This window comes from Streptomyces sp. NPDC008139, from assembly GCF_042957025.1.
Classification (GTDB): Bacteria; Actinomycetota; Actinomycetes; order Streptomycetales; family Streptomycetaceae; genus Actinacidiphila.
The window spans coordinates 409,913-464,819 of record NZ_JBIBHM010000007.1; the positions used below are offsets into that span (position 1 = coordinate 409,913).

The following is a 54,907-nucleotide window of genomic DNA, read 5'->3' on the forward strand; positions in this document are numbered from 1 at the left end:
CACCGAGACCGGCCACGCCAGCGGCACGTACTCCCACTGGAACGGCTACAAGCTCGACTTCGGCAAGAACACCTGCATCACCAACTACATCCACAACGCCTTCACCTACATCGGTCTCCGCGGTGACGGCTACCCCCAGTACCAGGCTGCCTCCGGCAACATCTACGCCGACGAGGGCAGCCACTGGGACGCCCTCTTCTACACCTGCGGCGGCTGCTAACCCCCTCCGGGGCGCGCCCCTTTCCCCCAGGGGCCGCGCCCCTCTCCCCAGGACGCGGCCCCTCAAAAGATCGGCGAACCGCCCCACAGCAGTAGGGGAACCGCACGGGGCCGCGCCCCGGGAAGGATGAGTACGGATGCTCAGGCCCGCGCCGGATGCGGACGGCTAGCGTCGGGGAAGGCGAAAGGAGCCCCCCGTGCTGTGGTTGGTGATGCTGCTCGGAGCGGCGACAGGTCTGCTCGGCACGCGGCGGCACCGCCGCACGGCGGCCCGCATGGGCGAACGCCTCTTCCCCGGCCGGCTGGCCGTCTACGGCGCGCGTTCCCGCTTCCCCGCGGCCGGCGGCGCCGAGGTGATGTTCCGGGTGACGGACGACCCGGACGCCGTCGTGCGGTTGAGGGTGGACCGGACGGAGCCGGAAGAGGACGAGCTGCGGAAGGCGGTGGCGGACGCCCTGGAACGGGCGCAAGCGTGGCGCAGCCTCAACGCGGCGTTCCGCGAAGGCGGTTACGAGGTGTACGCCCTCGGCAACGTCGTCGCCGAGCCGTGGATCGCGGCCGACCCCCGTAACGGAACGGTCGACGACCTCCTCACCCGTATCGCCGCGTGCCTGACCCGCTGGTCCCGCGCCACGCCCACGACCGTACTGATCGCCCACCCCGACCTGGTGGCGGGGCTGAAGGACCGCGACCCGAGCGCCCCGACGCTGCTGCGGGTGACCGCGAGACGGCGGCTCGCCGCCCTGTCCGGCCAACGCCCCTACTACCGTGCCTGGTTCGCATGGCGCGACGGCGTCCCCGTCCCCGGCTCAGGGCGCCTGGACCTCGTCCGCCCCTTCGACGACAGCCAGCGCTTCGGCGCCGCCGTGGAGGCGAGCGCCGCCGCGTGGCTGGCCGAGGCGGTCCCGGAGGCGACGGTGTGCTCCGCGACCGGCGTGTGGCGACTGCTCCCGAACCGCGTCGACCGCGTCACCGGCTTCGTCCTCTACCGCGACGAGCCCGAGCCGGGCCCCGTCTACCTGGGCAAACACGCCCTGCGGGTGACGGCGGACCTGGAGGGCGCGCTGGTCGGCGACCCGACCGTCCTGCCCAACGTGCGGGAGGGCCGGGGCCGCCTGCACCTGCCCGCCCTGTGAGGAGCGCCGCCCGCTGCTCCGTCACGCGTCCCGCCCCCGCAGCAGCAGCCCGCCCCCGAGCAGGGCAGCCGCCGCCCACGCGGCCAGCACCCCGAGTCCCGCCCACGGCGGCAGCGGCAGCGCGCCCACGTCGACCGTGGCCTGGATGCCCAGCCCGGCCGTCATCGGCTCGACCCGCTGAAGCCGCCGCTGCCAGTCCTGGTCGGTGACGAGCCGGGCGACCAGCGGCAGCGCGTAGAGCAGGCCGAGCACGACCGCCACGGCGGCGGCCGAGTCCCGTACGGCCGTCGCCGCGCCCAGGCTGAGCAGCGCGATCAGCGCGAGGTACAGCACGGAACCGGCCGCCGCCCGCAGCACGGACCCGTCCGTCAGCGAGATCGGCACCAGCAGCCGGGCCGTCACCAGGCAGCCCGCGACGGTGACGGCCCCGGTCACCAGCACCAGCCCGGTGAGGACGAGCGCCTTCGCGGTCAGTACGACGTGCCGCCGGGGCACCGCCGTGAGCGTCGTCCGGATCATCCCGCTGCTGTACTCGCCGCTGATCGTCAGCACGGCCAGCACCGCCACGACCGCCTGGCCGACGTAGATCCCGGTCAGCGCCGTCTTCGCCACGTCCTGGCGGCACCCGGCCGCCGTGCAGTCCGCCGTACCGGCCGCGAGCGCGCTGACCAGCACCGTCAGCGTCAGCACCGCGAGCAGCAGCCACCCGGTGCCGGGCACCGTACGCGCCTTCGTCCACTCGGCGTGCAGCGCGCGCTTCATACGTCCCTCCGCCGCAGCAGGACCACGGCCACGCCGAGCGCCGCCGCCGTCCACGCGGCCAGGACGGCGAGTCCGCCCCACGGCGGGAGCGGGAAGTAACCGAACGCGGGGGTGTACGTGCTGTCCACCCAGCCGTAGCGCGGCATGTTCTGCTGGATCGCGAAGCCCGCGGCCGGGGTGGTCCTGAGCAGCCAACTGGCCGGTCCTTCGGGGAGGATGGAGCCGGTGGCGAGCAGGTAGGGGACGACGGTGGCGGCGAAGACCGCCGTCACGGCGGCCACGCTGCGGCGCAGGGCCGCGCCCGCGGCAAGCGCGAGCACGGCGCAGAGCGCGAGGAGCGCGGCGGTGCCCGCGATGACCCGCACTTGCGTGAGCGCGGTCACCGGGAAGGTGAAACCGTTCGGCCGGACCAGCCACTTGCCCAGGAGCACGGCCGCGGCGGCGGCGGGCAGCGCGGCGGCGAAGGTGACGGCGCCGATGACGACGGCCTTCGCGGCCAGCGCACGGCCGCGCCGGGGGCTCGCGGTGAGAGTGGTACGGATCAGCCCGCGCCGGTACTCGGCGGTGATGAACGTCGTACCGATCACGATCACCACGATCAGCCCGGTGAAGGTGCCGAGGAGGCTGCGCTCGATGGTCTCGCCGCCACCGGCGGACGGTCCGCCGACGTTCGGCGCGATGTCGCCGGTACCGGAGACGGTGAAGGTGCCGTCGGGCTGTTCGCGGTAGCCGGAGGGCCCGGCCGTCTCGCCCGCGATGTCGCCGCCGATCTGCTCGCCGCGCCATGTGCCTTCGGTGGCACCGCCGTTGAGGGCGACGTGGTCGAAGGTGCCGGTGGCGCGGGTGGCCTGGTCGGTGCTGTTGACGCCGCCGTAGCGCTGGCGGGACGCCTCGGTCAGCGGGGGAGAGGTGGTGAACAGGCCCGCCTGGGCCGGGGCCGAGGCGGACGACAGCCCGGTCAGCCGCGCCGTTCCGACCGCCGTCCAGTGCGTACCGTCCGTCGACTCCTCACCGGTCAGCGTCGCGCCCGACCTGGTCAGCCGCAGCCAGCGCGGGGACGCGGCCGATACGGCGCCGGGCGCGCCGGCCGTGTCGTGCGTGAAGTCGTGCTGGAGGCGGACGCCGTGGGCGGCCGTCACCATCAACGCGGCGTAGGAAGAGCCCTGTTGGGTGCCCGCCTTCACGAGAATCCCGGCTTTGGCCCAGGGGGCGGCGGAGCCGGTCAGTGAGGTGACGCGGACGGTGAGGCCGCCGTGGTCCGCGAGTGTCCGGTGCACGAAGTAGAAGGAGTCGGTCACGGCCTGGCCGCCGGGCGCCCTCGGGCCCGTGCAGGGCTGGTCGGGGCGCTGGTCCGGGCAGGTGGCGTGCGAGGTCTGCGCGCTGAGCACGCCGACGACGACGGTCACGAGCGCGGCGGCGACGAGGCCGATCACCCAGCCGCGCACCGTGCGGAATTTGGTCCATTCGGCGCGGAGTTGACGCAGGACGGGACCGCTCATCGGGCTGGCTCCCCACCGGGGAGGTCGTGGCGTACGGGCTCGGTGGCCCGGAATTCCACGGCGTCACGGGTGAGTTCCATGTACGCCTCCTCCAACGTCGCCCGGTGCGACGACACTTCGGAGAACGGCACGCCGCTCCCGCCGAGCAGCCGTACGACGTCCTCGGGCGGTAGCCCTTCGACGGTCAGCGTCTCGCGGTCGATGGCCGCCACGGTCGCCCCGGCCCGTGCCAGGACCGTCATCGCGTCGGAGCGCGCCGTCGTCCGCAGTGTCACCCGGTCGCCGGACGCGGCCCCGATCAGTTCGCTCACGCTCGTGTCCGCGATGACCTTGCCCCGGCCCACCACTACGAGGTGGTCCGCCGTGTCCTGCAACTCGCTCATGAGGTGACTCGACAGCAGGACGGAACGGCCTTGTGCGGCAAGCGACGTGAGGAAGCCGCGCATCCAGGCGATGCCTTCGGGGTCGAGCCCGTTGAACGGCTCGTCCAGCATCAGCACCGGCGGGTCGCCGAGCAGCGCCGCCGCGATCCCCAGGCGCTGCCGCATCCCCAGCGAGAACCCCGACGCCTTCCGCCGCCCCGCCGATCCCAGACCCGCCTGCTCGATCACCTCGTCCACCCGGCGCGCCCCCAGGCCCTGCGCGTGCGCCAGCCACAGCAGATGGTTCCGCGCGCTCCTGCTCGGCTGGAGGGCCGCCGCGTCCAGCAGCGCCCCCACCTTCCGCAGCGGATCCCGCAGCTTCCCGTACGGCGTCCCCCCGATCAACGCCGTCCCCTCGTCCGCCTCGTCAAGGCCCAGCACCACCCGCATCGTCGTCGACTTCCCGGCCCCGTTCGGCCCGACGAACCCCGTCACTTCCCCCTCCCTCACCCCGAACGTCATCCCGTCCAACGCCGCCGTCCCCCCGTACCGCTTCCGCAGCCCCCGCACCTCAATCTCCATGCCGCCCAAGCTATGCACCCCCCACCCCCCGGTCGTCCCCCACCCGAGCGACCCCCTGCGGGGGGTGCCCCGTTGGGGGCGCGGGGAACTGCGCGCTCAGCCGTGTTGCTCCCGCAAGGAAGGGACCGGCCCCAGCGGGGCAGACGCTGTTGTTCATGGGCCGCGGGGTCCCTCGGGTGGGGGATGGCGGGTAGGGGAGGGGTGGGGAGAATGAGGGGGTGAGGGAAGCGGACCGCAGGGTGGGGGTGGGGGCGGCGGTGGCCGCGGCGGGCGCGGTGGGGGAGTGCGTCGCGCGGACGAGCGCCAGCGGGGTGAGCGGGAGGTTCGCCGCCGCGATGGTGCTGCTCGCGCTGGCGACGACGGTGCCGCTCGCGGTCGTACGGCAGAACCCCACCGCGGCGACGGTGACCGTGACGGCGGCGGCGACGGTGGCCGTGACACCGTTCCACGCCCTGACGGTGGGCGGCGCCTGCGCGCAGGCGGCGGTGCTGCACGAGCTGGGCCGCAGAGGCCCACCGGTGGCGGCGGCGGTGCTGGCCCTGCCGTACGTGGCGCTGACCCTGGCCCACGAGACGGCGGTTCTGACGCTGCTGCTCGCGGCGGCGGCCCCGGCGGCGGCCTGGTCGGGGATCGCGCGCCGGGCGCGGGACGAGGCCAAGGCGCACAGCGCGGTGCGGGAGCGGCTGACCGGATCGCTGGTCGAGCACACCGCGCGTGGCGAACGGGCCCGTATCGCACGGGAGTTGCACGACGTCGTGGCGCACCACATCTCGATGGTCGCGGTCCAGGCGGAAACGGCGCGGCTCACGACGCCGGGAATGCCGGAGGCGGGAGCCGCGAAGCTGTCGGCGATCGGCGACACGGCACGGTCGGCGCTGACCGAGATGCGGCGGCTGCTCGGCGTCCTGCGCGAGGACGCCGAAGCCGAGCCGCCGCGCGAGCCGCAACCCGGCCTGCTCCAGCTCAACGAGCTGCTGGACGAGGCACGCGACACCTCGGGCACGGGCGCGCGCCTCATCGTTCGCGGCGCGGCCCTGGAGCTGGACCCGGGCGTCGAGCTGGCCGCGTACCGCATCGTCCAGGAAGCCCTGACCAACGCCAGACGGCACGCCCCCGGCGCCGCCGTGGACGTCGAACTGCACTATGAAGAAGGGACGTTGGCGCTCCGCATCCGGGACAACGGACCGGGTCCGCCCCCCGCGTCACCGCCCGGCGGCGGCCTCGGCCTGCTCGGCATGCGCGAACGCGCGGCGGCCGTCGGCGGCGAGCTGCGCACCGGCCCCGCGTACGGCGGCGGGTTCCTCGTCGAGACGGTCCTGCCCGCCAACTCCGCCCCGGAGCAGCCCCGATGACCCCGGACCGGGCCACACCCCCACCCGCACCCGCACCCGCACCCGCACCCGCACCCGATGCCGCGCCCGTGCCGGACGCGATCCGTATCGTCGTGGCCGACGACCACCACGTCGTCCGCACCGGCTTCGCCGCCCTGCTCGACACGCAGCCCGGCTTCACCGTCGTCGGCACGGCGCGCGACGGAGCCGAGGCCGTACGCGTCTGCGCCGAACTGCGCCCGGACGTCGTCCTGATGGACGTACGGATGCCGACCATGGACGGCATCGAGGCGACCCGGCGGCTGGCCGCCCAGCCCGGCTCCGCGCAGGGCCCGCGCGTCCTCATCCTGACCACGTTCGACCTGGACGAGTACGTGTACGACGCCTTGCGCGCGGGCGCGAGCGGCTTTCTGCTCAAGGACGTCACCGCTGAGCGCCTGTTCGACGCGGTGCGGGTCGTCGCGGAGGGCCAGGCCCTGCTCGCCCCCACGGTCACCCGTCGGCTGATCAGCGAATTCGCCAACCGCCGCCCGGAGCACGGCGATTCGGGGCAAGGCGACCAGGAGCCGCCGAAGGCCCCGAGCGCGCACGCGGCCCTCGCCGCCCTCACCCCCCGCGAGACGCAGGTGCTGCGCCTGGTCGCGGAGGGCCTGTCCAACCCGGAGGTCGGCAAGCGGCTGCTGATCACCGAGGAGACGGTGAAGACCCATGTCAGCCGGGTGCTCATGAAGTTGGGGCTGCGCGACCGCACGCAGGCGGTCGTCGCCGCGTACGAGTCCGGGCTCGTGGTGCCCGGCGCGCGCGACCGAGCCTGACGCCCAGGGCCGGGCCCAGCCCGAGCCCGAGCCCGAGCCCGAGCCCCAGCCCCAGGACCGGGCCCACGCCAACGCCCACGTCCTCGCGCCCGAAGGCCGCCCGCCCGCACCTCCCCGCCCCCACCTCCCCGCACCCACGTTGTCCAGACCATTGCTGTCCTGTGCGCCGTCGTGTTAGAAACCGTTTGCACTTGAGCGGAAACACTCCCGATGCGCCCGGAGGTTCCCCTGACATGCCCCCGACCTGGTCTCGCCGCACCCTCATCCAGTCGCTGAGCGCCGCAGCCTGCGCCGTCCCCCTCGCGAATCTGCTGCCCGCGGTAACCGCTTACGCGGCAGCGACGGCCGACGCGACGACAGTGGCCGCCGATGCCTACGACACCCTGCGCGCCCGCTGGCGCACCCTCCTTCTCGGCACCGGCTTCGACCCGGCCGCCGCCCCCTACGCCGCCAAGCTCACCGCCCTCGGCGCCAACGCCCGTACGTACGCGGCGAGCATGGCCCCGGCCACCGGCTCGCTCTGGCCCGACTACCCCTTCCTGACCGCCTCGGCCGGCGTCACCAACAGCTACGCGCGGCTCAGCACGATGGCCCAGGCGTGGGCCCAGCCCGGCACCGGCTCCACCGCCGACCCCGCCCTGCTCGCCAAGGTCGTGACCGGCCTCGACCACCTCCACACGCAGGCGTACAACGCGACCCGGGCCACGTACGACAACTGGTGGGACTGGCAGATCGGCAGCCCGCGCCTGCTCCTGGACATCTGCGCCCTCGCCTACGACAGCGGCAGCCTCTCGGCGGACCGGATATCCGCCTGGACAGCGGCGGTTGACCACTTCGTGCCGGACTCGGCGGTCGCGTCGTACGCGGGTACGAGCACGGGCGCCAATCGCGTCGACCTGTGCCGGGTGCTGGCGCTGCGCGGGGTGATCGGCAAGAGCGACGCGAAGCTCGCGCTGGCCAGGGACGCGCTGTCGCCGGTGTTCCCGTACGTGACGACGGGCGACGGCTTCTACGCGGACGGGTCGTTCATCCAGCACACATGGGTGCCGTACACCGGGTCGTACGGGCAGGTGCTCATCGACGGGCTCGGACGGCTCTTCGCCCTGCTGGGCGGCTCCGGTTGGGCGGTGACCGACCCGAACCGGCAGCTCTTCCTCGACATGGTCGAGAAGGCGTACGCGCCGTGGATCTACAACGGCCTGCTGATGGACCCGGTGGTCGGCCGCGCCCAGAGCCGGGGCGTCTCGGCGGCCGACGCGCAGCACGTCAAGCAGGACGACCACCTGCGCGGCCACACCCTGCTGGCCAACATCGCGGTCCTCGCGCAAGGCGCGTCCGCCGCGGAACAGGCCCGCTGGAACGGCCTGTTGAAGGGCTGGATCGGCCGCGACGCCTTCAGCCCGGTGCTGTCCGATCCCCAACTCGGCGTCGCCGACCTGTCCCGGCTGAAGTCCGTCGCCGACGCCACGGGCACGGCGGCCGTCGCCGAACCCGTCGCGCACCGGCTGTTCGGCTCCATGGACCGTGCCGTGCACCGCCGTTCGGGCTGGGCGGCGGCGATCAGCATGTGCTCGGCGCGCACCACGTTCTACGAGACCGGCAACGGTGAGAATCTGCGGGGCTGGCACACCAACAACGGCATGCTGAGCTGGTGGGGTGCCGGCTTCGGCAACGGCCAGTACAGCGACGACTTCTGGCCCACCGTCAACCCGTACCGGCTGCCCGGCACCACCGTCTCGACGAAGCCGCTCGCCGACGCGTACGGCGGCGCGTGGGGTGCGGCGCGGCCGGACACGGTGTGGGCGGGCGGCGCCACGGACGGCGAATTCGCGGCGGTCGGGCAGTACGTGAAGGGCCTCGGCTCCACGATGCTCGGCAAGAAGTCGTGGTTCTGCCTGGACGACGCGATCGTCTGCCTCGGCGCCGGGATCAAGGCCACCGACGGCGTACGGATCGAGACCGTCATCGACAACCGCAACCTCGGCGCGAGCGGCACCCACGCCTTCACCGTCGACGGCACCGTCCAACCCGCCACCCTCGGCTGGACGAAGACCTTCACCGGCGCCAAGTGGGCCCAGCTCGCGGGCTTCGGCGGCTACGTCTTCCCCGGCGGCGCCACCTTCAGCGCCCTGCGCGAGGCCCGCACGGGCTCCTGGCACGACATCAACACCGGCGGCACGACGGACGCCGTCACCCGCCGCTACCTGACCACGTGGTACGACCACGGCGTCGACCCGACCGCCGGTACGTACGCCTATCTGCTCATGCCCGGCGCCACGACCACCGCGACCGCGGCCCGCGCCGCCGCCTCCTCCTGGCTCACCGTCCTCGCCAACAACGCTGCCCAGCAGGCGATTTCGGTTCCCACGCTGGGCGTGACCGCCGCCAACTTCTGGAACGCGGGGACCGTCGGCGCCCTCACCGTCACGGCACCGGCCGCCGTTCTCATCCGGGTGACCGGCTCCACCGCCACCGTGTCCGTCAGCGATCCCACGCACACCGGCACCGCCTTCGACCTGACCTGGTCCCGGGCGGTCACCGCGGTCACCGCCCACGACCCGACGGTGACGGTCGCCGCGACCGGGGCCGCTCTCCGGCTGACCGTCGCGCCGGGGAAGGCGGGGGCCTCTCACCACGCGACGGTCACGCTGGGGTAGCCGATCGCGCGAGGGCCCATCGCGTGCGGGCCGATCCCGTGCAGGGCCGATCCCGTGCAGGGCTGATCCCGTGCAGGGCTGATCCCGTGCAGGGCCGATCCCGTAAGGGCCCGTCCTCCGAGGGGCGCCGGAAAATGGGTCGAGCCCACGGCCCCCCATACGTAAGGTCACGCGGGTGACAGACACCCCCGAGACCATCGTCAGGGACGCGGTGGCGGCCGACGCCGCCGCCATCGCGCACGTCCACGTCACCTCGCGCGAGGTGACCATGCCGTACCTGCCGCCGCGCAAACGGACGGACGCCCAAGTGGAGGCGTGGGTGCGGGACATCGTGCTGCCCGGCTCGGCGGTGTGGGTGGCCGAGCAGGGCGGCACCGTCGTCGGCTACGCGTCCGTCGAGGACGGGGTCCTCGACGCCCTCTACCTCCTGGCGGAGGTGCGCCGCCAGGGCATCGGCAGCCGCCTCCTCGCGCGCGCCAAGGCGCACAGCCCCGGCGGCCTCACCCTCTTCGCCTTCCAGCGCAATACCGACGCCCGCGCCTTCTACGAGCACCACGGCTTCACGCTGGTCGACACCAACGACGGCTCCCGCAACATGGAGAAGGAGCCCGACCTCTCCATGCGCTGGCCGTAACCCCCTTTCCAGGGGCGGCGGGTGTCAGACCCCGGCCCTAGCATGCGACGCATGGGCATGATCGAGAACTACGCACGTCTGACACCCGCCGAACTCGACCGCGCAGTCCGGGAACCGGACTGGACGCAGGAGTTCGTCTTCGACCTGATGTACACCGAGTCGGAGGAGACCACGGGCGCGGGTCAGCCGCGCTGTCTCGACATCGACAAGGCGTGGGACGCCCTGGACTTCCTGTTCCGGCGGATCGAGTTCCCGCTCGACATCGTCCACGGCGGCCAGCCGATACCCGGCGCCGGCGACTGGGGCTACGGCCCGCCCCGTTACCTCACCCCCGACCAGGTCCGCACGGCCGCCGCCGCCCTGACCGCACTCCCGGGCGCCGCCCTCACCAAGGACCTCACCGAAGCGGAGGTCGAAGAGGGCGTCCTCTACCCGAGCGTCGAGGGCCAAGCGCTCGAAACGCTTGAATACGCGACCTACCACTACGAGGCCCTCGTCCCCTTCTTCCAAGCGGCAGCCACCGAAGGCGACGCGATAGCCCTCTGGCTCAGCTAGCCGCCCCCGGCGCCTCCAGCCCCTCACCCACCGCCCTCCCCACAGCCTCCGGCGGGGGCTCAGGGCAGGGGAGGGGGCGGGGTGAGCTGGGCTTCGGTGCGGGCCAGGCGGTGGGTGGTGCGGCGGGTGAAGGGGAGGGTCGTGAGGAGAAGGAGGGCGGCAAGGGCCAGGTAGATGGCGGCGAGGTCCTTGGCGGTGGGACCCCAGAGGAGCAGGGCGGTGCCCAGGGCGGCGAAGAGGGTGGCGAGGACGAGCGCCAGGCGGCGGGTGGTGCGGGCTGCCCGGCGTTGGCGGTGCAGGAGGAGGGTCATGGCGTGGCGGGCCGTGGGGTCGGAGGGGATGGCCTCCTTGCGCATGAGGCGGGCGGCCACGGCGACCTGCCGGGGGGTGAGCCCGGTCTCTGAGGCGATGTGCCGCCGGGCTCTCAGGTCTCGCCACGCAAACGCCAAGCCGCTGGCCATGCCGCCGACGACCGGGACGGTGGGGGCGGGCAGCCAGAACAGGCACACGGCGACGTAGAGCACGGCGGGCGCGAGGCGGACCCAAATGTTGTCGCGCCAGGGACGTTCGCGGTCCCAGTCCATCGAGGCGGGCCTATCCGTGTCCGGGCGCCCCGGCGGCAGGGCCGGGGCGCCCGGACAACAGGGTGCGGGTCAGGGCTTGATGACGACGGAGTGGACGAGCTTGTCCGCGAAGGTCTGCTTCTTGGCGTCCCAGGCGGGCCACAGGAAGCCGAGGTAGCAGGGCAGAGCGTCCAGGATGTGCAGCAGGCGCCGGCCGAAGGCCAGACCGAAGCCGAGGACCTGGCCGTCCGCCTCGCGCAGCGTGCGGGTGCCCACGATCTTCTTGCCCGGCGTCTGCCCGGTCGTACCCTCCATGTAGGAGAAGTAGATCGAACCGGCCAGGGCGACGACCGCGCCCAGCAGGGCCCCGGCCGTGCCGCCGATGCCGAAGCGCAGGATCGCGTACGGGACACCGAGGATGAGCGCGTCGAGGAGGTACGAACCCGCCCGCGCGCCCCAGTTGGCCAACGGGGGCATTCCGGTCGGCTGTTGGCCGTAGTTCGCGACGTCAGGCTGGCCGCCGCCGGGGTAGGACGGTATGGGTCCCTGCCCGTAAGGGCCGGGCTGGCCATAGGGGTTGGGCTGTTGCTGTCCCTGCGGGTTGTGCTCCCAGGGGCCGGACTGTCCGCCGTTGTTGCCGTCGTATGGAGGTGGCTGTCTGTCACTCATGCCGCCGAGTACACAGGGCCCACCGGCAGGAGACAACCCTCTACCTGCAACGATTGCGTACCGCTCGCCCAGCCGGGGCCGGTCAGCCGATCGGTTCGACGTACGTGGCGAGGTTGGCGAGCGAGGAGGCGATGCCGGTTTCGTGGTCGGCCTGGTCGATACCGGGCGGTACGTCGGTGGCGGTGACGGCGACCTCGGTGGCGTCGCCGGCGGCGTCGTCGGTGGGCGTGAGAGACCAGGTCATCGTCATGGTGCCCGCGTACAGAGGGTCGTCCGCCTCGAAGACGGCCTGCTGGACGACGCGGCGGTGCGGGACCAATTGCGTGAAGGCGACCGTGACGACGTCCGTCGCGTCCGAGGACTTGCCCGGGCTGTCGGCCGCGTCGAGATACGTGAGCACCATACGGAAGCCGCCGCCGGGGCGGGGGTCCCAGTGCTCGATCCGGCCGCGCATACCGTCCGGCGGCAGCCAGGCTTCGAGGGAGTCGCGGTCGATGAGGGCGCCGTAGATGGTCGCCGGCGGTGCCGCGATCACCCGGCTGGCGCGGTCGGTCCTACCCATGAGCCGAGTCTAGGACCGGAGCGGCGGCGCCCGCACTCACGCCGTGCGGGCGATCCGTCGGACGTGTCGCCCGATACGTCAGAGCGCGGGCTGCTGCGCGGCGGCGAACGTCACGAACGCCGACCACGCGGCGGGCGTGACGGTGAGCGCCGGGCCCTCGGGGTCCTTCGAGTCGCGGATGTGAATCGCCTGCGGATGCGCGGCGACCTCGACGCAGTTGCCGCCTTCGCTGCCGCTGTGTGAGGACTTGTGCCAGTCGCACGCGACCTCGACGCAGTTCCCGCCCTCATCGCTGCTGTACGAGGACTTGCGCCAGTCGTAGGCGAATTCGACGCAGTTCCCGCCCGCATCACTGCTGAAGCTGGACTTGACCCAGACGAGGTCGGGGGAGGGGCTTGGCCGTGCTGCGCGGTTCATCGGTCTCCTAGCAGATCGTCCATCAGGCTCATGCTCTCCTCGAGCGTGAGGGCCTGTGAACGCAGCATCCCATATTTCTGTTGGAGCAGAGCGACATCATCTGGATCATCGACCAGGACGCTCACGTGTTGACCTTCCAGGTATGCCAAGCGCTCGTGAGCGGGCGTTTCCAGCAGCACCATCGGACCTGCGAGCCCCGCGTGATTCTCACGGTCGGTTGGCATGATCTGGATGTTCAGAAAGGGGAGTTGGGCCAGCTCCCGCAGGTGTGCGATCTGGCGGTGCAACTCCCTGCGGCCGCCGATCGGCCGCCGCAGGATGGACTCCTCCAGGACGAATGTCATCATCGGCGGCCAGGGCAAGCGATCGAAGATGCTCTGCCGGGTCACTCGGTCGGCGACCTTCTCCTCAAGCTCGTCGGGGCTGAGCGGCGGGTACAGGTTGCCGAACACGGCTCGCGGGTAACCCTCGGTTTGGAGCAGGCCCGGCACGACCTGGTTCTCGTACGACATCAGGCTCAGCGCCAGCGGCTCCTCCTCCATGTAGTCCTGCGCGAACAGCGGATACCGCTCCGCCTGCGGGACTTCGGCGACGGCCACCTCCAGCGTCTGGCTCGTGCGGAGCAACTGGTCGAGCTGGCGGGCCAGCCGCAGGCCGAGCGGTCTGCGGCCCTGCTCGATCGATGCGATCTGGTCCAGGCTGAGGTTCACCTCGTCGGCGAGCCGCTGCTGCGACATACCGCTCGCACGCCTGAACTGGCCGACCGTGGCGCCGATGACGCGCCACGCTGAGTTTTTTCGTGGTCGCTTTCCGTAGGGCATGCGATCTCTATTTCCGTCCCAAACCCGCGCCACCCTCGTCCGGCTCGTACAGTCCGGTTGTACGGGTTCACGCGGGGTACGGTCCCGCGCCTCTTCTTCAGTAGCGGGCCGAAATCCACGGCCCCGCCGAGGCCGTCAACTGCCTCGGGGCGGTCCGGCTTGCCCTGGGGCCGACTACTTCCCGGCCGGAGGCCCGTACCACTGGAGTGCCTGGCCGGTAACGGCCGCGACGCACTCGAAGTCGCGGTCGCGGTGCAGGAGGGTGAGGCCCTGCAGTTCCGCTGTGGCGGCGACCACCAAGTCCACGGCGCCGGCGCTGCGGTGCTCTCCGCGTTCCGTGAGTAGGCCCTGCACCTGCCAGGCGCGGTCGTACGCGCGGTCGTCCACGGGCACCCAGCCGAACAGCATGCGCATGTCCGCGCTGGCTTGCGCACGGTCGGCGGCCGACCGTGCGCTGTAGAAGAACTCCAACTCGGTGATCGGGCAGGTGGCGATCAGACCGGCCGCTGCCGCTTGGTCCCAGCCGAACTGCTCCGCGTCGCCGCGCATGATCCGTGCGAGGGCGCTGGTGTCGATCAGAAACTGCGCCGCGCTCACCGCCGGTAGTTCCTCTTGTCCTCGAAGATCTCCAAGTCGAAGGCCTCGTTGGCGGCTTGGGCACGCAAACGCGTGAGGGCGAGCGCTCGTCTCCGGTTGTCCAAAACCTCACGCAGGGCTGTGTTGACGGTCTCTCTCTTCGTGCCCGTGCCAAGGGCCTGGGCCACATCGGCGAGCAGTTCGTCGTCCAGGTCGATCACGGTCCGGCTCATATGATGCACCTCCGGTGATATCAACTTAGGTGTCGAGTATATCTCGCTCGATATCGAAACGAGCCGGTGACGAACGGCACACGTACTGTCGGGTAACCCGGAGAGGGGCGCGGTCATAAGGTGAGCGGCGTACGGATGGGCGCGGGCGGGCTCATACGTGCGCGCACAGACGTAGGCTCCCCACCCTCGATCGATGAAACGGGAGATGGCATGCGCTCGGCGAAGGACTTCTTTCGGCCGTTGGCCGTGGGGGCACCGGCCCCCGTGCGGGAGGTGCCGTTCCGGCCCTCGCGGATGATCCACTTCTTTGATCCCGGCAACGAGAAGATGGCGGCGAAAGTGCCGACGCTCGCTCCGCAGGTCGACGTGCTGCTGGGGAATCTGGAGGACGCCGTACAGGCGGACCGCAAGGTGGCGGCGCGCGAGGGCCTGGTGGCGGTCGCGAAGGCGAACGACTTCGGCGACACGCAGTTGTGGACGCGGATCAACAGCCTGGACTCGCCCTGGGCGCTGGACGACCTGCTGACGCTGGTGACGGAGATCGGCGACCGGCTCGACGTCATCATGGTGCCGAAGGTGGAGGGCGCGGCGGACATCCACTACGTGGACCGGCTGCTGGCGCAGCTTGAGGCCAAGGCACACGTCGAACGGCCGATCCTGGTGCACGCGATCCTGGAGACGGCGACCGGCGTCGCCAATGTGGAGGAGATCGCGGGCGCGAGCCCCCGGATGCAGGGGCTGTCGCTCGGCCCGGCCGACCTCGCCGCGAGCCGCCGGATGAAGACCACCAGGGTCGGCGGGGGACACCCCGGCTACCTGGTGCGGGAGGACCCGAAGGGCGACGGCGCGCCCCGGGCGACGTACCAGCAGGACCTGTGGCACTACACGATCGCCCGAATGGTCGATGCCTGCGCGGCGCACGGGATTCTGCCGTACTACGGGCCCTTCGGGGACATCCAGGACGTGACGGCCTGCGAGGACCAGTTCCGCAACGCCTTCCTGCTCGGGTGCGTCGGCGCGTGGTCGCTGCACCCGGTGCAGATCGCCGTCGCGAAGCGGGTCTTCTCGCCCGCCCCCGAGGACGTGGCCTGGGCGCGCCGGGTGATCGACGCCATGGGCGACGGTACGGGCGCGGTGATGATCGACGGCAAGATGCAGGACGACGCCACGTACAAGCAGTGCCTGGTGGTGTCGGAACTGGCGGACGCCCTCGCCGCCCGCGACCCGGAGCTGGCCGACGCCTACGCGGCGGCGGAGAAGGCCGAGAAGGCCGACAAGGAGGACACCCGATGAACGACCGGACCACCCCCCGCCCCCGCCGCTCCGTCCTCTACATGCCCGGCGCCAACGACCGCGCCCTGGAGAAGGCCAAGACCCTCCCCACCGACGCCCTCATCCTCGACCTGGAGGACTCCGTCGCCCCCGACGCCAAGGCCGACGCCCGCAAGCGCGTCGCCGAGGCCGCGGCGAGCGGCGAGTACGGTTACCGCGAGGTGACCATCCGGGTCAACGCGCCCGGCACCCCCTGGCACGCCGACGACGTGAAGGCCGCGGCGGAAGCGGCCCCGGACGCCGTCGTCGTACCGAAGGTCGACTCCCCGGAGACCGTACGGGAGGTCGAGGCGGCCCTGGTGAGGGCCGGAGCCCCGGACCGCACCGCGATCTGGGCGATGATCGAGACACCGCGGGCCGTCTTCGCCGCCGCGGCCATCGCGGCGGCCTCCCCGCGGCTCACCGTCCTCGTCATGGGCACCAACGACCTCGCCAAGGAACTGCGCGCCGAGCACGTACCGGGCAGGGCCCCGCTGCTCACCGGTCTGTCGCTCGCCCTGCTCGCGGCCCGCGCCAGCGGCAAGGCCGTCTTGGACGGTGTCTACAACGACGTACGTGATCTGCCCGGCTTCGAAGCCGAGACCCGACAAGCCAGGCAGCTCGGCTTCGACGGCAAAACGCTGATCCACCCCACGCAGCTCGAACCGTGCAACCGGATCTTCGCCCCCGCGCAGGAGGAGATCGACAGGTCCCGCCGGATCGTCGAAGCCTTCGAAGAGGCCACGTCACAGGGGCGCGGCGTGGTCACCGTGGACGGCAGGATGATCGAGAATCTGCACGTGGAAGAGGCCCGCAGGGTCCTCGCCCTGGCCGAGGCGGTCGCCGGACGTTGACCCGAATGCCCGTCAAGGACGGGCAAAAAGCGACAAGAAGCGGGGCCCGGCCAGCGGGGGGTGGGGCCCCGCCCGCGTGCGCTTCTGTTGGGATCCACCATGAAGTGCGGACGGACACTGTACGAAGTAGATGGCCCGTTATTCGGTTCCCGCTCGTACTGTCGAGGCATGACCACATCGCAAGAGGTGCCTGCGGACGTGAACGACGCCCGCGGTCGCGTAGCCGATCTGCTCGCCATCCGCGAGCAGGTCCGTCGCGGGCCGAGCGAGCGGGCGACCGAGGCCCAGAAGGCCAAGGGCAAGCTCACCGCCCGCGAGCGGATCGATCTGCTGCTCGACGAGGACAGCTTCCGCGAGGTGGAACCGCTGCGGCGGCACCGTGCGGTCGGCTTCGGTCTCGAAGCCAAGCGGCCCTACACCGACGGCGTCATCACCGGCTGGGGCACCGTCCACGGCCGTACGGTCTTCGTCTACGCCCACGACTTCCGGATCTTCGGCGGCGCGCTCGGTGAAGCGCACGCCACCAAGATCCACAAGATCATGGACATGGCCATCTCGGCCGGCGCGCCCCTGATCTCCCTCAACGACGGTGCCGGAGCCCGCATTCAGGAGGGCGTCTCGGCGCTCGCCGGATACGGCGGCATCTTCCAGCGCAACACCAAGGCGTCGGGCGTGATCCCGCAGATCTCGGTGATGCTCGGCCCGTGCGCGGGCGGCGCGGCGTACAGCCCGGCGCTCACGGACTTCGTGTTCATGGTCCGCGAGACCTCGCAGATGTTCATCACCGGTCCCGATGTCGTCCAGGCCGTGACCGGCGAGAAGATCACGCAGAACGGGCTCGGCGGCGCGGACGTCCACTCCGAGGTCTCCGGCGTCTCGCACTTCGCGTACGACGACGAGCAGACCTGCCTCGAAGAGGTGCGCTACCTGCTCTCGCTGCTCCCGCAGAACAACCGCGAGAACCCGCCCGCCGTCGAGAGCCACGACCCGGCCGACCGGCGCGGCGACGTCCTGCTCGACCTGGTGCCGGCCGACGGCAGCCGCGGCTACGACATGCGCAAGGTCATCGAGGAGATCGTCGACGAGGGCGAGTTCCTGGAGATCCACGAGCGCTGGGCGACCAACATCATCTGCGCGCTGTCCCGGCTCGACGGCCAGGTGGTCGGCATCATCGCCAACCAGCCGATGTCGCTGGCCGGTGTGCTGGACATCGAGGCGTCCGAGAAGGCCGCCCGCTTCGTCCAGATGTGCGACGCCTTCAACATCCCGCTGGTCACGCTGCTGGACGTGCCGGGCTTCCTGCCCGGCGTCTCCCAGGAGCACGGCGGCATCATCCGGCACGGCGCGAAGCTGCTGTACGCGTACTGCAACGCCACCGTGCCGCGCATCTCGATCATCCTGCGCAAGGCGTACGGCGGCGCGTACATCGTCATGGACTCGCAGTCCATCGGCGCCGACCTGACCTACGCCTGGCCCACCAACGAGATCGCGGTGATGGGAGCCGAAGGCGCCGCCAACGTCATCTTCCGCCGCCAGATCGCGGAGGCCGACGACCCCGAGGCGATGCGGACGCGCATGGTCAAGGAGTACAAGGCCGAGCTGATGCACCCGTACTACGCGGCCGAGCGCGGCCTCGTCGACGACGTGATCGACCCCGCGGACACCCGCGCGGTGCTGATCAGCTCGCTGGCGATGCTCCGCACCAAGCACGCGGACCTGCCGTCGCGCAAGCACGGCAACCCGCCCCAGTAGTCATGGAGACCACCTTGAGCACTCCCGCCGATTCCCTCGTGCGCGTCGAGAAGGGGCACGCCGCTCCTGAGGAGCTGGCCGCGCTCACCGCCATCCTGCTGGCGCGTGCCGCCGCCGGTGACGCCCCCGAGGCCGCCGACTCCCCCAAGCGCCGCTCCACGGCCGGCTGGCGCCGCCTGGAGCGCACCCCCGGCTTCCGCGCCCCGCACTCCTGGCAGGGCTGAGCCGCACCTTCCACGGGCCGCCCGGCGCGACCCACGACGACTTCGGGCCCCACCGCGAAAGCGGTGGGGCCCGAAGCCGTTACGGGAGAGGGGACCCGGCGCCTACCGCAGCCGCGCCATCAGGGCGTGCTCGACCAGCGTGATGAGCGCGCTCTTGGCGTCGCCGCGATTGCGCGCGTCCGTCGTGATGATGGGGGCCTCGGGCCCGATCTGGAGGGCCTCGCGCACCTCCTCGGGACCGTACGGCTGGTGTCCGTCGAAGCCGTTGAGGGCGATGACGAACGGCAGGCCGCTGTTCTCGAAGTAGTCGACGGCAGGGAAGCAGTCCGCCAGGCGCCGCGTGTCGACCAGCACGATCGCGCCGATCGCGCCGCGCACGAGGTCGTCCCACATGAACCAGAAACGGTCCTGCCCCGGCGTGCCGAACAGATAGAGGATCAGATCCTCGTCGAGCGTGATGCGGCCGAAGTCCATCGCCACGGTCGTCGTGGTCTTGTCCGGCGCGTGCGTCAGATCGTCGATCCCGGCCGACGCGGACGTCATCACTGCTTCGGTGCGCAACGGATTGATCTCCGACACGGCCCCGACGAACGTGGTCTTGCCCACGCCGAACCCGCCGGCCACCACGATCTTCGCAGACGTGGTCGACCGGCGGACCGTATCGCCCCCGCTGGAGCCCCCGCTAGAGCTTCCGAAGTCCACTGAGCACCCTTTCAAGCAATGTCACGGCTGGCTGTCCGCCCGAGGACTCGTCGCCGCCGGGCTGGTGGATCTGGACCAGTCCGGCCTCAGCCAGGTCGGCCACGAGAATCCGGACCACACCGAGCGGAATCGTCAGCAGAGCGGAGATCTCCGCGATCGACTTGATCTCCCGGCAGAGCAGGCAGATCCGCTGGTGTTCCGGCAACTGCCCACGCAGTCGCTCGGGGTCGGCGGTGGTACTGACCAGCGCCTCTATGGCGAGCTGGTAACGCGGCCTGGTACGGCCGCCGGTCATCGCGTAAGGGCGGACGAGCCCGGAAGGGGCGGGGGGCCGCTTGCTCGCGTCGCCGCTCCCACCGCCGTTCCCGTAACTGCCGCCGCCCCCGTGACCGCCGCTGCCGCCGCCGTGGCGGGGGCCCTGCGGCGGCGCGTAGGGCTGGATACGCGGTTGCCGGTACTGCGGCTCGGGTTCCGGAGAGGGCGCCGAGGGGAAGTTGTAGGGGTTGAGGGGCGGCTGATGCTGGCTGCCGTACGGGTCTCCACCGGGGGACGTGCTCACGAGTCCTCCTCCTGATACGGCTGCGATCCCCCGTCCGAGTACCCGGCTGGTACTCGGACGACCGCTGCCCTTCGCTTTGTTGACGCTGTTCGAGCTAGTTGAGCAGGCTGCCCTGAAGCTCGGCCCGCAGGTCCGGGGTGAGGACGGTGCCCGCTCGGTCGACGAGCAGGGCCATTTCGTAGCCGACCAGGCCGATGTCGCACTCGGGGTGCGCCAGTACGGCCAGCGAGGATCCGTCGGAGACGGACATGATGAAGAGGAAGCCGCGCTCCATCTCCACCACGGTCTGGTTGACGGAGCCGCCCTCGAAGATGCGGGAGGCTCCGGCGGTGAGCGACGTCAGCCCGGAGGCGACGGCGGCGAGCTGGTCGGCGCGGTCGCGGGGGAATCCGTCGGACATCGCGAGCAGCAGGCCGTCGGCGGAGACCACCACCGTGTGGGACACCCCGGGGGTGTTGTCCACGAAGTTGGTGATCAACCAGTTCAGGTTCTGTGCCGCCTGGCTCATCGGACTCAACTAGCGCTCCTGGTTCTGGGGGCCGCCGAATGGGTGCTCGGTGGCCTGTCCGTTCGTATCAGTTCCAGCAGTGCGTCCCTTCTGGACGCCACGCCGCAGGTTACTCAACCTGCCGCGTACGTCCTCGGGGGCGCGGGAGACCTGTGGGCCGCCCTGCGGGGTCTGCGCCGCGGTACCCGGGACCAGATTGGCCTTGGGCACCCGTCGGGGCAGGCCCGAGGGGGTGACCCCGCCCGCCTTGGGCTCGCGGACCTGCTCGGCCCGGTGCCAGTTCTCGTCATTCGTCGACCGCCATTCGGTCGTCGGCTCCGGTTCCCGGTGCTGCCGGGGCTCTGGAGCCTCCTGAGCAGGCTGTTCCTGAGGTGGTTCCGGCCGCTGGCGGTCACGGCGCGGCAAACCCGCGTCCGTCAGCGAAGGGGAGCCTACGCTCTCGGACGGCCGCTGGGGGAGCGGCGGAGCGGATTCCGTTACGTCCGCCCGCGGCTCGGGCTCCTGCGGGGGCTCCGGAACCGGCCACTCCTGCGACGGTGCCTGGTAACCGGTGAACTCCGGCTGGAAGCTCTGGCCGTACGCGGGGTCGTAGGACTGGTCGAATCCCTGGTCGAAGCCCTGCGGGACGCCCTGGTCATAGCCCTGCTGGGCGCCCTGTCCGTACCCCGGCACCGCGCCGTCGTCGAAGGCCCGCGCGCTCTCGGGGAAGCCGTTCTGCTGGTAGCCCTGCTGCTCGTAACCGGACTGGAAGCCCTGCTCGTAGGTCTGCTGCTGATAGCCGGGGTCGAAGCTCGGGTCGTACGCGGGCTGCGCCTGCCGGCCCTGCTCCGGGTAGCCGTTCTGCTCCGCCTGCTCCGGGTAGCCGCCCTGCCCGGGGAAACCGTTCTGCTCCGGGAAGCCCGGCTCGTCGGCCTGCCGGTCCGACGTGGCCGCTTCGAGCTGGGCGCGGCGCTCCTCGCGGACCAGCGACCGGCCCACCGGGTCGAGCGTCGGCGCCGCCGTACCGTCGGCGGTCTCGTAGCGCGAGTCGTCGAAGCCCAGCTCGGCCGCGGTCGGCATGTGGCCGACGTCCTGCACCGACTGCTCGGGCACGATCCGCGAGACGGTGAAGTCGCGCTCGTCGTCCTCCGGCAGCAGGGCCTCGCCGCCACCGCCGTGGGTGATCGGCTCGGGCAGCATCACCAGCGAGGTCGTACCCGCCTGCTCGCCCGACGGCCTGAGCTGCACCCGGATGCCGTGCCGGTCGGACAGCCGCCCGACCACGAACAGGCCCATCCGCTTGGCGATCTCGACATCGACGGTCGGCGGGTCGGCCAGCTTGTGGTTGATGTCCGCGAAGTCCTCGGCGGTCAGGCCGATGCCCTTGTCGTGGATCTCCACCATCACCCGGCCGTCCGGCAGCCGGGTCGCGGTCACCCGTACCTTGGTCTGCGGCGAGGAGAACGTCGTCGCGTTCTCCAGCAGCTCGGCCAGCAGGTGCACCAGGTCGGTCACGGCGCTGCCGTGGATGTCCGTCTCCGGGATGCCGACCAGCTCTATACGGTCGTACGCCTCCACCTCGGACGCGGCGGCGCGGAGCACGTCGACCAGCGGAATCGGCTGATTCCACTGCCGGCCCGGCTCCTCACCCGCGAGGACCAGCAGATTCTCGCCGTTGCGGCGCATGCGGGTGGCGAGGTGGTCCATCTGGAAGAGGTGCTCGAGCTGGTCGGGGTCGGCCTCGTTGTTCTCCAGCTCGGTGATCAGGGTGAGCTGGCGCTGGATGAGGCCCTGGTTGCGCTGAGAGAGGTTGGTGAAGATCGCGTTGACGTTGCCCCGCAGCAGCGCCTGCTCCGCGGCGAGCCGCACGGCCTCGCGGTGCACCTGGTCGAAGGCGCGCGCGACCTCGCCGATCTCGTCCTGGCTGTTGATCGGGATCGGCGCCACGGTGGTGTCCACCCGGCCCGGGTCGGTCCGCGAGAGCTGGTCGACCATCGACGGCAACCGCGTCTCGGCGATCTCGAAGGCCGCGCCGCGCAGCCGCCGCATCGCCCGGCTCATCGAGCGGGCCATCATGCCCGCCACGATGAAGGCCAGGATCAGGGCCACGATCACGATCGCGGAGTTCACGATCGCGTCCCGCTTGGCGTTCGACGCGATCGTCGAGGCGTCGGCCGCGGCCTGGTCGGCCAGCGAGTTCTCGACCGTGTGGTACGCGTCGAAGGAGAGCGTGGAGGCGGCGAAGTACGACTCGGGCGTGATGCCCTCGGCGCGCAGCTGCGCGACGGTCTTCCCCGGCGTGGCGATCTCGGTGACCATCTTCGGCAGGTCCGGCGGTACGACGAACGCCGTGTGCGCGGCCTCCGCCTTGCGCTGCGCCTCGCCGATCAGGTCGGTGCCCTTCTTCTCCGCGGCGGCCTGCGCGTCCTTCAGCCGCTGCACGTCCGCGGCCGTACCGCTGCCGTTGTACTCCGCGACCGAGATGCCCTGGAGGTACTGGTACGAGCCCAGCGCGGTCTTCTGGAGGGCCAGCTCCTTGTCGGAGACCGGCTTCTGCACCAGGATGTGCGTGCCGATCGACCTGGTCAGGGACTCGGCGGCCTTGGCCAGTGACACCGCGTAGAGGGTGCGGCCGTAGGCGGTGACATTGCTGGTGCCGTAACCCAGCTCATTGTCCAGTTCCAACAGCGGGTGCTGGATCTTGACGTAGAACTCCTCGGTCTGCACCCCGGAGAGCTGACGGGTGTACGCGACCTTGCGGAGCGTGGCGAGCTGCGGCTCGACGGTCCTGAAGTTGGCCATCCGGCGCTTGAGCCCGGCCTCGTTCGGCATCTTGGCCGCGGCGGCGTCGAATTCGCGGGCCGCCTCGTCGGTGGCGGCACGGGCTGTGGAGACCGCCGCATCGTCACGCTTTCCGGCCAGCAGCGGAACCGCGGTGACATCACGTTCGTTGATCAGTGCGTGACTGTAGGTCGTGGCGGCGCGTACCAGATTCGCGGTACGTACGGCGTCGTCGGCCTGGTTCCAGGTGTCGACCGAGCTCTTGACCCGGAAGCCGCCGAAGACGAGGGCGACCAGGACCGGGATCAGCAGGATGACGTTGAGGCGGGTCGCGACCCGCCAGTTGCGCATGCTCAGCCGGGTGCCCGGGTCGTCCGGCGGCTCGGGAGCCGAGATGGCGGGTGCGCCCCCGGGACGTTGGGGCGGCGTGAAGTTCCCCCGCGGACCCTGAGCAGGGCCCGCTTCTGCTCGCCTCGTGTTCCTCACTGGACCAACAACCTCTCGGCGACGGCACGAACGAAGGCCGTTACTACTCTCGGGTTCTGCGAATTCCAGCACGTCATGTAGGCCCCAGCCAAACGTCCGGCATATGGGACGCGGCACAGTAACGGCGAAGATAAAACGGGCATAAGTAAAATCCCCCGTCAAACCATATGACAGATGTACGCGCTGCGACACCGGCTGAGCGCGAGCCGTGTTCGACGGCCGCCTAAACTCTCTCGAAATGTTATGAAGACGGGGACCGGCCGTGTCTCCTGACACAGCCGGTCCCCGTGGCTTGTTTTCACCAGCAACTCGCCGCTGGCGCCTGTCTGTTGAGCCTTCTTCCGAGCCTGCCCGCTACTTCAGCCGGGCAAGCAGCGCGTGCTCGACCAGCGTGATCAGCGCGCTCTTCGCCTCGCCGCGATGGCGGGCGTCGGTCGTGATGATGGGGGCCTCGGGCCCGATCTGGAGGGCCTCGCGCACCTCCTCCGGACGGTACGGCTGGTGTCCGTCGAAGCCGTTGAGGGCGATGACGAACGGCAGGCCGCTGTTCTCGAAGTAGTCGACGGCCGGGAAACAGTCCGCGAGCCTGCGGGTGTCCACCAGCACCACGGCGCCGATCGCACCGCGCACCAGGTCGTCCCACATGAACCAGAAACGGTCCTGGCCGGGCGTCCCGAACAGGTACAGGATCAGGTCGTCGTCCAGGGTGATACGGCCGAAGTCCATGGCCACCGTGGTGGTGGTCTTGTCCTGGACGTGGCTCAGGTCGTCGATCCCGGCCGAGGCCGAGGTCATCACGGCCTCGGTGCGCAGCGGGTTGATCTCCGACACGGCACCCACGAACGTGGTCTTGCCGACACCGAAGCCACCCGCCACCACGATCTTCGCAGACGTGGTGGACCGCACCGATTGCTGCGCGCCGTACGCCGGCTGCGGCTGCGGCCTAGAGCTTCCGAAGTCCACTGAGCACCCTCTCAAGCAGTGTCACATCAGGCTGGCCGCCCGCCTCGCCGCTGCCCGGCTGATGGATGGCGACCATGCCGGCCTCGGCGAGGTCGGCCACAAGAATCCTGGCCACACCGAGCGGGATGGCGAGCAGAGCGGAGATCTCCGCGACCGACTTGATCTCGCGCGTGAGATGGCAGATCCGCTGGTGTTCCGGCAGCAGCCCCGCGTACTGCCCCGGGTCGGCGGTTGTGCTGACCAGCGCCTCGATGGCGAGCTGGTAGCGGGGCCGAGTGCGGCCACCTGTCATGGCGTACGGCCGAACCAGCGGCTGATCGCCTTCCACCCCGTACGGCGCGTGGTGGGACGCGCCGTACGGGCCCGGCGAAGCGGGTGGCGGGGTCATGAGGGTCCTCCGTGTCCGGGCAGTGCTGTCGCGGTGCGGGAAGTACGGAAAAACATGGGGGGAGACGGATGGTTCAGTGCATGAGGCTGCCCTGGAGCTCTGCACGGAGATCCGGGGTGAGGACGGTGCCCGCTCGGTCGACGAGCAGGGCCATTTCGTAGCCGACCAGGCCGATGTCGCACTCGGGGTGCGCCAGCACGGCGATGGAGGAACCCTCGGAGACCGACATGATGAAGAGGAAGCCGCGCTCCATCTCCACCACGGTCTGATTGACCGCGCCGCCCTCGAAGATCCGGGACGCCCCGGCCGTGAGGGAGGTCAGCCCGGAGGCGACGGCGGCGAGCTGGTCGGCGCGGTCGCGGGGGAATCCGTCGGACATCGCGAGCAGCAGGCCGTCGGCGGAGACCACCACCGTGTGGGACACCCCGGGGGTGTTGTCCACGAAGTTGGTGATCAACCAGTTCAGGTTCTGTGCCGCCTGGCTCATCGCACTCAACTAACGCTCCTGATTCGTACCGAAACCACGGCCGTCGGTGTTGCCCCCGGCCTCGCGGCCCTGCTGGATACCACGGCGGAGGTTGGTCAGACGTCCGCGTACGTCGTCGGGTGCCCGCGAGATCTGCGGGCCGCCCTGCGGCGCTTGCTGCGGCGCCGCGCCACCGGCGACGAGGTTGGCCCTCGGCACCCGGCGCGGCAGCCCCGACGGAGTGACCCCGCCGGCCGAGGGTTCGCGGATCTGCTCGGCCCGCTGACGCAGCGCGTCGTTGGGCGAGGTCCGCCAGTTCGGGGTCTCCCTGGGCAGCGGCTGCGCCACCGGAGCGGCGGGCGCCTGGCCCTGGTACTGCGCCGAAGCGGGCACGGAGGCGGGCGGCGCCTGTACGGGCTGCTGCTGACCGCCGCCGGGGCGCTGGACGCCGTTCCCGTTGCCGTTCCCGCCGTTGCCGTTGCCGACACCGGGCGCCGTCGTGCCGGGGCGCTGCGGGCGGAACCGCTGCGGGGCCGCGGGCGGAGCCGTACGGCCCACCGGGCGGACCGGCGGGGCCTCCTGGCCGCGCGCGCTCTGCTCCACGTGGATCTGCTGCATCCGCTCGGCCTGGCCGGTACGGAACCAGTCCGACTCGATCGACGAGAAGATCGGCGTCGGCTCGTCCCCGCGGGTCGGGGCCGGGGGCAGCGCCATCGGCTCGGCGGGCTGCTGGGGCTGCTGCTGCTGAGGCTGCGGCGCCTGGGGCTGCTGCGGGCTCTGCATCGGCTGCTGGACCGGGTACTGACCGGTGTTGCCCTGCTGCGGCTGCTGCGGCTGCACGGGGAACTGCCCGGTCCCGTACGGGTCCTGGTACTGCTGCTGGTTCTGGTCGTAGCCCTGGCCGCCGTTGCCCTGCTGGGGGCCGCCGCGCTGCGGCAGACCCTGGCCGGGGAAGGCGTCGGGGCGCGGGCCGCTGGGGGGCGGGCCCTGGTACTGGTTGTTGCCGGGGAAGCCCTGCTGCTGACCGGGCTGACCGCCCTGTCCCTGCTGACCGCCCTGGCCCGGACGGCCCTGCGGCTGCTGGCCGGGCATCCGGAACTCGCCCGTGCCGTCGGGCTGCACGGCCGGGAACTGCGCCGTGTCGCCGGGACCGCCCTGACCCTGGCCGCCCTGCGGCTGGCCGGGCATCGCGAACTGGCCGGTGCTGTACGTCTCTTCGGGGCTGCGGGCACCGCGCTGCGGCAGGCCCGGGTTGGGGCCGCCCTGCACCGGGAACTGCCCGGTGTCGCTGTTGCCGCGACCGCCGCCCTGGTTGCCCTGGTTGCCGTGACCCTGGCTCTGGCCCTGGCCGCCCTGGCCGGTCGGTGCGAAGTCGTCGTCGCGGACCGGCGGGAACTGCGTGGTGTCAGCGGGGCCGTTCTGCCGCGGCGCGGGGCCCGAGCGACCGCCGAACACGTCGGAACGGAAGCCGGAGGGGCCGGTGCTCTGCGGCTGCGGCGGCGGGAACTGGCCCGGCTGCTGCTGACCGCTCTGCTGGCCACCTTGCTGACCGCCCTGCCGGCCGCCGAAGTTCTGGCCGCCCTGCTGACCGCCCTGACCGCCCTGGCCGAAGTCCTGACCGCCGCCCGGGGGACGGCCGAAGGCGCCACCGGGCTGCTGGAAGTCGCCGCGCGGGCCCTGTCCGGGAGCGTCGAAGGCGGAGGCCGCCTCGACGTCCTCGTGGCCACGCGGGGTGTCCTGGAGACCGCGGTCGTCGGGGAAGCCCTGCTGGCCGCCGTTCTGGTCCTGCGCCCAGCGCGGCGTGCCGCCCTGCTGCGGGGGACCGCCGGGACGTCCCGCTCCGGGGTTCAGCGCCGGACGCTGCTGGCCGCCCGCGACCGGGGTGCGCTGCGGCGGCCGGTTGACCGGCGCGGCGTTGGGCGAGTTGCCGAAGGCGCCGGCGATGCCGGAGCCCGCGGCGGCCGGGGGAGCGCCCGGGGGGCGCCCGCCGCCCATCTGGCCGATGTTCTTGGAGTTACGGCCGCCCTGCGTGACGTCCACGGGCAGCATGACCAGCGCGGTCGTACCGCCGGAGTCGGACGGGCGGAGCTGGATCCGGATGCCGTGCCGCAGGGACAGGCGGCCGACCACGAACAGACCCATGCGGCGGGAGACGGAGACGTCCACCGTCGGCGGATTCGCCAGCCGCTCGTTGATGTCCGCGAGGTCCTCGGGCGACAGGCCGATACCGGTGTCGTGGATCTCGATCAGCACCCGGCCGTCCGGCAGCGAGTGACCGGTGACCTTCACCTTGGTCTGCGGCGAGGAGAACGACGTCGCGTTCTCCAGCAGCTCGGCGAGCAGGTGGACGAGGTCGTTGACGATACGGCCGGTGACCTCGGCCGACGGTACCGACGTCAGTTCGATCCGCTCGTACTGCTCCACCTCGGACGCGGCGGCGCGGAGCACGTCGACCAGCGGGACCGGGCGGGTCCACCGGCGGCCCGGCTCCTCACCGGCGAGGACCAGCAGGTTCTCACCGTTACGGCGCATGCGGGTCGCGAGGTGGTCGAGCTTGAAGAGCGAGGAGAGCTGGTCCGGGTCGGCCTCGCGGGACTCCAGTTCGGAGATGAGCGAGAGCTGACGCTGGATGAGGCCCTGGCTGCGGCGCGAGAGGTTGGTGAACATCGCGTTGACGTTCCCTCGCAGGAGGGCCTGCTCGGCGGCGAGTCGTACGGCCTCGCTGTGGACCTCGTCGAAGGCCCGCGCCACCTGGCCGATCTCGTCGCGGCTGTTGATGCCGATCGATTCGACCGAGGTGTCGACGTCCTGCGGGTCGGTCTCGGAGAGCTGCTTGACCAGCTCGGGCAGCCGCTTCTGGGCCACGTCGTTGGCGGTCTGCTGGAGCCTGCGCAGCGACCGGATCATCGAGCGGGCCACGATGAAGGCGCCGACCACGGCGACGCCGAGGACCAGCAGGATGATCGCGCCGGAGATCAGCGCGGACTGCTTGGCCTCGCTCTGCAGCTTGAGGGCCTTCTGCTGCATCTCGTTGAGCAGCGACCGCTCGATCTGGCTCATCGCCTGGATCTTGGTCTTGGCCGCGTCGTCCCAGTCGAGGTACGAGCTGTCGATCTTGGTGATCGCGTTCTGCGAGGCGGCGATGCGCTGGCGCGTGGTGTCGTGCGCGCTGATCGTGAGGTTGCCGCCCTCGATCGGGGTCAGCAGCGCCGCGCTCTTGGGTCCGTAGATCTTCTGGAACCGGGTGAGCGCGGTGTCCTCGTTGGCTGCGCCGTACTTCACCGACTGGTAGTCGTTGGCGTTCAGCTTGCCGCCGGTGGCCAGCGCGGCGCTGATCACCGCGCGCTGGATCGACTCGTACTCCTTGGCGGAGGAGAAGGCCGCCAGCGCGCGGGTGCTCTGGATCATCTCGGGGTTGTTGGTCGCCTGCGCCATGTCCTGGGACAGCGAGAGCAGGGACTGCACCAGGTCGTCGTACTGCGAGACCGTCTGCGAGATGGTGGAGGTCGAGGTGTACGCCTCGTCGCGGATCTCCGCCAGGTTGGCGAGCTGCGTGCCGATCGCCAGCAGGGTGGCGCGGACGCCGGAGAAGACCGGGTCGCGCTCGGAGACGTTGTCGCTGGCGTTCAGATACTGCTTGTACTCGCGGTCGGTGGCCTGCCGGGAGGCCTCGACCGCGTCGTTGGTCTTGTCGCCGGACGACAGCGGTCCGGCCGAGCTGTCCCGTTCCTCCTGGAGCGCGGCGGCGAGCTGCGTCGCGTGCTCGGTGATGTCGGTCAGCGTCTTCATGTGCTCGAGCTGGTTGATGTTGTCCAGCGAGCTGTTGATGCGCATGCCACCCAGGACGGTGGCGGTGACCACCGGGAGGGCGAGCAGGGAGACGAGTCTGGTGCTGATGCGCCAGTTGCGCATGGCTATTCGGGGCCCCGGCTTGCCCGCGAGACCGGTGATCTTGCCCGCCTCGATGCCGCTGGGCGTGCTCGGTCGTCCGGTGGCAGCCGTCGTGCCCGGCGCAGTGCTCGCCGAGTCACCCGCCTGCTGCGGTGTCGGGCCGTTGCCGGTCCCGCCGGGCTGCTGCTCCGGGTCGCCCGCAGCGCCGCTGTCCCTCTTGAAACGTCCCTGCACTAGCGTCGCAACCTCTGGACCAGGCGTCCCCCGCGATGAAGCGGACAGGACGGTGTCGAGTCATGGGGGCTCAGGCCGCCCCGGGTTGCGAGGAGGCCGATTGATGCCCTTCACCACCGCTCGGTGCTCGAACGCGCCCCCTGCGCGCCGGCTCGATGTGATGCGGCGGTCCGGGGAATTCCAGCACAGTGCTGGATCTCCCAACAAGGGCCGTAGCCGACCTGTTGGAATCCGTTACTCGTCGCGTCGGGCCAAGCACTGAGTGTTGACATCTGATTTGGTGAAAGCGGGGGATTCCGGACCTAGTGCCCCCCTGTTCGCACGAGTCGCTCGCTGTCCCAGTCGGGTCGATGACGGCTGAATCGTACGACTGTGTGGGACTTGACCGGTTTGAGTCTGCCGGTCGGATGCGCGCAATGCCTGCTTTGCGACTCACTTAGTGAGCAAAATCACAGCCTGATGCATGTCTGGGCCACGTTGTTCCGGGAAAGGGCCGCACTAGCCTGGTGCTTTACACATCGCGGTTTTCTGTCAACCCGCGCCCTGCGGGCGCCCCGAGCCACCGAGGTCCACACGGCCGATGAAGACCACCATGCTGTTCCGTCCGATCGCGAACCCGCGCCGCACCACCCTCGCGCACCTCAAGGACGCCGCTGAACTCGGGGTCCCCGCCGCGTCGGGCACCGAAGCCGCTACGACCGCCGAGCAGGCCGTCGCCGAGCCCCTGCCGCAGGTCACCGCGAACCCGCGCCGCACCGTCCTGCACGAGCTGCCCACCGCCTGATCGGCGCGTATGGGCCCGGCCACTAAGCTGGGCCCATGCGTATCGCGAGGTTCTCGATCGACGGCAATGTCGCCTTTGGGGCTGTCGAAGCGGCCGAAGGCACCGACGGCGGCGAAGGCGACGGCGGAACAGCCGGCCACGACGGCCTCGTCATCAACATCATGAAGGGCATCCCCTTCGCGGACTTCGAGCTGTCCGGTACGCGGGTCCCGCTCGACAAGGTGCGGCTGCTGCCGCCCGTGCTGCCGAACAAGGTTGTCGCCATCGGCCGCAACTACGCGGACCACGCGAAGGAGTTGGGCCACGAGGTGCCGACGGCGCCCTGGGCCTTCTTCAAGCCCTCCACCTCCGTGATCGGCCACGGCGACCCGATCGTGTACCCCTCCTTCTCGCAGGAGGTGCACCACGAGGCCGAACTGGCCGTCGTCATCAGCCGGTTGTGCCGCGAGGTGCCGCGCGAGCGGGTCCGCGACGTCATCCTCGGCTACACCTGCGCCAACGACGTGACGGCCCGCGACACCCAGCGCACCGAGAAGCAGTGGGCGCGCGCCAAGGGCTTCGACTCCTCCTGCCCGCTCGGCCCCTGGATCGAGACCGACCTCGACCCCTCCGACCTCGCCATCACCGCGACGGTCAACGGCGAGCTGCGCCAGGCGGGCCGCACCGCCCAGATGATCAACTCGATCGAGGACCTGATCGTCAACATCACCGAGGCGATGACGCTGCTCCCCGGTGACGTGCTGCTCACCGGCACCCCCGCGGGCGTCGGCCCGATCCGGCCGGGTGACGAGGTCTCCGTGACGGTCGAGGGCATCGGCACCCTGACCAACAAGGTCGTCGCGCGGGGCTGACCCGCTTCGTACCCTGGGCGTTATGCCGATACGAGCGGTTCTCTGGGACATCGACGACACGATCTTCGACTACGCGAGCGCCGACCGCGTCGGCCTGCGGGCCCATCTGGCCGTCGAGGGGCTGCCGGACGGGTGCGAGAGCGTGGACGCCGCCGCGCTGCGCTGGGCCGAGCTGACCGAGCTCCACTGGGCGCGGTTCTCGGCGGGGGAGTGCGATTTCGAGGCGCAGCGCAGGGACCGCGTGCGCGACTTCCTGGGGCTGCCGCTGACGGACGCGGAGTCCGAGGAGTGGTTCGACCGCCACCGCACGCACTACGAGGCCGCCTGGTCGCTCTTCCCCGACGCCGTACCCGCCCTGGACGGCCTCACCCCTCACTACCGGCACGCGGTGCTGTCCAACTCCGCCTTTGTCGTACAGGACCGCAAGCTGCGGGCGCTGGGCGTACGGGACCGCTTCGAGGTGCTGCTGTGCGCCGCGGAGCTGGGGGTCTCCAAGCCCGCCGCCGCGGCCTTCCACGCGGCCTGCGAGGCGCTGTCCCTGGAGCCGCACGAGGTCGCGTACGTGGGCAACGAGCCGGACATCGACGCCCGCGGCGCGGCCGACGCGGGCCTGGTCGGCATCTGGCTGGACCGCCACGACCTCGGCTCCCGTCCCGACCTCACCCGTATCACCGGTCTCGCCGAGCTTGCTGACCTGCTGCGCGGCGATACTCGTTTTGGAGCGGTGTCCCGCATCGGGTAATGTTCTTCCTGCGCCGCCCGAGAGGGCCGAAAGGTCCGGCAGGGGGGCGTGATCCAAGCACAATCCCGCAAGGGGTTGCGTTTTGATGGGGTATGGTGTAATTGGCAACACGGCTGATTCTGGTTCAGTTGTTCTAGGTTCGAGTCCTGGTACCCCAGCGCATAGTTCAGTGCATTGCAGTGCGAGCCCCCGTTGTGTAGCGGCCTAGCACGCCGCCCTCTCAAGGCGGTAGCGCCGGTTCGAATCCGGTCGGGGGTACAGATCCTTCCCGCGTGATCACCTGGGTCGCACCCGTTGGTCATGATGCAGGATCGCTAGGGCCCCCGTTGTGTAGCGGCCTAGCACGCCGCCCTCTCAAGGCGGTAGCGCCGGTTCGAATCCGGTCGGGGGTACGCAAGCAGAGAAGTAACGGTACGGCCGAGGTCCTCACTCAGGTGGGGGCCTTTTTCATTTCCGGCCGCCGTTCTCGGCCGTCGTCCTCTCCCGCGGGTCCAACCGCCGTACCGGGCAGGGGCGTTCGCACACCGGCGGCCCCTGCCGAGGACGGTTCAGCCGCTGCGGCGCAGCGCCTCGCTCAGCCGGGCCGCGGCGTCGATGACGGCCTGCGCGTGCATCCGGCCCGGGTGCCGGGTCAGCCGCTCGATCGGTCCCGAGACGGAGACGGCGGCGACCACGCGGTTGGAGGGGCCGCGGACCGGCGCCGACACCGAGGCGACACCGGGCTCCCGCTCGCCGATCGACTGCGACCAGCCGCGGCGGCGTACGCCCGACAGCGCGGTGGCGGTGAAGCGCGCGCCCTGGAGGCCGCGGTGCAGCCGCTCGGGCTCCTCCCAGGCCATCAGGACCTGTGCGGCGGACCCGGCCTTCATCGGGAGCGTGGAGCCGACCGGCACGGTGTCCCGCAGGCCGGAAAGGCGCTCCGCCGCGGCCACGCAGATGCGCATGTCGCCCTGACGGCGGTAGAGCTGGGCACTTTCTCCCGTGACGTCCCGCAGGTGGGTCAGGACCGGGCCCGCCGTCGCCAGCAGCCGGTCCTCGCCCGCGGCGGCGGCCAGCTCCGACAGCCGCGGTCCCAGGATGAAGCGGCCCTGCATGTCGCGGGCCACCATGCGGTGGTGTTCGAGCGCGACCGCCAGGCGGTGCGCGGTGGGGCGGGCCAGGCCCGTGGCGCCGACGAGGCCGGCCAGGGTGGCCGGTCCCGACTCCAGTGCGCTGAGCACCAGAGCCGCCTTGTCGAGAACGCCGACGCCGCTAGAATTGTCCATGCAACGATATTCGCGTCTCACACTGTGAAACGCAAGCTCAATTTTCCAGGGAAGCCGTCAGGCTGGGGGCACAGGGCAGGACCGCCGTGCTCCCGCGGAGACACCAGGGGAACCGACGGCGTCCGGCATACACGTGCACCACACACGAGTTGGCCCGCGAGGGTGCGGGCCGGAGGGACAGCGATGGGTAGGACACTCGCGGAAAAAGTCTGGGACGACCATGTCGTCCGCCGCGTCGAGGGCGAGCCCGATCTGCTCTTCATCGATCTTCACCTGCTCCACGAGGTGACCAGCCCCCAGGCGTTCGACGGGCTGCGGATGAACGGCCGACCGGTGCGGCGTACCGACCTCACCATCGCCACCGAGGACCACAACACCCCCACCCTCGACATCGACAAGCCCATCGCCGACCCGGTCTCCCGCACCCAGCTCGAAACGCTGCGCAAGAACTGCGCGGAGTTCGGCGTACGGCTGCACCCGCTGGGCGACGTCGAGCAGGGCGTCGTCCACGTGGTGGGCCCGCAACTCGGGCTGACGCAGCCGGGCACCACGGTGGTCTGCGGCGACTCGCACACCTCCACGCACGGCGCCTTCGGCGCGCTGGCGTTCGGCATCGGCACCTCCCAGGTCGAGCACGTGCTGGCCACCCAGACGCTGCCGCTCGCGCCGTTCAGGACGATGGCGATCACCGTGGACGGCGAACTGCCGCCCGGCGTCACCGCCAAGGACCTGATCCTCGCCGTGATCACGCAGATCGGCACCGGCGGCGGCCAGGGTTATGTCATCGAATACCGCGGCTCCGCCATCGAGAAGCTGTCGATGGAATCGCGGATGACCGTCTGCAACATGTCGATCGAGGCGGGCGCGCGGGCCGGCATGATCGCCCCCGACCAGACCACGTTCGACTACCTGGAAGGGCGCGTGCACGCCCCCAAGGGCGCGGACTGGGACGCGGCGGTGGCGTACTGGAAGACGCTGCGCACCGACGACGACGCGGTCTTCGACCACGAGGTGCGGATCGACGCCGCCACCCTGGCGCCGTTCGTCACCTGGGGCACCAACCCCGGCCAGGGCGCTCCGCTGAGCGCGGCCGTGCCGGACCCGGCGTCCTTCGCCGACCCCGGCGACCGGCTCTCCGCCGAGAAGGCGCTGGAGTACATGGGCCTGTCCGCGGGCCAGCCGCTGCGCGAGGTCGCCGTGGACACCGTCTTCGTCGGCTCCTGCACCAACGGCCGGATCGAGGACCTGCGGGCCGCCGCGTCGGTCGTCGAGGGCCGCAAGGTGGCCGACGGCGTCCGCATGCTGGTCGTGCCGGGCTCCGTACGGGTCGCGTTGCAGGCCGTCGAGGAGGGCCTGGACAAGGTGTTCACCGCCGCCGGCGCCGAATGGCGGCACGCGGGTTGCTCGATGTGCCTGGGTATGAACCCGGACCAACTCGCCCCCGGCGAGCGCTCCGCGTCCACCTCGAACCGCAACTTCGAGGGACGGCAGGGCAAGGGCGGCCGTACGCACCTGGTCTCCCCGCAGGTGGCCGCCGCCACCGCGGTGCTCGGCCACCTCGCCTCGCCCGCCGACCTGTCCGACGCCCCTGTCCTGACGGAGGTCTGAGCCCCCATGGAAGCCTTCACCACGCACACCGGCCGGGCCGTACCGCTGCGCCGCGGCAATGTGGACACCGACCAGATCATCCCCGCGCACTGGCTGAAGAAGGTCACGCGCAACGGATTCGAGGACGGGCTGTTCGAAGCCTGGCGCAAGGACGAGAACTTCGTCCTCAACGCCCCCGAGCGGCAGGGCGCCACCGTGCTCGTCGCCGGACCCGACTTCGGCACCGGTTCGTCGCGCGAACACGCGGTCTGGGCCTTGCAGAACTACGGCTTCAAGACCGTGATCTCGTCCCGCTTCGCGGACATCTTCCGCGGCAATTCGCTGAAGAACGGCCTGCTCACGGTCGTATTGCCGCAGGAGACGGTGGAATCGCTCTGGAAGCTGGTCGAGGCCGACCCGCAGGCCGAGATCACCGTCGACCTGGTGGCCCGCGAGGTGCGCGCCGAGGGCCCCGGTGTGTCGCTGACCGAGGCGTTCGAGCTGGACGACAACGCCCGCTGGCGGCTGCTGGAAGGGCTGGACGACATCAGCCTGACCCTCGCCAACGAGGCCGACATCTCGGCGTTCGAAGCCGGCCGGCCGTCCTTCAAGCCGAGCACCGTGCAGGTCTGACCGACCCGTTCGGCCCCGTTCGGCCCCAAGAAGCGCCCTCTGCCCGTCCGCAGAGGGCGCTTCTGCGTGTCCGGGCGATGTCTGGGCCGGTCCCGAAGTGCCCGTGGGGGCGGCCCAGGAGGGTCCCTCCGGGCGGTCCAGGAGTGTCCGGAAAACGGCCCGGAACACCCGGTTGGCCCTGTCGCTCCCGACAACTCGCCGCAGATGGCACAATCGACGCATGGAACGCGACGGCCAACTCCAGCTCTACGGGGTTCTCGCCGCGCGTCTGAAGCAGGCGCATCTGCGCGTCGCGAATCCCGAAGTCCCTGATGGGACACGGCGGGAGTTGAGTCGCCGGCTGCTCGCGGTGACCGCTGTGGCGAAGCACGATCTCGCCGACGCGGCACGGCGCCTGGACGTGTTAACGGCTGAGTTGGACGACCTCGGAATCCCGGATCGCTGATCCCGTAGAGCACCGAGTTCGTTGCGGCACAAGGGTGATTCGCCCGTTTCGTATTTGATTTGCGGTATATATCCGCCTAGCGTGCGAAAAAGCCCGCACTCATTCGCCGGGCAAGTTTCCGAAGGGGAAGACGTGAACAAGGCGCAGCTCGTAGAAGCGATTGCCGACAAGGTAGGTGGCCGCCAGGCCGCCGCGGACGCGGTTGACGCGGTTCTCGACGCGATCGTCCGTGCGACGGTCTCGGGCGACCGGGTCTCGGTCACCGGTTTCGGTTCGTTCGAGAAGGTGGAGCGTCCGGCCCGTTACGCCCGCAACCCCCAGACCGGGGAGCGGGTCCGGGTCAAGAAGACCTCGGTGCCGCGGTTCCGCGCGGGTCAGGGCTTCAAGGACCTGGTCAGCGGCACCAAGAAGCTCCCGAAGAACGATGTCGCGGTGAAGAAGGCGCCCAAGGGCAGCCTCAGCGGCGGTGCTTCCACCACCACCAAGACCACCACCAAGAAGGCGGCGGCCAAGAAGGCCACCGCGGCCAAGAAGACGGTCGCGAAGAAGACCGCCACCAAGAAGACCGCCGCGGCCAAGACCACGGCGGCCAAGAAGACCACCGCCAAGAAGGCCACGGCCAAGAAGACCACCGCCAAGAAGGCGGCGGCCAAGAAGGCCCCGGCCAAGAAGGCCGCCGCGAAGAAGGCCCCGGCCAAGCGCGCGACCGCCCGCAAGACCGCCGCCAAGCGGAGCGCCACCAGGTAGTAGTCCGTCCCACGGACCGCGACGGGCCGGGTTCCCCCAGGGGAGCCCGGCCCGCGCTCGTTTTTTCTGCGGCCTTCCCCCCGGACTCCGTCCGGGGGTGCCCCCATGGGCGGCTTGGACCCGCCTTCGGCTCGCCGGCTACCGGCGAACCGCCCTGCGTCAGGGAGCCCCTTCGCTACACCTTCGGTCCCATCGGGTCCGGGAAGGTCTGGAGGGTGATGAAGACCACCCGGCGGGTGTCGGCGGAGCCGTCGGTGCGGATGCGGACGCGCTGGCCGGGGCGCAGGAGGCGCAGGCCGCCCGCGTCGAAGGCGGCGGCGTCGAAGGGCAGCGGCGTCCCGTCGTCGAGGAGCACGCTGCCGCCGCGGGTCTCGGGGTCGTAGGTGAACGCGGTTGCCTGCATGGGCCGCAGCCTAGTGCCCGGCCCGGGGGAGACCGCCGGTCACGGCACGGGTGCCCGGCCTGGCCGGTGGTTCAGTCCGCGATCAGCAGCCCGGCGGCGGCCAGCGCCGTACGCTCGCCGACGCCCAGGGCCAGGGCCGCGCGCAGGTCGTCGCCGGTGTCCACGTCCTGCCGCACCGACGGCACCCGCCGCAGGGCGATCTCGCGGGCCCCGGTGGCCAGGTGGCGGGCGCGGGAGGCGCCGCCGAAGGCGGGGGAGAGGGCCGAACCGCGCGGAGCGGCGAGCAAGGTTGTCCCCACACCGGCCGCGTCGGCCAGAAAAGCCCGCTCCTGGCCGCCCGCCGCCTCCCGGAGCACCAACGCCAGCTCAGCGGGCCGCAAGGCCGGGAGATCGCCGTTCAGCGCCGCGACCGCCGCGTACGGATCGCGGGCCCGCACCCGGTCCGCCCCGTACCGCAGCGCGGCGTTCAGCCCCGCCGCCGGGGCGTCGGGCACCACGAAGGCTCCCAGGGCGGCCAGCTCCGCCCCGGCCCGCTCGTCGTCCGTGACCACGGTCACGTCGGCCACCTCGGCGCAGGCCAGCGCCGCCGCGACCGTGTCCAGCGCGAACGCCAGGGCCAGCGCGGGCCGCACCGCACCGGCCGCCGTGGCCAACCGGCTCTTGGCCACGGCCAGCGGCTTCAGCGGCACGACAAGGGACCACTTCCAGGTCACATCTATCGCCACCGCACCATTGTGCGGCCTTCCCCAGGCGCCCCACGGGCCGCCGGGCCCTGGCGTTAACGTGTCCATAGCCGCAGACTTGTGCGGCTGCCGCACGGGTGGTGCTGCACGAGCCTGTACGAGCGCAGCGTCACAGCAACGAAGAGGAGTCCTGGTGTCCCGCCGCAGAATCGGTTTCTGGTACCGCCTGGCGGCCGTCATCGCGAAACCGCCGCTCATTGTGCTGTTCAAGCGGGACTGGCACGGAATGGAGCACATTCCGGCCGACGGCGGTTTCATCACGGCGGTGAACCACAACTCGTACCTGGACCCGCTGTCGTACGCGCATTTCCAGTACAACACCGGCCGCGTCCCCCGCTTCCTGGCCAAGGCGGGGCTCTTCAAACCCTTCTTCGTCGGCACGATGCTGCGCGGCACCGGCCAGATCCCCGTCTTCCGCGAGACCACCGACGCCGCGAACGCCTTCCGCGCCGCCGTCGACGCCATCAACTCCGGCGAGTGCGTCGCCTTCTACCCCGAAGGCACCCTCACCCGTGACCCCGACATGTGGCCGATGGTCTCCAAGACCGGCGTCGCCCGCGTCGCGCTGCTCACCAAGGCGCCAGTGATCCCCGTCGCCCAGTGGGGCGCCAACGAGGCCGTGCCGCCGTACGCCAGGAGCAAGCGCGTACGCCTGCTGCCGCGCAAGACGCTGCGGGTCCTCGCGGGCGAACCCGTCGACCTGACCGCGTTCTACGGCCAGGACCCCACCCCCGACGTGCTGCGCGCCGTCACCGAGACCATCATGCTCGCGGTCACCGCGCTGCTCGCCGAGGTACGCCGGGAACCCGCGCCCGCCGGTCTCTACGACCCGCGCAAGGCACGGGAGGGCGCATGACGGTCCGCTGCGCCGTCTACGGCACCGGCTCCTGGGGCACCGCCTTCTCGATGATCCTCGCCGACGCCGGGTGCGAGGTGGCGCTCTGGGGCCGCCGCCCCGAGCTGACCGCGGCGATCAACGCCGAGCGCAGGAACCCCGAATACCTCCCCGACCTCGAACTGCCCGCCGCCGTCACCGCCACCGCGGACCCCGCGGAAGCCGCCGCCGACGCCGAATTCGTCGTCCTGTGCGTCCCGTCCCAGACGCTGCGCGCCAACCTCGCCGACTGGGCACCGCTGCTGCGCCCCGACGCGGTCCTGGTCAGCCTGATGAAGGGCGTCGAACTGGGCACCGCCAAGCTGATGAGCGAGGTGATCGAGGAGGTCGCCAAGGCCGGACCCGACCGCGTCGCCGTCCTGTCGGGCCCCAACCTCGCCCCGGAGATCGCCGCCAGGCAGCCCGCCGCCGCCGTCGTCGCCAGCCGCGACGAAGCGGTCGCCCGCCGCTTCCAGGCCGCCTGCCACACCGGCTACTTCCGCCCGTACACCAACACCGACGTCGTCGGCGTCGAACTGGGCGGCGCCGTCAAGAACGTCATCGGCCTCGCGGTCGGCATCGCCGACGGCATGGGCCTGGGCGACAACACCAAGGCGTCCCTGATCACCCGCGGCCTGGCCGAGACCGCCAGGCTCGGCATGGCGATGGGCGCCGACGCGCACACCTTCGCCGGCCTCGCGGGCATGGGCGACCTGGTCGCCACCTGCTCCTCACCGCTGTCGCGCAACCACACCTTCGGCATGAACCTCGGCCGGGGCATGACCCTGGCAGAGACCATCGCCGTCACCAGCCAGACGGCCGAGGGCGTCAAGTCCTGCGAGTCCGTGGCCGATCTGGCCCGCAGGCACGGCGTCGACATGCCGCTGACGGACACCGTGGTCGACATCGTGCACAACGGGAAACCGCCCGTCGTGGCCGTACAGGAGTTGATGTCACGCTCCGCCAAGCCGGAACGGTAGGGTCATCGCGACATGAGCAACCTTGCATCCCACGACAGCTCCCAGAGCCCTGACCGGCGCGAATCCGGCCCGGACCGGACCGCGGACCCGTACGCGGACCGGCGCGTGGTAGGCCACGCGAGCGAGAACTACCCGCGCAAGCCGCGGGTCGCGGTCGTCTTCGGCGGACGCAGTTCCGAGCACGGCGTCTCGGTGGTCACCGCGGCCAGCGTGCTCAGCGCCATCGACCGCGACAAGTACGACGTCCTGCCCATCGGCATCACCTCCGAGGGCCGCTGGGCACTGACCGCGGACGCCCCCGAGCGGATGGCCATCGCCGACCGCCGGATGCCGACCGTCGAACAGGTCACCGACCACGAGGGCGCCGTCATGCTCCCGGTCGACCCGGCCAACCGCGAGGTCGTCTACACCGAAGCGGGCGCCGTCCCCAAGGCGCTCGGCGAGGTCGACGTCGTCTTCCCCATGCTGCACGGCCCGTACGGCGAGGACGGCACCCTCCAGGGGCTGCTCGAACTCTCCGGCGTCCCGTACGTCGGCGCAGGCGTGCTCGCCTCCGCCGTCGGCATGGACAAGGAGTACATGAAGCGCGTCTTCACCTCCTTCGGCCTGGCCGTCGGCCCCTACACCGTCATCCGTCCCCGCGAATGGGAACGCGACAGCGACGCCGTACGCCGCAAGGTCACCGACTTCGCCGCCGAGCACGGCTGGCCGCTGTTCGTGAAGCCCGCCCGCGCCGGATCGTCCTTCGGCATCACCAAGGTCGAAGGCCCGGAAGGGCTCGACGCGGCCATCACCGAGGCCCGGCGGCACGACCCCAAGGTCATCGTCGAAGCGCTGCTGCGCGGACGCGAGATCGAGTGCGGCGTCCTGGAGTTCGAGGACGGCCCGCGCGCCTCCGTACCGGCCGAGATCCCGCCGGTCACCAGCCACGCGTTCTACGACTTCGAGGCGAAGTACATCGACTCCGCCGAGGGAATCGTTCCTGCGCCGCTCACCGAGGAGCAGACCGCCGAGGTACGGCGGCTCGCCGTCGAGGCGTTCGAGGCCGCGTCCTGCGAAGGCCTGGTCCGCGCCGACTTCTTCCTGCTGGACAGCGGGGAGTTCGTCATCAACGAGATCAACACGATGCCGGGCTTCACCCCGATCTCGATGTACCCGCGGATGTGGCAGGAGACGGGCGTCGACTACCGGCAACTGGTCGACCTGCTCATCCAGGCGGCGCTGCGCCGCTCGACCGGCCTGCGCTAGCACGCCGGGGCCGCGCCTGTGCGCGGCCTTCAGACGGACAGCCGAACCCCGAGGGGGTCAGACCCCCTCGGGGATCGTGCGCTTGATCGCGTCCGCGAGATCCGTCAGCGGACTGATGTCATGGGCGAAACGCTTCGGCAGAGCCACCTCGACATACGCCTTGCGCAGCGTCGTCGTCATCAGCACCCCACCGTCGGCTCCCTGCTCCACCGACCAGGAGACGCCGTCCACCTCGGCGCCGTAAGTGGAGGGGTCCGCGTCGGCGGCCGGCCGCGGGACACCGCAGCGCAACACGATCGGCGGATTGCCCCACCCGGCTGTCAGTTCCGATTTCGGCTTGAGATCATGCCGGGAGAGACCGTCGACCTTCGCGGGCAGATCGCCGTACAGCGCGTGACAGTATCCGGCGACACGTGCGTCAGGAACCGGTACGGCGATCGCTTCGTCCGTACCGGACGTGAACGCGTAGACCGCCGCCGCAGAAAGGCACGCGACGGCGGACACGGCGGTCAGTACGACTCGGCGATACAGCATCACCGGTGAGCATAGTGGGGGCTAGATATGGACGACGGGGCAGGTCAACGTTCGAGTGATGCCGTCCGCCTGCTGGACTTTGGCGACCACCATGCGGCCGAGATCATCGACCGTGTCTGCTTGGGCCCTGACGATGACGTCATAAGGACCGGTGACGTCCTCGGCCTGAATGACTCCTTCGATCTTGGAGATCACCTCCGCTACTGCCGAGGCTTTGCCGACCTCGGTCTGGATCAGGATGTACGCCTGTACCACGGAACCTCCAGGGCGGCTTCGAGGATCATGTGGGAAGGGGGACGCCACGTTATCGCGTCGTCGCGCACAGCGGGGAGACCCGCGCGGTACCTGACCCCCGTATTGACGGGTCTCACGCCCGTATTGACGGGAAACACGCAGCAGAACCGGCTCAGGCCGCGACTCGAGGGGACGTTGGGATGAAGGGGACTGTGGGCGAGTTGGGCGAGTTCGGGCTCATCAGGGAGTTGACCTCCCGGCTCACCACCACACCCGCGGTGAAAATCGGACCGGGTGACGACGCGGCCGTGGTCGCCGCGCCCGACCGCCGGGTGGTCGCCACCACGGACGTCCTCATCGAGGGCCGCCACTTCCGCCGCGACTGGTCCACCGCCTACGACGTGGGCCGCAAGGCCGCCGCGCAGAACCTCGCCGACATCGCCGCCATGGGCGCCTTCCCCACCGCCGTGCTGCTCGGCCTCGTCGTCCCCGCCGAACTCCCCGCCACCTGGGCCGTCGAACTGATGGACGGCATCCGCGACGAGTGCCAGGTCGCGGGGGCCGCCGTGGTCGGCGGCGACGTCGTACGCGGCGACACCATCACGGTGGCCGTCACCGCGCTCGGCGACCTCCGCAGCCGTGAGGCCATCACTCGTTCGGGTGCCCGTGCGGGCGACATCATCGCCGTCACCGGCTGGCTCGGCTGGTCGGCCGCCGGACTCGCCGTGCTCTCCCGCGGCTTCCGCTCCCCGCGCGCCTTCGTGGAGGCCCACCGCCGCCCGGAACCGCCGTACCACGCGGGCCCCGCGGCGGCCGAACTCGGCGCCACCGCCATGACCGACGTCAGCGACGGCCTGGTCGCCGACCTCGGCCACATCGCCGCCGCCAGCGGCGTCGACATCGACCTGCGCTCCGCCGACATCGACGTACCCGCCCAGATGTCCGACATCGGGCAGGCCGTGGGCGTCGACCCGCTGCACTGGGTGCTCACCGGCGGCGAGGACCACGCGATCGTCGCCGCCTTCCCCCGCGATGTGAAGCTGCCCGCCCGCTGGCGGGTCATCGGGGCCGTCAGCGCCCCCGGGGGCCGCACCCCGCAGGTCACCGTGGACGGCGCGCCCTGGGACAAGGCGGGCGGCTGGGACCACTTCGGGGACGAGGAGTGACCCTCCCGCACCCCGGCCTCCCGAACCCCGGCCTCCCGCGCCCCGCCGTCCCAGCCCCCGACCTCGCGCGCCCCGCGCTTGGACGGGCCGCCCCCGCCCGGGTGCTCACCGTCGCCGGATCCGACTCCGGCGGCGGCGCGGGCATCCAGGCCGACCTCAAGACGATGCTCGCCCTCGGCGTGCACGGCATGAGCGTGCTCACCGCCGTCACCGCGCAGAATTCGCTGGGCGTGCACGGCGTCTGGGACCTGCCGGAGGCGGCCGTACGCGCCCAGTTCCACGCGGTCGTCGGCGACATCGGGGTGGCGGCGGTCAAGACCGGCATGCTCTCCTCGGCGGCCCTCACCGAAACCGTCGCCGGTCTCCTCGCCGCACTGGACGGCCGCGTCCCCGTCGTCGTCGACCCGGTCGGGATCTCCAAGCACGGCGACGCGCTGCTCGCCGCGGAAGCCGTCGAGACCGTACGCACCCGGCTGCTGCCGCTCGCCACCGTCGCCACCCCCAACCTGGACGAGGTCACCCAGCTCACCGGCCGTACCGTCCACGACGAGGCCGGCATGCGGGCCGCCGCCGACGCCGTACTCGCCCACGGGCCGCGCTGGGTCCTGGTCAAGGGCGGCCACCTCGCCGAAAGCCGCTCGGCCGAGGCCGTCGACCTGCTCACCGACGGCGCCGCCGAGCACTGGTACCGCGCCCCGCGGCTCGACAACCGGCACACCCACGGGACGGGCTGCACCCTGGCCAGCGCGATCGCCTGCCACCTCGCCCTCGGCCGCGACGTGCCGGACGCCGTCGGACGAGCGAAGACGTACGTGACCGGCGCCATCGCGGCGGGCTTCCCGCTCGGCGCCGGGACCGGCCCCGTCGACCACGGCTGGCGCACGCGCTGAGCCGTCATCCCAGCCGCACGGGCACCCGTACAACGCACGAAAACCGGCCCACCCTGAGGTGGACCGGCATTCGAGTAGCCGCTAAGGCTGCGCTGCTACGACGTGATGTACGACGACGCGTCAGCGCGAGACCGGGTTACCTCCGCTTGCGCGGAGAAGGTTCGGCCGCTCGCCAGCTAGCGCGAGACCTTACCGGCCTTGATGCACGAGGTGCAGACATTGAGGCGCTTCGGCGTCCGCCCGACCACTGCACGCACGCGCTGGATGTTGGGGTTCCAACGACGCGGGGTACGGCGGTGCGAGTGGGAGATGCTGTTGCCGAAGCCCGGCCCCTTGCCGCAGACGTCGCAGTTGGCAGCCACGGGTCACTCCAAAGACTTCAGATGCACTTACGATGAAAAGCCTGAGAGAGCCCCAGGCAACCGGAGCAGCATACAACGACCGCTCCCGTACAACGAAACTACCATGGTCCGCGGGCGCCCAGATCCGGACGCCCGCCCCGGTGACCGGGGTCACCACCAGGCCGTTTCCGTGCGGTCACGGGCGGTCCCTTCGCCGCCCGGACCGCTCGCGACCGCCCCGAAAGGGCCTAGGCTCGCCTGGCAGTGCCCGATATCCCGGTGTTCCGCAGGAGGACCTGTTGCCGCCCTCGCTCGACGCTTCCGCGGTGCTCGCCTGGTGCCGCCTCTCGCTCCAGGCACTGGGCAGGGCCCGCGAGGAGATCGACGCGATCAACGTCTATCCCGTCGCGGACGGGGACACCGGCACCAATCTGTACCTGACGTTCGAGTCCGCCGCGCAGGCCGTGGAAGCGGTCTTCGACGCGCACGCGACGGCCGCCGCCCCCGCGACCCGGCCCACCCTCCCCGACGTGCTCCGCGCCATGTCGCACGGCGCCCTCATCGGCGCCCGGGGCAATTCCGGCACGATCCTCGCCCAGCTCCTGCGCGGCATGAACGAGGCGGTCGCCTCGCCGGCCGACGCCCCTGAGCGGATCGGGGCCGCCGAACTGCGGCGGGCCCTGCGGATCGCCGCGGAATCGGCGTACGACGCGGTCGCCCGGCCGGTCGAGGGCACGATGCTCACGGTGGCCGTCGGCGCGGCCGACGCCGCGGAGGCCGCCGCGGGCGGCGTCGACGAGGTCGTACGGGCCGCGTACGCCGGAGCGCGCGCCGCGCTGGCCGCCACCCCGGGACAGCTCGGCGTGCTGCGCCGCGCGGGCGTGGTCGACGCGGGCGGCCTCGGCCTGGTCGCCGTGCTCGGCGCGCTGGCCGACGCCGTGACCGGCGACGCCCCCGAACAGCCCCTGGCCGGAACGGACTTCCGCGCCGGGCACACCGTCCCGGTCGAGGACGAGGACCTGTGCCCCGACGACGCGGTCCCCGACGGCCCCGCCTTCGAGGTGATCTTCCTGCTGGAGGCCGCCGACTCCGCCGTCACCCTGCTGCGGGCCCGGCTCGACGCGCTCGGCGACTCCCTCGTCGTCGTCGGCGGCGACGGGCTCTTCCATGTGCACGTCCACGTGAACGACGTCGGCGCCGCCATTGAGGCGGGCATCGAGGCCGGCCGCCCGTACCGCATCCGCGTCACCCACTTCGCCGACCAGACCAGGCCGCGCACCGAACCCGCGCACCGCGCCGTCGTCGCCGTCGTCCGCGGCGACGGCCTGTCGGAACTGTGCGCCCGCGCCGGGGCCACCGTCGTCGCCGTCCGCCCCGGCGAACAGCCCGCAAGCGGCGAGATCGCCGCCGCCATCCGCCGCGCCCACGCCCTGGAGGTCATCCTGCTGCCCAACGACCGCGACCTGCGGCACGCGGCGGGCGCCGCAGCGGAACAGGCCCGCGCCGACGGCGTCCGGGTCGCCCTCATCCCCACCCGCTCGGCCGTCCAGGGCCTGGCCGCCCTGGCCGTCCACGAGCCCTCCCGGCGCTTCGACGAGGACGTCGTCGCCATGACCTCCGCCGCCGGAGCCACCCGCTACGCCGAACTCGCCGTCGCCGAGCACCGGTCCTGGACCTCGGCCGGCATCTGCCAGGCCGGCGACATCCTCGGCCTCATCGACGGCGACGTCTCCGTCATCGGCACCACGCTCGCCGGTACCGCCACCGCCGTCCTGGACCGCATGCTCGCCGCCGGCGGCGAACTCGTCACCCTCATCCCGGGACCCGACGCCCCCGCCGACCTCACCGCCCACATCGAGTCCCACGTCCGCGAGGCCCACCTGGCGGTGGACACCGTGACCTACGAGGGCGGCCAGGGCACCTGCCCCCTCCTGGTGGGCGTCGAGTAACCCGCCCCCCGCAGACCGCCGCGCGGACCTGCCCGAGGGGGATTTGTCGGTGGGGTGCGCCAAGATAGATCCCGATGTCGAACCCCATGGACGATCCGCTGCGGAAAATCGTCGGTGACCGTACCGCGAAGGTGCTCGCCGACCACCTCGGGCTGCACACCGCCGGTGACCTGCTGCATCACTATCCGCGCCGGTACGCCGAGCGCGGGGAGCTGACGCGGCTGGCGGATCTGCCGGTGGACGAGTACGTCACGGTGGTGGCGCAGATCGCGAAGGCGGACAAGCGGACGTACGGCCGCGGGTCCGGGGTGCGGCTCGAAGTCGTGGTGACCGACGGCAGCGGTTCGCTGACCCTGGTGTTCTTCAGCAAGGCGGCGCACGCGCACGCCCACCGGCTGATCCCGGGGCGGCGGGGGATGTTCTCGGGGAAGGTCTCGGTCTTCAACCGGACGCGCCAACTGGCCCACCCGGACTACCAGTTGCTGGACGCGGACGAGGGAGCGGAGAAGGACGCGCTGGACGCGTTCGCGAACCGGCTGATCCCGCTGTATCCGGCGTGCAAGCAGATCACCTCGTGGCGGATCGGGCAGGCGGTGGACACCGCGCTCAACTCGCTGACGGCGATCGGCTGGGAGGGCGTGGGGGAGCCGCTGCCCGCCGCGCTGCGCGAGGCGCGCGGGCTCGCGCCGCTGCCGGAGGCTCTGGAGCGGATCCACCGGCCGCGGACGAAGGCGGACATCGCGGCGGCCAGGGACCGGCTGAAGTGGGACGAGGCGTTCGTGCTCCAGGTGGCGCTGGCCCGCCGCAGGGCGGCGGACTCCGCGCTGCCCGCGGTGCCGCGGCGGCCGGGCCAGGACGGGCTGCTGACGGCGTTCGACGCGAAGCTGCCGTTCACGCTGACCGACGGCCAGCGGAGGGTGTCGGGCGAGATCTTCGAGGACCTGGCGGCCGAGCACCCGATGCACCGGCTGCTCCAGGGCGAGGTCGGCTCGGGCAAGACGATGGTGGCGCTGCGGGCGATGCTCGGGGTGGTGGACGCGGGCGGCCAGGCGGCGATGCTCGCGCCGACCGAGGTACTGGCCCAGCAGCACCACCGCTCCGTCACCGAGATGATGGGCGAACTGGCCGAGTCCTCGGGCATGCTGGGCGGCTCGGACCTCGGGACGAAGGTTGTGCTGCTGACCGGTTCCATGGGGACGCCCGCGCGGCGGCAGGCGCTGCTCGACCTGGTGACGGGCGAGGCCGGGATCGTGATCGGCACGCACGCGCTGATCGAGGACAAGGTGAAGTTCCACGACCTGGGCCTGGTCGTGGTCGACGAACAGCACCGCTTCGGCGTGGAGCAGCGGGACGCGCTGCGCGCCAAGGCCGCCCAGCCGCCGCACCTGCTGGTGATGACGGCCACCCCGATCCCGCGCACCGTCGCCATGACGGTCTTCGGCGACCTGGAGACGTCCGTACTGGACCAACTGCCCGCCGGGCGCTCGCCGATCGCCACCCATGTCGTACCGGCGGCCGAGAAGCCGCACTTCCTCAGCCGGGCCTGGGAGCGGGTACGGGAGGAGGTCGAGGGCGGGCACCAGGCGTACGTGGTGTGCCCGCGGATCGGCGACGAGGAGGAGGGCAAGGGGAGCGGCAAGGCCAAGGCGGCCAAGAAGGACAAGGAGCCGGGGCCCGACGACGACGAGCGCAGGCCGCCGCTGGCGGTGCTGGACGTCGCCGAGCAGATCGCCCAAGGGGCCCTGCGCGGGCTGCGCGTCGAAGTGCTGCACGGCCGGATGCAGCCGGACGCCAAGGACGACGTGATGCGCCGCTTCACCGCGGGCGAGGTGGACGTCCTGGTCGCCACCACGGTCATCGAGGTCGGGGTGAACGTGCCGAACGCCACCGCGATGGTGATCATGGACGCCGACCGCTTCGGCGTCTCGCAACTCCACCAGCTGCGCGGCCGGGTCGGCCGCGGCTCCGCGCCCGGCCTGTGCCTGCTGGTCTCCGAGGCGCCCGAGGCGACCCCGGCCCGGATGCGCCTGGACGCCGTGGCCGGGACGCTGGACGGCTTCGAACTCTCCGAGATCGACCTCCAGCAGCGCCGCGAGGGCGACGTCCTCGGCCAGGCCCAGTCCGGCAGCCGCTCCTCCCTGCGGGTGCTCACCGTCATGGACGACCGCGACGTCATCGAGGCCGCCCGCGAGGAGGCCACCGCGGTCGTGACCGCCGATCCCGAACTCACCGCGCACCCCGATCTCCGCAGCGCCCTGGACAGCCTGCTGGACGCGGACCGCGAGGAGTATCTGGAGAAGGGGTAGCCGGGCCCGGGCCCGTATCGTGGGGCGCGTCGGACCAGGTCCCCGCACCGGAAGTGAGTTCCATGACCCGCGTGATCGCCGGCGCCGCCGGGGGGCGGCGCCTCGCCGTACCGCCGGGCGACGGCACCAGGCCGACGTCCGACCGCGCCAAGGAGGGGCTGTTCTCCACCCTTCAGTCGCTGCGCGGCACGCTGGAGGGAGCTAGCGTGCTCGACCTCTACGCGGGCTCCGGCGCGGTCGGCCTCGAAGCGCTCTCCCGCGGCGCCGAACACGTCCTGCTGGCCGAGGCCGAGCCGCGGGCGGCGCGGGTGATCAGGGAGAACGTGGCGGCGCTGAAACTGCCCGGCGCCGAGGTGCGCTCGGGACGCGCGGAGAAGATCGTCGCGGGACCGGCGCCGCGGCCGTACGACGTGGTCTTCCTCGACCCGCCGTACGACGTCGAGGACGGCGAACTGCGGGAGATCCTGCTCACACTCCTGGCCAATGACTGGCTGACGGAGGAAGCGCTGGTCACCGTGGAGCGCAGGACCCGGGGCGGCGAATTCGGCTGGCCCCCGGGTTTCACGGGCCTGCGGTCCCGGCGGTACGGGGAAGCGACGCTTTGGTACGGTCGCGCCGCCCGGGTTACCGCCGGGTCATGAGCCCGCGGAGTCGGCATGAACCCGCACCATGAGCCGTAGCACCCGCCGTACGGAGAGCGAGGAACCACTCTTGCGCCGCGCCGTCTGTCCGGGGTCCTTCGACCCCATCACCAACGGACACCTCGACATCATCGCCCGCGCCTCACGGCTGTACGACACCGTGTACGTCGCCGTGATGATCAACCAGTCCAAGCAGGGCCTGTTCACCATCGAGGAGCGCATCGCGCTGATCGAGGAGGTCACGGGCGACCTGGGCAACGTCAAGGTCGAGTCGTTCCACGGCCTGCTGGTGGACTTCTGCAAGCAGCGCGAGATCCCGGCCATCGTGAAGGGCCTGCGCGCGGTCAGCGACTTCGACTACGAGTTGCAGATGGCCCAGATGAACATCGGCCTCACCGGTGTCGAGACCCTCTTCGTCCCCACCAACCCCGCCTACAGCTTCCTGTCCTCGAGTCTGGTCAAGGAAGTCGCCCAATGGGGCGGCGACATCTCCCACTTGGTGCCGTCCGTCGTCCTCGACGCGCTCAAGCCCAAACTCCGACAGCGCTAGGCTCTCCCCCGTGGACGTCCAGAAGAAGCTCGATGAGATCGCGGCCACCGTGGCTAACGCCCGGTCGATGCCGATGTCGGCCTCCTGCGTGGTGAACCGGGCCGAGCTGCTCGCCATGCTCGACGAGGTCGCCGCCGCGCTTCCCGACTCCCTCTCCCAGGCGCAGGCGCTGCTCGGCGACCGGGAGACGATGGTCGGGGAGGCCCGAGCCGAAGCCCAGCGGATCATCGAATCGGCACACGCCGAACGCGGATCGCTGGTCTCCGACACCCAGGTGGCCCGCCAGTCGCAGGACGAGGCGGAGCGGATCGTCGCCGAGGCGCGCCGCGAGGCCGCCGAGATCCGCGCCGAGGCCGACGACTACGTCGACAGCAAGCTCGCCAACTTCGAAGTGGTCCTCACCAAGACCATCGGCTCGGTCGACCGCGGCCGGGAGAAGCTGCTCGGCCACGACCCCAACGGCTACGAGCAGGGCTACGACCAGGCCGAGGAGGACGCGGACGCCCCCGAGCGCAGCGCCGACCCGGAGACCCTGCGCCGCCGCGCCGACGAGTACGTGGACGCCAAGCTGGGCGCCTTCGAGGCCGTCCTGAGCAAGACCCTGGAGGCCGTCGGCCGCGGGCGTCTGAAGCTCACCGGCCACAATCCGATCGACGACCTCGCCGCGCAGATGGCCGCGCAGGACGCCGCGGACGGCGAGCACGGCGGGCAGCGGCAGAGCGACGCCGACTACATGGCGGGCCTGGCCGCGCCCACCGCCCCCGAACAGGCCGACCTGGCGCAGTACGGCTACGACCCGGCCCCGCAGCAGGCCGCCGCCGCGGCGGCTACCGGCTACGGCTATCCGCAGCAGGACACCGCGTACCAGCAGGGCGGCTACCAGGGCGACGGCGGCTACCAGCCCGAGTACCAGCAGGCCGCCGCCGACTCCGGCGCTTACGTCGACTACGGCACCCAGGCCCAGGACCCGTACGGCCAGCAGCAGCCCGCGTACCAGCAGGACCCGTCCGGCTACGGCTACGACCAGCAGCAGTACGACCAGCAGATCCCGTACCAGCAGCAGGGCTATCCGCAGCAGCAGCCGCAGGGGCAGCAGCCCGCGGCGCTGGACGAGACCAGCTTCTTCGACACCGGACTGATCGACCTCAACCGGCTGAGAGAGCTGGAGCAGGGCCGCTGAGGACGCCCGCGGGAGCCTGCCGGCGGCCCCGGACAGGCTCCGTTTGGGTGCGGGCGGGGTGGTCCAGTATCCTGTCACTTCCAGCCGTGTGAATTCCCGGCGCTTTGGCCTGCCCGCCCGCAAGGGTCGCCCGCGAGGGCCGCGGGGCAGGCCGTACCGATGAAAGCAGGAAGCCCTGAACACCCGCCTCGACCACCGCAACCCACTCGTGTTCGACACACACGAGCTGGGTCGGCGTCCTGGTGCGATGAGGAAGGTCTCCCGCTCGGTGCCGGCCCCCAAGGACCTCGGCCTCGTCGATGTCATCGGGGTGCCGGAGGGTGCCACGGTCGAGCTGGAGCTCCGCCTGGAGTCGGTCATGGAGGGTGTGCTGGTCACCGGCACCGCCCATGCACCGGTCACGGGGGAGTGCGTAAGGTGTCTGGAGCCCGTCGAGCGTGAGCTGGACGCGGAATTCCAGGAGATGTTCTCCTACCCCGACGCCGACACCAGGACCGCCCGCAAGGACGAAGCCGGTGACGACGCCGAGGACGAGGACGCGCTGGAACTCGAGGACGATCTCTTCGACCTCGAACCCGTACTGCGCGACGCGGTGGTGCTCGCACTGCCGTTGCAGCCGGTGTGCCGGGAGGACTGCGAAGGGCTGTGCTCCGAATGCGGAGTTCGCCTCGCGGACGACCCGGACCACCACCACGAGGTCACCGACATCCGGTGGGCGGCCTTGAAGGATCTCAACCAGAGTTTCGGTACCGAACATGGTGCCGACGAGAACCAGGAGAAGTAGCCGTGGCTGTTCCGAAGCGGAAGATGTCGCGCAGCAACACGCGCCACCGCCGTTCGCAGTGGAAGGCTGCGCCCGTGAGCCTGGTGGCGTGCGAGCGCTGCCACGAGCCGAAGCTCCAGCACATCGCGTGCCCGAGCTGCGGCACGTACAACCGCCGTCAGGTCATCGACGTCTGATCGGCAGGTGACAGGCTCCATGTCAGACGCCTCAGCGCCACAGTCGGCCACGGCGGACAAAGCCTCGTCCCCCACGCTTCTGGAAGGGCGGCTCGGGTACACCCTCGAGCCCGCCCTTCTGGTGCGTGCGCTGACCCACCGCTCGTACGCGTACGAGAACGGCGGGCTGCCCACCAACGAGCGGCTGGAGTTCCTCGGGGACTCCGTGCTCGGCCTGGTGGTCACCGACACCCTCTACCGCACCCACCCCGACCTGCCCGAGGGCCAACTGGCCAAGCTGCGGGCCGCGGTGGTCAACTCGCGTGCCCTGGCGGGCGTGAGCCGCGGGCTCGACCTCGGCGCGTTCATCCGCCTGGGCCGGGGCGAAGAGGGCACCGGCGGCCGGGACAAGGCATCCATCCTCGCGGACACCCTGGAGGCCGTCATCGGCGCGGTCTATCTCGACCAGGGGCTCGATGCGGCCTCCGAGCTGGTGCACCGGCTCTTCGACCCGCTCATCGAGCAGTCCTCCAACCTCGGTGCGGGACTGGACTGGAAGACCAGCCTCCAGGAACTCACCGCAGCCGAAGGGCTCGGCGTTCCCGAGTACGTGGTCACCGAATCAGGACCCGACCACGAGAAGACCTTCACGGCTGCCGCCCGCGTCAGTGGCGTCGAGTACGGCACCGGCACCGGCCGCAGCAAGAAGGAAGCCGAGCAGCAGGCGGCGGAGTCCGCCTGGCGCTCCATCCGCGAAGCCGCCGCCTCAGCGGCGAGCTGAGCCCCGAAGGGGCGCGGGGAACCGCGCGATCAAGGTCACCACCGGCCCCGGCGGGGCAGACCGGTTGTCTCCCGACCACCGGCCGTGGGGGGCCTGTCGCGCGGTTCCCCGCGCCATGGCGGGGCACACGCACCCGCGTGGAACATGAGGGGACGTCATGCCGGAGCTGCCGGAGGTGGAAGTCGTCCGGCGCGGACTCTCGCGCTGGGTCTCGGGCCGCACCGTCGAGACGGCCACCGTTTTCCATCCGCGGGCCGTACGGCGGCACTTGGCCGGGCCCGAGGACTTCGCGGCGCGGCTCAAGGGCGCGGCGATGGGCGAGGCGCACCGCAGGGGCAAGTATCTGTGGCTGCCGGTCACCGAGGACCTGTCGCTGATGGCCCACCTGGGGATGAGCGGTCAGCTCCTGGTGCAGCCCGAAACCGCGGCGGCCGAGACCCACCTGCGAATCCGTATCCGTTTCCAGGACACCCTCGGCACCGAACTGCGCTTCGTCGACCAGCGCACCTTCGGCGGGCTGTCCGTGCACGAGGCGGTGCCGGGCGCGGCGGACGGCCTCCCGGCGGTCCTGGCGCACATCGCGCGCGACCCGCTGGACGACTCCTTCGACGAGGACGCCTTCCACACGGCGCTGCGCCGCAAGCGCACCACGATCAAGCGGGCGCTGCTCGACCAGTCGCTGATCAGCGGGGTCGGCAACATCTACGCCGACGAGGCGCTGTGGCGCACGCGGCTGCACTACGAGCGGCCGACGGCGTCGATGACCAGGCCGCGTACGGCGGAGCTGGTCACGCACATCCGCGAGGTGATGGGCGACGCGCTCGCCGCGGGCGGCACCAGCTTCGACAGCCTGTACGTCAATGTGAACGGTGAATCGGGCTACTTCGACCGGTCGCTGGACGCGTACGGCCGTGAGGACGAGCCGTGCCGCCGCTGCGGCACACCGATCAGGCGCCGGCCGTGGATGAACAGGTCGAGCTACTTCTGCCCGCGCTGTCAGCCGGTGCCGCGCTCCGCGTCGTAGCGCTCGCGCGCGGCCAGCACCTCCGGCATCCGGCCCTCGACCAGCGCGATCAGCGACAGCAGGCGCGCGGCGGTCTCCCGGCCGAGCGGGGTGAGCCGGTATTCGACGTGCGGCGGATTCGTCGGCCGCGCGTCCCTGACGACCAGGCCGTCGCGCTCCAGCGCGTGCAGCGTCTGCGACAGCATCTTCTCGCTGACCCCGTCCACACGGCGGCGCAGCGCGTTGAACCGCAGCGTGTCCTCGTAGAGCGCGCCCAGCGTCAGGCTGCCCCACCGCCCGGTGACGTGCTCCAGCGTCCCGCGCGACGGGCAGGACCGCGCGAAGACGTCGAAGGCGAGCCTGCCGTCGTCCTTCACTGTGGCCGCGGCGCACTCCGCCGTCCGGTCGCTGTCTGTCATACGCCCAGCGTACCCCCGCACAGCGCGCACTCCAGGGGTGCGCGATCCGCCGGTTAGCGCCCTGGTCAGGGCGGCTCCGGCTCCAGCGGCTCCCACGGCTCTACAGGCCGCGACGGCTCCAGCGGCCTCAGAAGCCGAAGTCCTGGGTCCACCAGGGGCCGCCGCTGCCGTAGTGGATGCCGACGCCGAGGGTCTTGTAGTCGCAGTTGAGGATGTTGGCGCGGTGGCCGGGGCTGTTCATCCAGGCGTCCATGACGGCCTGGGCGGTGGCCTGGCCGCGGGCGATGTTCTCGCCGCCGAGGTTGGTGATGCCCAGCGCCTTGGCGCGGTCCCACGGGGTCTTGCCGTCGGGGTCGGTGTGGTCGAAGAAGCCGCGGGCGGCCATGTCCTCGCTGAACGCCTGGGCGAGACCGTCGAGGGAGGAACTGGCGGTGAGCGGCGAGCAGCCCGCGCTCGCCCGCTGGGTGTTGACCAGGGAGAGGATCGCCGCGCGGGCCGCCGTGACGGCGTCGGTGGAGGCCGGGGCGGCGGTCGTGGGCGGCTGGGTGCGGGCCGCGGTGGTGGTCGGCACCGGGGTGGTGGGCGCGGCCGTCGTACGGGTCGGCGTGGGGGCGGCGGCCGGGCTGGTGGCCGTACGGGACGGCGTCGCCGTGTTCGACCGCATCGTGCCCGGCTTCGACGGCGTACCGGAGGACGGGGTGCCGGGGGAGCCGGTCTGCCCGGGGGTCGGCGCCGTGCTGTCGCCCAGCGGCGAGGGCATGTCGCTGCCGTCGCGCGACGGGTCCGCCGGGCCGTCGGCCTGCGTGTGGCCCGCGTCGCCCTGGCGGTAGTCGAGGCCGGAGGTGAGGCCGCTGAGCATCCCGGAGGACGCGGCGACCGCGCCCACGGCCATCGCGGCCGACGTGGCGAGCAGTCCGGTACGGACCGGGTGGTGCTTACGGCGCCCGCGGTGCGAGCGGGGTCCCGTCTCCGGCGCTGCCGGTTGCGCATGACGGCTGTGACGGCCCATCCTTCGCGCTCCTCTGGTCGGCTCGGTTCTGGCGGCCCGATTCGGCGGATTAACCCGAACGGGTGACCCCGTTGTCGGGTGACTGTAGCGAATGACGCCGCCCGCCGATGTGCTGCTGATCCAACTGGCGGGATAGCGTGCGGACATGAACGAAGATGTCCGGCTCACCGCG

The 54,907-nt window shown here is 71.3% G+C and carries 59 protein-coding genes and 3 tRNA genes (2 of these 62 cut by a window edge); 36 read left to right on the top strand and 26 right to left on the bottom strand.

The window, feature by feature from the left end; all coding sequences use genetic code 11:
• Positions 1-220, top strand: the 3' end of a protein-coding gene (locus ACFZBB_RS17390) for a hypothetical protein (protein ID WP_391122964.1). It extends 299 nt beyond the left edge of the window; the window shows 220 of its 519 coding nt (coding positions 300-519); the start codon falls outside the window, past its left edge; it ends in the stop codon at positions 218-220.
• Between the two features lie 196 nt (positions 221-416).
• Complete coding sequence (locus tag ACFZBB_RS17395; protein WP_391122967.1) at positions 417-1,355, top strand: hypothetical protein; 939 nt, start codon at positions 417-419, stop codon at positions 1,353-1,355.
• Positions 1,356-1,376: 21 nt separating this feature from the next.
• Here ACFZBB_RS17395 and ACFZBB_RS17400 read toward each other — a convergent pair whose 3' ends face one another.
• Genes ACFZBB_RS17400 through ACFZBB_RS17410 form a run of 3 tightly spaced genes read right to left on the bottom strand, consistent with a single transcriptional unit; the run spans position 1,377 to position 4,560 of the window.
• Positions 1,377-2,117: an ABC transporter permease gene (locus ACFZBB_RS17400; RefSeq protein WP_391122970.1), complete on the bottom strand. Its 741-nt coding sequence runs from the start codon at positions 2,115-2,117 to the stop codon at positions 1,377-1,379.
• A complete protein-coding gene (locus ACFZBB_RS17405) occupies positions 2,114-3,616 on the bottom strand; it encodes an ABC transporter permease subunit (RefSeq protein ID WP_391122973.1) in 1,503 nt (500 codons plus the stop codon). Before ACFZBB_RS17405 ends, ACFZBB_RS17400 begins: the two co-directional genes overlap by 4 nt.
• Complete coding sequence (locus ACFZBB_RS17410; RefSeq protein ID WP_391122975.1) at positions 3,613-4,560, bottom strand: ATP-binding cassette domain-containing protein; 948 nt, start codon at positions 4,558-4,560, stop codon at positions 3,613-3,615. Before ACFZBB_RS17410 ends, ACFZBB_RS17405 begins: the two co-directional genes overlap by 4 nt.
• 218 nt (positions 4,561-4,778) lie before the next feature.
• Here ACFZBB_RS17410 and ACFZBB_RS17415 point away from each other — a divergent pair, with 218 nt between their 5' ends.
• The 5 genes from ACFZBB_RS17415 (at position 4,779) to ACFZBB_RS17435 (ending at position 10,552) form a co-directional block, all read left to right on the top strand.
• On the top strand, positions 4,779-5,912 hold the full coding sequence (locus ACFZBB_RS17415) for a histidine kinase (RefSeq protein WP_391122977.1): 1,134 nt from the start codon (positions 4,779-4,781) through the stop codon (positions 5,910-5,912).
• Complete coding sequence (locus tag ACFZBB_RS17420; protein ID WP_391122981.1) at positions 5,909-6,706, top strand: response regulator; 798 nt, start codon at positions 5,909-5,911, stop codon at positions 6,704-6,706. Before ACFZBB_RS17415 ends, ACFZBB_RS17420 begins: the two co-directional genes overlap by 4 nt.
• 233 nt (positions 6,707-6,939) lie before the next feature.
• The gene (locus ACFZBB_RS17425; protein WP_391122984.1) at positions 6,940-9,363 is read left to right on the top strand and encodes a polysaccharide lyase family 8 super-sandwich domain-containing protein; all 2,424 of its coding nucleotides are present in this window, start codon (positions 6,940-6,942) and stop codon (positions 9,361-9,363) included.
• Between the two features lie 175 nt (positions 9,364-9,538).
• Complete coding sequence (locus ACFZBB_RS17430; RefSeq protein ID WP_391122987.1) at positions 9,539-9,997, top strand: GNAT family N-acetyltransferase; 459 nt, start codon at positions 9,539-9,541, stop codon at positions 9,995-9,997.
• A gap of 51 nt (positions 9,998-10,048) precedes the next feature.
• Complete coding sequence (locus ACFZBB_RS17435) at positions 10,049-10,552, top strand: DUF1877 family protein (protein ID WP_391122990.1); 504 nt, start codon at positions 10,049-10,051, stop codon at positions 10,550-10,552.
• A gap of 59 nt (positions 10,553-10,611) precedes the next feature.
• Here the strand turns inward: ACFZBB_RS17435 and ACFZBB_RS17440 are convergent, their stop codons facing one another.
• The 7 genes from ACFZBB_RS17440 to ACFZBB_RS17470 form a co-directional block, all read right to left on the bottom strand.
• The gene (locus ACFZBB_RS17440; RefSeq protein WP_391122993.1) at positions 10,612-11,136 is read right to left on the bottom strand and encodes a hypothetical protein; all 525 of its coding nucleotides are present in this window, start codon (positions 11,134-11,136) and stop codon (positions 10,612-10,614) included.
• 69 nt (positions 11,137-11,205) lie between these two features.
• Positions 11,206-11,784, bottom strand: coding sequence for an RDD family protein (locus tag ACFZBB_RS17445; protein ID WP_391122996.1), 579 nt, complete (start codon positions 11,782-11,784; stop codon positions 11,206-11,208).
• Between the two features lie 82 nt (positions 11,785-11,866).
• Positions 11,867-12,346 (bottom strand): SRPBCC domain-containing protein, encoded by a 480-nt coding sequence (locus ACFZBB_RS17450; protein ID WP_391122998.1) that lies wholly within the window; start codon positions 12,344-12,346, stop codon positions 11,867-11,869.
• Positions 12,347-12,424: 78 nt separating this feature from the next.
• Entirely contained in the window at positions 12,425-12,763 is a 339-nt protein-coding gene (locus ACFZBB_RS17455) for a DUF397 domain-containing protein (protein ID WP_391123001.1), read from the bottom strand.
• Complete coding sequence (locus ACFZBB_RS17460) at positions 12,760-13,584, bottom strand: Scr1 family TA system antitoxin-like transcriptional regulator (RefSeq protein ID WP_391123004.1); 825 nt, start codon at positions 13,582-13,584, stop codon at positions 12,760-12,762. The genes ACFZBB_RS17455 and ACFZBB_RS17460 overlap by 4 nt, the downstream gene beginning before the upstream one ends.
• Before the next feature lie 174 nt (positions 13,585-13,758).
• Positions 13,759-14,181, bottom strand: a complete 423-nt coding sequence (locus ACFZBB_RS17465) for a PIN domain-containing protein (RefSeq protein ID WP_391123007.1) — start codon at positions 14,179-14,181, stop codon at positions 13,759-13,761.
• A complete protein-coding gene (locus tag ACFZBB_RS17470; protein ID WP_391123010.1) occupies positions 14,178-14,393 on the bottom strand; it encodes a type II toxin-antitoxin system VapB family antitoxin in 216 nt (71 codons plus the stop codon). Before ACFZBB_RS17470 ends, ACFZBB_RS17465 begins: the two co-directional genes overlap by 4 nt.
• A 210-nt stretch (positions 14,394-14,603) precedes the next feature.
• Between ACFZBB_RS17470 and ACFZBB_RS17475 the strand changes: the two genes are divergently transcribed.
• The 4 genes from ACFZBB_RS17475 to ACFZBB_RS17490 all read left to right on the top strand — a co-directional run bounded on the left by ACFZBB_RS17475 (position 14,604) and on the right by ACFZBB_RS17490 (position 18,534).
• Positions 14,604-15,686, top strand: coding sequence for an aldolase/citrate lyase family protein (locus ACFZBB_RS17475; protein WP_391123013.1), 1,083 nt, complete (start codon positions 14,604-14,606; stop codon positions 15,684-15,686).
• Complete coding sequence (locus ACFZBB_RS17480) at positions 15,683-16,558, top strand: aldolase/citrate lyase family protein (protein WP_391123016.1); 876 nt, start codon at positions 15,683-15,685, stop codon at positions 16,556-16,558. Before ACFZBB_RS17475 ends, ACFZBB_RS17480 begins: the two co-directional genes overlap by 4 nt.
• Before the next feature lie 168 nt (positions 16,559-16,726).
• Entirely contained in the window at positions 16,727-18,310 is a 1,584-nt protein-coding gene (locus ACFZBB_RS17485; protein ID WP_391123018.1) for a carboxyl transferase domain-containing protein, read from the top strand.
• A 2-nt stretch (positions 18,311-18,312) separates the two neighbouring features.
• Positions 18,313-18,534, top strand: coding sequence for an acyl-CoA carboxylase epsilon subunit (locus tag ACFZBB_RS17490; protein WP_391123021.1), 222 nt, complete (start codon positions 18,313-18,315; stop codon positions 18,532-18,534).
• A 102-nt stretch (positions 18,535-18,636) separates the two neighbouring features.
• Here the strand turns inward: ACFZBB_RS17490 and ACFZBB_RS17495 are convergent, their stop codons facing one another.
• From ACFZBB_RS17495 to ACFZBB_RS17530, 8 genes are all read right to left on the bottom strand, one after another.
• On the bottom strand, positions 18,637-19,236 hold the full coding sequence (locus tag ACFZBB_RS17495; protein ID WP_355349403.1) for an ATP/GTP-binding protein: 600 nt from the start codon (positions 19,234-19,236) through the stop codon (positions 18,637-18,639).
• Positions 19,217-19,795 carry a DUF742 domain-containing protein gene (locus tag ACFZBB_RS17500; protein ID WP_391123024.1) on the bottom strand — a complete coding sequence of 193 codons (579 nt, stop codon included), beginning with the start codon at positions 19,793-19,795 and terminating at the stop codon, positions 19,217-19,219. Before ACFZBB_RS17500 ends, ACFZBB_RS17495 begins: the two co-directional genes overlap by 20 nt.
• A 94-nt stretch (positions 19,796-19,889) precedes the next feature.
• A complete protein-coding gene (locus tag ACFZBB_RS17505; RefSeq protein WP_033173109.1) occupies positions 19,890-20,303 on the bottom strand; it encodes a roadblock/LC7 domain-containing protein in 414 nt (137 codons plus the stop codon).
• Positions 20,304-20,312: 9 nt separating this feature from the next.
• Entirely contained in the window at positions 20,313-23,414 is a 3,102-nt protein-coding gene (locus ACFZBB_RS17510) for a nitrate- and nitrite sensing domain-containing protein (RefSeq protein WP_391123027.1), read from the bottom strand.
• A gap of 489 nt (positions 23,415-23,903) precedes the next feature.
• Entirely contained in the window at positions 23,904-24,512 is a 609-nt protein-coding gene (locus ACFZBB_RS17515; RefSeq protein ID WP_391050368.1) for an ATP/GTP-binding protein, read from the bottom strand.
• Positions 24,493-24,900, bottom strand: coding sequence for a DUF742 domain-containing protein (locus ACFZBB_RS17520; protein WP_093717892.1), 408 nt, complete (start codon positions 24,898-24,900; stop codon positions 24,493-24,495). The genes ACFZBB_RS17515 and ACFZBB_RS17520 overlap by 20 nt, the downstream gene beginning before the upstream one ends.
• Before the next feature lie 73 nt (positions 24,901-24,973).
• The gene (locus tag ACFZBB_RS17525; protein WP_317452960.1) at positions 24,974-25,387 is read right to left on the bottom strand and encodes a roadblock/LC7 domain-containing protein; all 414 of its coding nucleotides are present in this window, start codon (positions 25,385-25,387) and stop codon (positions 24,974-24,976) included.
• Between the two features lie 9 nt (positions 25,388-25,396).
• A complete protein-coding gene (locus ACFZBB_RS17530; RefSeq protein WP_391123030.1) occupies positions 25,397-29,491 on the bottom strand; it encodes a nitrate- and nitrite sensing domain-containing protein in 4,095 nt (1,364 codons plus the stop codon).
• Positions 29,492-30,071: 580 nt separating this feature from the next.
• Here ACFZBB_RS17530 and ACFZBB_RS17535 point away from each other — a divergent pair.
• The 6 genes from ACFZBB_RS17535 to ACFZBB_RS17560 all read left to right on the top strand — a co-directional run bounded on the left by ACFZBB_RS17535 (position 30,072) and on the right by ACFZBB_RS17560 (position 32,260).
• Positions 30,072-30,275 (top strand): hypothetical protein, encoded by a 204-nt coding sequence (locus ACFZBB_RS17535; RefSeq protein ID WP_391123033.1) that lies wholly within the window; start codon positions 30,072-30,074, stop codon positions 30,273-30,275.
• A 35-nt stretch (positions 30,276-30,310) separates the two neighbouring features.
• Entirely contained in the window at positions 30,311-31,126 is an 816-nt protein-coding gene (locus ACFZBB_RS17540; protein WP_391123036.1) for a fumarylacetoacetate hydrolase family protein, read from the top strand.
• Between the two features lie 22 nt (positions 31,127-31,148).
• The gene (locus tag ACFZBB_RS17545) at positions 31,149-31,868 is read left to right on the top strand and encodes an HAD-IA family hydrolase (RefSeq protein WP_391123039.1); all 720 of its coding nucleotides are present in this window, start codon (positions 31,149-31,151) and stop codon (positions 31,866-31,868) included.
• Between the two features lie 86 nt (positions 31,869-31,954).
• A tRNA-Gln gene (locus ACFZBB_RS17550) sits at positions 31,955-32,026 on the top strand.
• A 27-nt stretch (positions 32,027-32,053) separates the two neighbouring features.
• Positions 32,054-32,126: transfer RNA gene (locus tag ACFZBB_RS17555), tRNA-Glu, on the top strand.
• A gap of 61 nt (positions 32,127-32,187) precedes the next feature.
• Positions 32,188-32,260 (top strand) — tRNA-Glu (locus tag ACFZBB_RS17560).
• Between the two features lie 156 nt (positions 32,261-32,416).
• On the opposite strand, the gene ndgR is transcribed toward ACFZBB_RS17560, so the two are convergent.
• The gene (gene ndgR / locus ACFZBB_RS17565) at positions 32,417-33,133 is read right to left on the bottom strand and encodes an IclR family transcriptional regulator NdgR (RefSeq protein WP_188284974.1); all 717 of its coding nucleotides are present in this window, start codon (positions 33,131-33,133) and stop codon (positions 32,417-32,419) included.
• Between the two features lie 183 nt (positions 33,134-33,316).
• On the opposite strand from ndgR, the gene leuC reads away from it, so the two are divergent.
• From leuC to ACFZBB_RS17585, 4 genes are all read left to right on the top strand, one after another.
• On the top strand, positions 33,317-34,741 hold the full coding sequence (gene leuC, locus ACFZBB_RS17570) for a 3-isopropylmalate dehydratase large subunit (protein ID WP_391123042.1): 1,425 nt from the start codon (positions 33,317-33,319) through the stop codon (positions 34,739-34,741).
• A gap of 6 nt (positions 34,742-34,747) precedes the next feature.
• Complete coding sequence (gene leuD, locus ACFZBB_RS17575; RefSeq protein ID WP_355349427.1) at positions 34,748-35,353, top strand: 3-isopropylmalate dehydratase small subunit; 606 nt, start codon at positions 34,748-34,750, stop codon at positions 35,351-35,353.
• Positions 35,354-35,573: 220 nt separating this feature from the next.
• Positions 35,574-35,798: a hypothetical protein gene (locus ACFZBB_RS17580; protein ID WP_188284977.1), complete on the top strand. Its 225-nt coding sequence runs from the start codon at positions 35,574-35,576 to the stop codon at positions 35,796-35,798.
• A gap of 132 nt (positions 35,799-35,930) precedes the next feature.
• On the top strand, positions 35,931-36,545 hold the full coding sequence (locus ACFZBB_RS17585) for an HU family DNA-binding protein (protein ID WP_391123045.1): 615 nt from the start codon (positions 35,931-35,933) through the stop codon (positions 36,543-36,545).
• 175 nt (positions 36,546-36,720) lie between these two features.
• Here the strand turns inward: ACFZBB_RS17585 and ACFZBB_RS17590 are convergent, their stop codons facing one another.
• The gene (locus ACFZBB_RS17590) at positions 36,721-36,948 is read right to left on the bottom strand and encodes a hypothetical protein (protein WP_391123048.1); all 228 of its coding nucleotides are present in this window, start codon (positions 36,946-36,948) and stop codon (positions 36,721-36,723) included.
• A 71-nt stretch (positions 36,949-37,019) separates the two neighbouring features.
• Positions 37,020-37,673 (bottom strand): 2-phospho-L-lactate guanylyltransferase, encoded by a 654-nt coding sequence (gene cofC, locus ACFZBB_RS17595; RefSeq protein ID WP_391123051.1) that lies wholly within the window; start codon positions 37,671-37,673, stop codon positions 37,020-37,022.
• 151 nt (positions 37,674-37,824) lie between these two features.
• On the opposite strand from cofC, the gene ACFZBB_RS17600 reads away from it, so the two are divergent.
• The 3 genes from ACFZBB_RS17600 to ACFZBB_RS17610 are packed head-to-tail and all read left to right on the top strand — an operon-like array spanning position 37,825 to position 40,793.
• Entirely contained in the window at positions 37,825-38,547 is a 723-nt protein-coding gene (locus tag ACFZBB_RS17600; RefSeq protein ID WP_391123054.1) for a 1-acyl-sn-glycerol-3-phosphate acyltransferase, read from the top strand.
• Complete coding sequence (locus ACFZBB_RS17605) at positions 38,544-39,545, top strand: NAD(P)H-dependent glycerol-3-phosphate dehydrogenase (protein WP_391123057.1); 1,002 nt, start codon at positions 38,544-38,546, stop codon at positions 39,543-39,545. Before ACFZBB_RS17600 ends, ACFZBB_RS17605 begins: the two co-directional genes overlap by 4 nt.
• Before the next feature lie 12 nt (positions 39,546-39,557).
• Positions 39,558-40,793: a D-alanine--D-alanine ligase gene (locus ACFZBB_RS17610; RefSeq protein ID WP_391123060.1), complete on the top strand. Its 1,236-nt coding sequence runs from the start codon at positions 39,558-39,560 to the stop codon at positions 40,791-40,793.
• 57 nt (positions 40,794-40,850) lie between these two features.
• On the opposite strand, the gene ACFZBB_RS17615 is transcribed toward ACFZBB_RS17610, so the two are convergent.
• Positions 40,851-41,297 carry a DUF3515 family protein gene (locus ACFZBB_RS17615; protein WP_391123062.1) on the bottom strand — a complete coding sequence of 149 codons (447 nt, stop codon included), beginning with the start codon at positions 41,295-41,297 and terminating at the stop codon, positions 40,851-40,853.
• A 51-nt stretch (positions 41,298-41,348) separates the two neighbouring features.
• Positions 41,349-41,582, bottom strand: a complete 234-nt coding sequence (locus ACFZBB_RS17620; protein WP_188284985.1) for an Lrp/AsnC family transcriptional regulator — start codon at positions 41,580-41,582, stop codon at positions 41,349-41,351.
• Between the two features lie 179 nt (positions 41,583-41,761).
• On the opposite strand from ACFZBB_RS17620, the gene ACFZBB_RS17625 reads away from it, so the two are divergent.
• Both ACFZBB_RS17625 and thiD read left to right on the top strand, forming a co-directional pair.
• Entirely contained in the window at positions 41,762-42,727 is a 966-nt protein-coding gene (locus tag ACFZBB_RS17625; RefSeq protein ID WP_391050361.1) for a thiamine-phosphate kinase, read from the top strand.
• A 101-nt stretch (positions 42,728-42,828) separates the two neighbouring features.
• Positions 42,829-43,617, top strand: coding sequence for a bifunctional hydroxymethylpyrimidine kinase/phosphomethylpyrimidine kinase (gene thiD / locus ACFZBB_RS17630; protein WP_391123236.1), 789 nt, complete (start codon positions 42,829-42,831; stop codon positions 43,615-43,617).
• A 176-nt stretch (positions 43,618-43,793) separates the two neighbouring features.
• On the opposite strand, the gene rpmB is transcribed toward thiD, so the two are convergent.
• On the bottom strand, positions 43,794-43,979 hold the full coding sequence (rpmB, locus tag ACFZBB_RS17635; RefSeq protein WP_028426177.1) for a 50S ribosomal protein L28: 186 nt from the start codon (positions 43,977-43,979) through the stop codon (positions 43,794-43,796).
• 278 nt (positions 43,980-44,257) lie between these two features.
• On the opposite strand from rpmB, the gene ACFZBB_RS17640 reads away from it, so the two are divergent.
• The 9 genes from ACFZBB_RS17640 to mutM all read left to right on the top strand — a co-directional run bounded on the left by ACFZBB_RS17640 (position 44,258) and on the right by mutM (position 53,328).
• Positions 44,258-45,907, top strand: coding sequence for a DAK2 domain-containing protein (locus ACFZBB_RS17640; protein ID WP_391123065.1), 1,650 nt, complete (start codon positions 44,258-44,260; stop codon positions 45,905-45,907).
• Between the two features lie 74 nt (positions 45,908-45,981).
• On the top strand, positions 45,982-48,213 hold the full coding sequence (gene recG, locus ACFZBB_RS17645) for an ATP-dependent DNA helicase RecG (RefSeq protein WP_391123068.1): 2,232 nt from the start codon (positions 45,982-45,984) through the stop codon (positions 48,211-48,213).
• 62 nt (positions 48,214-48,275) lie between these two features.
• On the top strand, positions 48,276-48,854 hold the full coding sequence (gene rsmD, locus ACFZBB_RS17650; protein WP_391123073.1) for a 16S rRNA (guanine(966)-N(2))-methyltransferase RsmD: 579 nt from the start codon (positions 48,276-48,278) through the stop codon (positions 48,852-48,854).
• A gap of 70 nt (positions 48,855-48,924) precedes the next feature.
• Complete coding sequence (gene coaD / locus ACFZBB_RS17655; protein ID WP_355349488.1) at positions 48,925-49,404, top strand: pantetheine-phosphate adenylyltransferase; 480 nt, start codon at positions 48,925-48,927, stop codon at positions 49,402-49,404.
• Positions 49,405-49,414: 10 nt separating this feature from the next.
• Positions 49,415-50,584, top strand: coding sequence for an ATP synthase F0 subunit B (locus ACFZBB_RS17660; RefSeq protein ID WP_391123076.1), 1,170 nt, complete (start codon positions 49,415-49,417; stop codon positions 50,582-50,584).
• A 175-nt stretch (positions 50,585-50,759) separates the two neighbouring features.
• Positions 50,760-51,368 (top strand): YceD family protein, encoded by a 609-nt coding sequence (locus ACFZBB_RS17665; RefSeq protein ID WP_391123239.1) that lies wholly within the window; start codon positions 50,760-50,762, stop codon positions 51,366-51,368.
• 2 nt (positions 51,369-51,370) lie between these two features.
• On the top strand, positions 51,371-51,544 hold the full coding sequence (rpmF, locus tag ACFZBB_RS17670; RefSeq protein ID WP_188281855.1) for a 50S ribosomal protein L32: 174 nt from the start codon (positions 51,371-51,373) through the stop codon (positions 51,542-51,544).
• A gap of 19 nt (positions 51,545-51,563) precedes the next feature.
• On the top strand, positions 51,564-52,304 hold the full coding sequence (gene rnc / locus ACFZBB_RS17675; RefSeq protein ID WP_391123079.1) for a ribonuclease III: 741 nt from the start codon (positions 51,564-51,566) through the stop codon (positions 52,302-52,304).
• Between the two features lie 157 nt (positions 52,305-52,461).
• Positions 52,462-53,328 carry a bifunctional DNA-formamidopyrimidine glycosylase/DNA-(apurinic or apyrimidinic site) lyase gene (gene mutM, locus ACFZBB_RS17680; protein WP_391123082.1) on the top strand — a complete coding sequence of 289 codons (867 nt, stop codon included), beginning with the start codon at positions 52,462-52,464 and terminating at the stop codon, positions 53,326-53,328.
• Here the strand turns inward: mutM and ACFZBB_RS17685 are convergent.
• Together ACFZBB_RS17685 and ACFZBB_RS17690 are read right to left on the bottom strand one after the other, a co-directional pair.
• On the bottom strand, positions 53,301-53,726 hold the full coding sequence (locus ACFZBB_RS17685) for a winged helix-turn-helix transcriptional regulator (RefSeq protein ID WP_391123085.1): 426 nt from the start codon (positions 53,724-53,726) through the stop codon (positions 53,301-53,303). The two genes, mutM and ACFZBB_RS17685, sit on opposite strands and share 28 nt — an antisense overlap.
• 127 nt (positions 53,727-53,853) lie before the next feature.
• A complete protein-coding gene (locus tag ACFZBB_RS17690) occupies positions 53,854-54,735 on the bottom strand; it encodes a CAP domain-containing protein (RefSeq protein WP_391123088.1) in 882 nt (293 codons plus the stop codon).
• Positions 54,736-54,880: 145 nt separating this feature from the next.
• Between ACFZBB_RS17690 and ACFZBB_RS17695 the strand changes: the two genes are divergently transcribed.
• Positions 54,881-54,907, top strand: the 5' end (the start) of a protein-coding gene (locus ACFZBB_RS17695) for an acylphosphatase (protein ID WP_391123091.1). Its footprint extends 255 nt past the window's final position; only the first 27 of its 282 coding nucleotides appear in the window; its start codon is at positions 54,881-54,883; the stop codon falls past the right edge of the window.

Coding starts and splice junctions, on each gene's coding strand:
- ACFZBB_RS17480 (WP_391123016.1), top strand. CDS start 15,683: ATGAACGACCGGACCACCCCCCGCCCCCGCCGCTCCGTCCTCTACATG.
- ACFZBB_RS17405 (WP_391122973.1), bottom strand. CDS start 3,616: ATGAGCGGTCCCGTCCTGCGTCAACTCCGCGCCGAATGGACCAAATTC.
- ACFZBB_RS17625 (WP_391050361.1), top strand. CDS start 41,762: ATGAAGGGGACTGTGGGCGAGTTGGGCGAGTTCGGGCTCATCAGGGAG.
- ACFZBB_RS17580 (WP_188284977.1), top strand. CDS start 35,574: ATGGAACGCGACGGCCAACTCCAGCTCTACGGGGTTCTCGCCGCGCGT.
- ACFZBB_RS17590 (WP_391123048.1), bottom strand. CDS start 36,948: ATGCAGGCAACCGCGTTCACCTACGACCCCGAGACCCGCGGCGGCAGC.
- ACFZBB_RS17510 (WP_391123027.1), bottom strand. CDS start 23,414: ATGCGCAACTGGCGGGTCGCGACCCGCCTCAACGTCATCCTGCTGATC.
- ACFZBB_RS17460 (WP_391123004.1), bottom strand. CDS start 13,584: ATGCCCTACGGAAAGCGACCACGAAAAAACTCAGCGTGGCGCGTCATC.
- ACFZBB_RS17490 (WP_391123021.1), top strand. CDS start 18,313: ATGGAGACCACCTTGAGCACTCCCGCCGATTCCCTCGTGCGCGTCGAG.
- ACFZBB_RS17400 (WP_391122970.1), bottom strand. CDS start 2,117: ATGAAGCGCGCGCTGCACGCCGAGTGGACGAAGGCGCGTACGGTGCCC.
- rnc (WP_391123079.1), top strand. CDS start 51,564: ATGTCAGACGCCTCAGCGCCACAGTCGGCCACGGCGGACAAAGCCTCG.
- ACFZBB_RS17690 (WP_391123088.1), bottom strand. CDS start 54,735: ATGGGCCGTCACAGCCGTCATGCGCAACCGGCAGCGCCGGAGACGGGA.
- ACFZBB_RS17440 (WP_391122993.1), bottom strand. CDS start 11,136: ATGGACTGGGACCGCGAACGTCCCTGGCGCGACAACATTTGGGTCCGC.
- ACFZBB_RS17535 (WP_391123033.1), top strand. CDS start 30,072: ATGAAGACCACCATGCTGTTCCGTCCGATCGCGAACCCGCGCCGCACC.
- ACFZBB_RS17545 (WP_391123039.1), top strand. CDS start 31,149: ATGCCGATACGAGCGGTTCTCTGGGACATCGACGACACGATCTTCGAC.
- recG (WP_391123068.1), top strand. CDS start 45,982: ATGTCGAACCCCATGGACGATCCGCTGCGGAAAATCGTCGGTGACCGT.
- ACFZBB_RS17505 (WP_033173109.1), bottom strand. CDS start 20,303: ATGAGCCAGGCGGCACAGAACCTGAACTGGTTGATCACCAACTTCGTG.
- rsmD (WP_391123073.1), top strand. CDS start 48,276: ATGACCCGCGTGATCGCCGGCGCCGCCGGGGGGCGGCGCCTCGCCGTA.
- ACFZBB_RS17685 (WP_391123085.1), bottom strand. CDS start 53,726: ATGACAGACAGCGACCGGACGGCGGAGTGCGCCGCGGCCACAGTGAAG.
- ACFZBB_RS17610 (WP_391123060.1), top strand. CDS start 39,558: ATGAGCAACCTTGCATCCCACGACAGCTCCCAGAGCCCTGACCGGCGC.
- leuC (WP_391123042.1), top strand. CDS start 33,317: ATGGGTAGGACACTCGCGGAAAAAGTCTGGGACGACCATGTCGTCCGC.
- ACFZBB_RS17485 (WP_391123018.1), top strand. CDS start 16,727: ATGACCACATCGCAAGAGGTGCCTGCGGACGTGAACGACGCCCGCGGT.
- ACFZBB_RS17470 (WP_391123010.1), bottom strand. CDS start 14,393: ATGAGCCGGACCGTGATCGACCTGGACGACGAACTGCTCGCCGATGTG.
- ndgR (WP_188284974.1), bottom strand. CDS start 33,133: ATGGACAATTCTAGCGGCGTCGGCGTTCTCGACAAGGCGGCTCTGGTG.
- ACFZBB_RS17445 (WP_391122996.1), bottom strand. CDS start 11,784: ATGAGTGACAGACAGCCACCTCCATACGACGGCAACAACGGCGGACAG.
- ACFZBB_RS17520 (WP_093717892.1), bottom strand. CDS start 24,900: ATGACCCCGCCACCCGCTTCGCCGGGCCCGTACGGCGCGTCCCACCAC.
- ACFZBB_RS17425 (WP_391122984.1), top strand. CDS start 6,940: ATGCCCCCGACCTGGTCTCGCCGCACCCTCATCCAGTCGCTGAGCGCC.
- ACFZBB_RS17455 (WP_391123001.1), bottom strand. CDS start 12,763: ATGAACCGCGCAGCACGGCCAAGCCCCTCCCCCGACCTCGTCTGGGTC.
- ACFZBB_RS17420 (WP_391122981.1), top strand. CDS start 5,909: ATGACCCCGGACCGGGCCACACCCCCACCCGCACCCGCACCCGCACCC.
- ACFZBB_RS17435 (WP_391122990.1), top strand. CDS start 10,049: ATGGGCATGATCGAGAACTACGCACGTCTGACACCCGCCGAACTCGAC.
- ACFZBB_RS17525 (WP_317452960.1), bottom strand. CDS start 25,387: ATGAGCCAGGCGGCACAGAACCTGAACTGGTTGATCACCAACTTCGTG.
- ACFZBB_RS17410 (WP_391122975.1), bottom strand. CDS start 4,560: ATGGAGATTGAGGTGCGGGGGCTGCGGAAGCGGTACGGGGGGACGGCG.
- ACFZBB_RS17605 (WP_391123057.1), top strand. CDS start 38,544: ATGACGGTCCGCTGCGCCGTCTACGGCACCGGCTCCTGGGGCACCGCC.
- ACFZBB_RS17475 (WP_391123013.1), top strand. CDS start 14,604: ATGCGCTCGGCGAAGGACTTCTTTCGGCCGTTGGCCGTGGGGGCACCG.
- leuD (WP_355349427.1), top strand. CDS start 34,748: ATGGAAGCCTTCACCACGCACACCGGCCGGGCCGTACCGCTGCGCCGC.
- mutM (WP_391123082.1), top strand. CDS start 52,462: ATGCCGGAGCTGCCGGAGGTGGAAGTCGTCCGGCGCGGACTCTCGCGC.
- ACFZBB_RS17450 (WP_391122998.1), bottom strand. CDS start 12,346: ATGGGTAGGACCGACCGCGCCAGCCGGGTGATCGCGGCACCGCCGGCG.
- ACFZBB_RS17540 (WP_391123036.1), top strand. CDS start 30,311: ATGCGTATCGCGAGGTTCTCGATCGACGGCAATGTCGCCTTTGGGGCT.